Raw genomic sequence first — 52417 nt, 5'->3', positions numbered from 1 at the left:
TGGGCGGTGATGTAGGTGAACTGGCCGAAGGTGCCGACATCGGTGCGTGGACGTGCCATCTCAGATCACCGGCCCTCGCGTGGCCGGCCGGGCCGGACCTCGCGCTGGGCGTCGATCCAAGCCAGCACGTCGGCTTGGGTGAACTTCACATGGCGTCCAACACGGACGCCGCACGGACCCTTGCCGCCCACGCGCCAGTCGTAGATCGTCGCGACGGGCACGGCGAGAAACTCGGCAAGGTCCTCGATACTCATCAGCGGAACAAGGCCGCTGGCCGGTTGCAGTGTCGTCTTCATGCCAGACAGGTGCGCCGGGCAAACCGCCCGGCTCCGAAACGTCCCGAGACGCTCCATGCCCGCGTCCCGAAGGGGACGCCGCGCACACCTGTCGTACGAGTAAGTGATGACTATGTGATGACCGAGTCAAGTCTAGAAAGCTTTCAGGCTCGGTTCCCAGCGGGAACCGAGCCTGAAATTCGTAGCGGGGACAGGATTTGAACCTGTGACCTCTGGGTGATCGTGTCTGTTTTGGCTAGACGTTGCTACGCGTTGCGCTAGACGCTCAGTTAGACGCCTGGCCGGGCGTTCTAGGCGATCGGCCGCCGATCCCTAGACGATCCCGCCCGTTTCCCGCGTGGCCGTCCTGACCCGTTTCCGTGGGGTAATCGCGGGTCGCGACTTCGTCTAAGAATCTTGGACGAGCGTCTTGAAGCCACACGGCTACCTGTGCAAGCTGGACCTGTCAGCAAGCAACACCGAAGCAAGGAGCAGGACATGAGCAAGGACACCTACCGGATCGTGAACCCGGAGACGGGCGTCGAGGTTTGGGCCGTGGCCGTCAAGACCGGATCGACCGCCGGTCAGAACGTCATGGCGGACCTGTGGGCCAGGGTTGAGTCCCACCGGGACGGACGGCCCGGTCAGCGGGGCGGTTACCCCGAATCGTGGTTCGTGCGGGCGACCGACGAGACGACCCCGGCGAACGCCACCCTCAAGTTCAACTCGCACCGCGCGCGCAGGATGCCTGAGGCCGAGGCCCTCGCCAAGCTCGCCGAGCTGGGTTTTGAGCGCGGACAGGTCATCCGGCGGACCGTCCACCGGGACCGCCAAGAGACGGTCGTCACCGAATACCACCGGACCAGCGCCCACGGCGATGGCTCGCCTCGCTACGACCGAGCGCGGCTGACCGTCCGGTTCGCCATCTAGCAAGAACTCGCCGGGGCGGAGTCCGGCCCCGGCCAACCACCACAACAGAAAGGCACAACCATGAAGATCCGAGCGACGGCCGCCGCCGTCACCATCGCCCTGACCGGCCTCGTGTTCACCGCGACGGCCTCGACCGCAGAGAGCCCGACCCCGGAGGACTCGTGTGAGCAGGTCATCCGCGCAGTCAGCGATGCCGGGAACGCCTACGCCAGCACACTGGCCGCAGACCTCGACCGTGTGACGGTCGAGCGTGACCGTGCCCGCGAGACGATCGCCAAGAAGGATCGGCGGATCGCGCGACTCCAGGCGCGCATCTACGCCATGAAGCATGGCGTCGCGGAGATGGTCGACGTCGTGCCCGCACGGCCCGCAAGGCGCTGAGGCGCATCCCGGCTGGGGCGGCACCTGTCGCCCCGTCCCAACCACTGAAAGGAGACACCGCATGTCCCGACCGACTGACGAGCAGATCGGCGAGCAGTACGACGCCGCGATGGACTCGGCCGCGTCCGGTAGCAAGTGGCCCAACATGTCCTACGAGCAGGGCGTCGCCAGCGCCCTGGCGTGGGTCACGGGCGACGATGACACGCCGCCGATGCTCGACGAGGACGACGACTGATGACGGTCAGCACAGGCGGCCGGGTCCGTCTCGTTTGGGAATCGTCCACGGCGAAGCGCCCGAACGGCACCGTCCACCGCAACACCTGCACCAACGTCCTCGGGCGTCAGGTCATCCCCGCCGAGCGGGTTCCTGCCGACGTCCTCAACGCCGCCCAGCGCCCGACGTGCTGCGCGCCCCGCATGTTCGACATCCGCAACACCATCACCGCCCAGCAGGGCGACACCACGAAGGAGAACGACACCATGACTGACACCACCAAGACCGCGGCCCCCGCCCCGGCGAAGAAGGCCGCCGCCCCCGCCAAGAAGGCCGCGCCCGCCAAGGCCGCCGCGAAGCCGGCCACCAAGGCGACGGCGACCAAGCCCGCCGCGAAGAAGGCCGCCGCCCCGGCGAAGCCGAAGGCGACGATCGGCACGTTCGACGCGTCCAAGGTCGAGACGTTCAAGTGCGTCGGCAAGTGCGGGCAGACCCTCCCCGCCAAGCGGTTCCCGACCGTCACCGGCACCACGAACCGCTCGGCCGAGTGCCGGGCCGACCGCGACGAGCGCACCAAGGCCGAGAAGGCCGCCCGGCAGGCCGCGAAGGCGAAGGCCGCCGCCAAGTGATACCGCGGTGCCGCCGGGTATGACACCGGCCCGGCGGCACCGCCCCACATCAGGAGCGAACCAATGAACAGAACCAAGTCTGCGGCGGCGTGCTACCGCCATCTCCCGAAGTACCTCCGCGACATGATCCCGGTCCCTGACGGCAAGAGTGCTGGGTCGCTCGATGTCCGGGTGACCCGCCTGACCGAGATTGACGAGACGTACAAGTGCGGCTGTGGCGTCCCTGCCGAGTGGTACGTCCGGGCAGGGAAGCCGGAACGATGAGCACCGCCCACGACGGCATCCTGCGCAAGGTGCGGGCGCTTCTCGCGAAGGCCGAGGACCCGGCCACGACGCCCGAGGAATCGGAGACGTACAACCGCAAGGCTGAGGAACTGATCGCGCGGTATGCGATCGAGGCCGTCATGCTTGATGCCCGGCCCGGCGGCGACGCCAAGGTTCAGATGCGCCGGTTCCCCGCGGTCAAGCCCTACCCGAAGCCGAAGGGGACGCTGCTCCACCAGATCGCGACCGCGCTCGGGTGCCAGACCATCCGCATCAGGGAAACGGGTGAGATGCACGTCTACGGCTACGAGTCGGACCTGACCGCCGTCGAGATTCTGTTCGCGTCCTGCCTGATGCAGGGCACTCGCGACGTCATGCGCGAGTGGGACGGATCGACCGCGTTCCGTACATCGTTCTGGCAGGCGTTCGCCTACCGCGTGGGCCAACGTCTGCGCGCCAGTCGCCGTCAGGCGGCCGACGACACCCCGGGCGCGGGGATCGTCCTAGCGGACCGCAAGCAGGCCGTGAGCGACGCGTTTGACGCCGACTGGGCTGGGAACACTCGACCCACGGCCGCGTCACGTACGACGTCGTTCGGCGGTATTCTCGCGGGACGTGCGATGGGCAACCGCGCCGACCTCGGCGAGACGCGTCTGCCCGGTGCGCGCCGGGCACTCAGTGCCGGTCGTTCCTAGGAGGTTCCGTCGTTGTCGAAGCCGAAGCGATACCTGTCCCGGCCTGAGGTCGCGGAACGGATCGGCGTCAAGCCGGACACGTTGAACAGGTACAAGCTGCCCGAGCCGGATGCACAGATCGGCGCGCGGCTCGTCGGCTGGCTACCCGAGACGATCGACCGCTGGAACAGGTCGCGGCCGTCGCGGACGGTGGCAGGCGTGACCATCGAAACGGACAACTAGACTGACCCGCGAAACCCCCGGTCGAGCCCGGTTGCTTGCTGACACTTGCTCCCTTCGGCTCCCGGGGGTTTCGTTCGTCCGAATCCGTCTAAAAAACTTGGACGAACGACTTGTGTGGGCACGGGTGGACGTGCAAGCTGGTGATGTCAGCAAGTAACCCAACCACCTAGGAGCATCCGATGAACGACACCACCACGACCGCCACCTTCACCCGCACCCCGGCATGGCAGACCCTCGGCCACTTCGTCCGCAAGGACAACGGCCAGATGACCGCCGCCGAGGCCATGACCGAGTCGGGCCTCGCCGGATGGAACGTCCGCAAGGAGGCGATGTTCACCGCGGGCGGGATCGAGGTCCCGAACCGGGTCGCGACCGTCCGCACCGACCCGGCGACCGGCGAGACGAAGTACCTCGGGTACGTCGGCCACAACTACACGATCCAGCAGAACGAGGAGACGTTCGACTTCCTCGATTCCCTCGTGGACGTGTCCGGCGCGCACTACGACACCGCGGGCTACGTCAAGGACGGCGCGAAGGTATTCATGGCCCTCAAGATGCCCGAGGGGATCAGTGTCGCCGGGCAGGACGCGCACGACCTGTACCTCCTCGCGACGAACGGGCACGACGGGTTCAACGCGTTCACCATCTCCGTGACGCCGATCCGCCTCGCCTGCACCAACCAACTCACGATGGCGACCCGCACCGCCCGCCAGCAGTTCAAGATCCGTCACACGGTGAACATGGCCGGTCGGATCACCGAGGCCCGCCACGCCCTCGAGTTGACGTTCGACTACATGGACGCGTTCGCCGCCGAGTTGGAGCAGATGCTCGACGCCGAGTTCACGAACGATCAGTTCGACGCGCTGACCAAGGCGCTGATCCCCGACGCCAAGAGCGACAACCGCCAGGCGGCCGTGGACGCCAAGCGGTCCGACCTGTGGCACCTGTTCGCTGAGGCCGACACGAACGAGTTCGGCCGGGGCACGCAGTACGCGGCGTACAACGCGGTCACCGAGTACGCCGATTGGATTGCGCCGGTTCGCGGCGACAAGGACGGCACGAAGCGGGCGGCCAGAATCATGGGCGGTGGCGCGGTTCAGGAGTTCAAGGACTTCGCCCTCGCGTCGATCCGCGGCTAACCCCGCCAGAAGCGACGAAACGCCCCGCACCCGGCCACTAGGGCAGGTGCGGGGCATTCGTCGTTCCTGGGGCCGTTTTCTAGCCGCCTTCGGTGTCGTCGGCGTAGGGCCGACGGTTGTACGCCGATTCCGTCGGCGTGGGCGTCAGCCACGACAAGAACCGGAAGCGGGCGAACAGGTCGACCACACCCGGCAGCGCCATCACGCGGGTGATCGCACCAGCGACCGCGATCGTCAGGGCGACGACTCGGAGCCCGGGGTTGACCCCTGCGGCCTCGACGATGGTCGGCCAGATCGCGGCCACGGCGACGATGAACGCGAACACGGTCCGCACAGTCGCCCGCCAGGGGTGCGCTGTCTGCGTGGGGGTGTCAGCCATCAGGTGCCTTCCTTTCATCAGGCGACCCACGTGACGGGGCCGCGAACGTAGTCGGTGACTGGCCAGAACTTGGTCTTGGACAGACGGCGGGAGCCGCGCGGGAGGACGATGGTCACGAAGCCGGCCGCCTTGGCGGCCTCGAGTCGCGCGGAAGCGGACCCACCGAGGCCGGTCAGGGTCTTGACCTGCACGTCGGCCCCGACTGCGTCCGCGACGGTGCGGAGTCGCCGCCACAGGCCCGGGCGCTTCGCGAACGCCTTGTGACCCTTCGCCTCGACCTCGACGCGCAGCCCGCGCTTCGTGGCAGCGCGCAGCATCCGATTCATCTTGTGGATGCGGAAGCCCTTGCCGTCCTTGGATCGCAGCCGCTTGACCTCGGGCCACGTCAACGCGGCGAACTTCGTTCCGGGCTTGATCTTGCCGAGAGGGTCGTAGAACTCCTTGCCGACCGTCCCCCAATGCGTGCAGATCATCACCCGGCGCTTGCGGGAGCTGTTGGCCCAGCAGACCTGCGCGTCGAGGTCGATCGCGGTGTAGCCCGCGCGCTTCGCCGCGTCGAGGCCCCGGATCGAGTTGTTGCGGCAGTAGGGCATCAGGTGCGCGAACCGGCTCCACTTCGCCGGGACCGCCTTGGGTGCCTTCATGGTCGCCTCCTTCGTGTCGTCTCCAAGGGCCTCGGATGCGAAGGCGAGGACTCGGCCGATGTCGATCGCCCCGGGATCGCCGTGGACGTTCTCGGGCACGTGCTGGTGTCCGCAGACGCCCGTGAACTGCCTCCACTCCGCTCCGGTGAGGCGGACGGGGGATGCGCCGTACGACGCCGGACTGACGCCGGGGCGACGGCTGTCGGGGCCGTAGGCCAGCCATCCGGCGACGGGGGAGTGCAGGCGCAGGCCGTGACGGCGGTGCATGTCTGCCAAGAACTCGCCCAGGTCGCGCAGTGCCCAATCCGACGCAGCGGGCCAGTAGATGTAGTCCTTGCCCGCCGTCTTGCCGTTCCACGTCGACCGCTTCGCGTAGTCGCATGTGCCGACAAGCTCGATCTGCACGGCGTTGAGCGTGTTCGTCTCGACGCCGCCCGCGAGGTTGCGGAGGGCGCGGGATGAGCACTCGTCCTCGAAGTGAGCCCGGAAGGTCAGCGCCTTCTCGCTGTTGCTCGGATTGGCCGTGTAGTTCGGCGCGGTCGCCCCGCCGTCGTAGTCGGGCCAGGTCATCGACTCGGTGGTGTGGATGACGACGACCGCCGTTGCCGCCGTCAGGTTCAGTCGCGATCCGGGGTACTTCTCCCCGAACCACTGGGCCGTTCTGTTGGCCCTTGTGTAGGTGGTCATTCGTGATCCCTTGGGGACGCGAAAGGCCCCCCGCGTTCATGCGGGGGGCCTCTCGGGTGGTTAGTTGGTGAACAGCCCTGGCGGCGGCTTCGGTGGGGGCGGGGGATCGCCCCGGTAGATGTGGTCAACCAGTTGCCGATTCCAGAGGTAGAGCAGTTGGTTGTCCCTGTCGGACCGCGCGAGGTGGTCCTCAAGTTCGCCGAGGCGGGTCGTTTCGCGAGCCCTGCGTGCCGACTGATAGGCGAGGACAGCGGACGTGATCCCTACGCATCCGCTGACCACGGCCACGAGTAGCGAGGCCGCAACGGCATCCACTATTCGTTCTCCTGTCGTGACTGCTGTTCGCCGAGTTGGGCCTCTGCCAAGGCCAGACGGAAGGAAAGATCCGACACCTGCTTCCGCAGGGATTCGATCACGCGCTCGGCGCTGACCGTTGTCTCGTTCTCCATACTTGTTACCTCCCTTCCAAGTTCCCCAGGCGGCGCTCGATCGAGTCCAAGGCGGCATTCATCTCAAGGGCGTATGCAGCGAGAACCCGGTCATAGTGCAGATAGTCCGGCTCCCCGGTCTCGGGGTCACGGGTGATCAGTTCTTCCCATCCGGCCGACGCGAAGTCATCGGCTGACCAACCGATCCAATCCCGAGGCTCGGCCTCCCAGCCCTTCTCGCCCTTCGCGTGCATCTCGGTTTCGTGCCGGTCCTTGTAGATGATCGGCGCGATATCACGAATCGGTGTCCGCGCGACTCCGGCTGACGAACGGGCCGCCGCCCCAGCCATCACTCCGACGGCGTGCTGCGACTCTGTTGCCTCTGCCGCGAGGTGATCGGCGAGGGGTCGAACGTCGACCTTGTATCTCAGGCCAGAAGATGCGCGAAACACGATGTTGTTCGATGTGTTGATCTGGACAGCGATACCCGAGGAGACGGTGTTAGTGATACCGGAAGCGATGAACGAGTTAGCGCCGCCATACTGGACAAAGCTCCCGCCTCCGCTTAGCGATAGCGTCTTGGCGCAAACAACATTCTCGATGAGTGTGATGGCGCTATAGACCTCGACGCCCATGTCGTAATCGACGGTCAGTTTCCCGACCCCGGCTATCTGCGTGTGACCGTCCCCGGTCATCGCTACCTGCGACCCATTCGCTAATAGCAGGATGTCCCGTGCACTGACCTCTGTGTATGAGCGAGCACCGTATGCAGACGACGCGCCAAGACCGATTCGCGCCTGTCCATATCCGATATTTGGAGACTGGATGACGGTGTTTGCATAGCCGTCTTCTCCATAGATCGCGCCGGGCGCAGTCTCGCCACTATTGCCGGTGTAGACGTAGAAGCCGCTCGTGCCGGACACGGTGCCGACATAGATCCGCTTGCCGCTGAGCGCAGTCGATATCGAGCCAGACACGACCAGGCTCCCACTCAGAGTGAGTCCTCCCGAGGCGGCCGACAGTGTGGCGGTGACGCTGTTCGATGAGTTGAACGATTGGAGCCCTGACGTGTCGAGCTGAACCCGCTGACCGGATGCCGCCGTACGGATGATGGCACCCGTGATCGTCATTCCGTCGATGGCGGTCGCCGCGAGCTTCGCCGTCGTAATCGAGTTCGCTCCGATCCGGGCGGCATCTAGAATGCCGGTCGCGATCTTCCCTGCATCTAGGGATGCGATCTTGGCACTCTGAATCGTGGCATCCGCGATCTTCGCGTTGGTGATCGCGGCGTCCGCGATCACCCCGGAGGCGGCCGTGATGGTGCCAGCCACGAGCTGGGCTGCGGTCAGCGTCCCGACCGCGACGCGGTCGGCGCTGAGGTAGCCGGTGGTGATCTTGCCTGCGTCGAGGCTGGCGATGACGCTGTTCGTCAACGCCATTTCTGACCACAAGAAGTTCGGGCCACTCCATCCCTGGCAGACGTACAGGCTGACCACATCGCTGCCCGACATGACGTAATACATGTCACCGATGGCTCCGGGCGTGGTCGCCGTTGGCGGGGTCGGCCCATAGGTCACCTTGTTCTTGCCGTCGGCGGTCCCCTGAGCGTTCGACGCTGCGAGGGCGGCGGCGGTGGCCGCGTCCTGGGCGTCCTCTGCGGCGGTCTGAGCATCCACAATCGACGCCTTGACCGCTGCCGCCAACAGGGCGGCCGTGATCGCGCCGTCGCCGATGTTATCTTCGACAATGCGACGAGGTGTCACCGTGGCGGAAGCCGAGGGGTCGGAGGCGTTGCCAGACCTGTCGACTGCGATGAGCCGGACCTGGATCGGGACGTCATAGGGCCGGTCTGCGAACACCGCTGTGTCCTCGCCGGTGCCTGTGCCGACCCGGCCGACCTGATCGCCGTCGAACGTGACGCGACAGTGATCGAAGTCGAGCGGCATCCCCAGGCCGTGCTCGTCGCGCCCGTCCCACGCAACGGTGATGATGCCCATCGACTCGCTGAGGACAGGAGTCGATGGTGTCGGCGGGGGAATGGTGTCCCATGCGGTCGTGATCCCCTCGACCTCCGAGAACGGGCCGAGAACGTAGTCCATCGACACGGCCCGCACCCGATACTGCTGGGTTTGGTTGATCGGCAGAGGCGACAGCTCGACCCCGGACTCGACAACGTCCGTGACCTTGGTCCATTGCCCGACACCGATCCGCCGCCAGACCTCGTAGCCACGGATCGAGAGCAGGACGCCCTCGTCGTCAGTGGTGACGTCTGCCCAATCGAGGGCGACGCGGGCGTGCGCGTCGCCGAGTGCGTCGAGGTAGGCGTCCGAGGACGCGACAAGGCCGAGCACCTGGGCGGGCAAACGGCTGTCCGGTCCTGGGTACGGCTGCCCGCCCGTGCCCCCGGCAGATGCGCCGCCGGTCACCGCCGACGTACGCCGCGCCAGGCGCGCGAGCAGGTCATCGAGACGGGTCCCCAGGGTGACGTGGCCCTTCACGGTTTCCGCGTCCGAGGTGAGGGACACCTGCACGATGCGGGACCGCTCCCGCGTCACGCTGTCGCCGTCCTCTCGGTCCACGAACACCCAATCGCCGGGCCGGTAGTCGGCGAACGGGCGCAGTAGCGAGGCGGCGGTGTCGAACTCGCGCGTGAACTGCAACCGCTCGGACGCACCGGCCTGTAGCGCCTGGTCGACGAGTAGGAGCGCGGTGCCCTCGTCCTTCACGCCCGACTGCGTGACATAGCCCTCGAGTCGGCCGTAGGTGGTGTCCGCTGCCGGGTTGGTGACGTCCCACGTCGCGCCGTTGTCGCCTACGAGTCGCGCGAAGGTGACCAGTTCCTCGATCGACCCCTCCTCGGGGGCCGCAGTGATCCCGTCGTTGTGGCGAATCCAGATTGGCGCGAGGCCGGTCGTCAGGTCGCGGGCGAGCGCGGTGTCGGGGTTGTAGAGGTTGAGTTGCCTGCCGGTCCACGACACCTCGGCGAGGCCCTGGTTCACAAGGGCGGCGATCATCGCGTCGAGGTCGGAGGACGGATCGAACGAGAGCGTTGCGGCCTGCGTCCACGGCTGTCCGGCCGAGTCCAGGGATGCCGTGAACGTACGGGTCAGGCCCGGACCCCACCCGCGCGCCTGGGCGTCATCGAACACGGTCCCCACGATCGCGCCTGCCGTCGCCTCGTTGAACTGCCGCTGACCGTTGCTGTTCATGTTGACGCCGGTCCACACCCGGGCCTTGCGGGCCAGCCATCCGATGCCGACGGCGTCGTACTTCCGCGCCTGCGCGCCCTCGTCCTTGCTGTCCCACGCCCGCTTGACGACATGGAGACGACCGTCGGCCGGCTCGACCCATGCGTTGCCGTCCCACCACTCGACCGCGATCTCGGGCCGGGATTCGAGGATGCTGAATCCCCGGCCTAACTTCGCGTACTCAACCGAGAGGGTCGACAGGTCGGAGCCGAAGGGGTCCGTGAACGTGAACGAGAGCGGATCAGGCAGGACACCGATCCGTGCGCCGAGAGGCGCGTAGGCGACGAGGCGCAGATGCATCACAGGAACGCCCTCCTAACGCGCGCTTGGGTCACCCCTGCGCCGGTACGGGCGAGGGTCCAGCCAATCTCCCCGGCTGCGTTGGGATTGAGGTCAAAGCCGCCGGGTCCAGTTGATAGGCCGCCGGACACATCGGTGCCGCCGGTCCATTGCTCGCCGACCGTGCGGTATGCCTTCATGCTGGCGGGCTCCAGGCGGAGTCGTTGCCCGGCGGCAACGTTCCCGTTCCACGTCAGCACCTTGCCCGTGGCAAAGTCCGTGATCACACACGACGTCATGGGGCCGGTACACAGGAACACTGGATCGGCAATGGTGCCCGTGCTGCCGTTGAGTTCATCGGGGCTTGCCTCCCATGCCGCTACCGCCTCCGAGGCGAAGGTATGTTCCACGCTCTCGCGCCAGAAGACCTCCGGCAGGTCGAAGGGCAGCGTGATCCTTGCCGTGTACGGGTCGGCCATCTCGGGTTCAATGGCTGCAAGAAGCCGGACACGCGCATCGCGGGGGGTGACCGCGAGATGTGGGATGTAGCGAAGCACGGGCAACCGACCGACCGGTGTGGCGAGGGCATAGAGCGCTGAGAGGTTCTTGCGCATCTGTTGGTGATCGCCCGTCGCCGCACCGGCCTCGTTGTTGTCGGTGACGATAAGGCCGACGGTGTGTGATCCGGCGTCCCGCGTCGTCGGTGGCGTCGGCACTGTCCCGTGAATCCCGGGGATCTTCACGGCTGACAACGACGGGGCAGGCAGGGGGCCGAGCAGCGTGGAGTCGCTGAGCATCCACCGGCCCGCCGGGTCATCGAGCGGCACCCCGTCGAGGGTGTATGTGCCCATGCCCATCAGACAGCACCTACCAATCCGAGGGTTCGCGAGGCGGCGTCGATCGTCTTCGACGTCGGCTCCGCCTGGGGGTTGTTGATCGTCTGCTGCACCACGACACGCGGGCCGCCGTAGCCACCGCCACCGCCGCCAGCGCCGTCCTCCGGTCCGCCCGGGGGCGGGATGTAGGGCGGGCGGGGCTTTGGCAGCTCGGTGACCGTGAGCGCGTTGCTCACGGCCGAGGCTGCGTTTTCGGCGTCCTGCACACGGGACCGCAGGGCGTCCGCCGCCGTCGATGCGAGGGACGTCGCGGCGGCCGTGACCTGCCGAACCTTGGACGTGGCCGACATGCCGACGGCAAGGCCAGCGGGAATCCACTGACCGATCGCAGACAGAACGCGAGACGGCGACTTGATCTTGAGGGCCTTCTTGACGGCCTTCGCGATACTCTTTCCAATCCGGTCCGCCGCAGCCTCTACAGCCGCGATCTGCGATTCGATACCGGTCACGAGGCCCTGGGCAGCATTGACGCCGGACTGGTACAGGACCGCCGCCGAGTCGGTGCCGAGTTGGTTGGCAGCCACGTTGATCTGGTCCGTCAGGGAGTTGACCTGACCCACCATCTGCGGACCGCCATCGACTAGCGCCTGTGCGTATGCACCGGCCGCCTCCGGCCCCTTTTCGATCAGTTCCTTGTACGTCTGCTGGTTCAGCCCAGAGGCGAGCAGGGACGCCATGTTGGCGCTGAACGTTTGAGCGACCCGGAGGCGCTCGGTCATCGACGTGATGATGTCCTGCGCGCTAACCGCCTGCTGGAACCCGTACTTGTTGACCTGCCCCTGTGCGTTCAGGAGTGAGGTGTAGGCGCGGATTCCATCGACCACAGATGACTTGAAGTCGTCGCGGAGTTGGATGGCGGCGGCGAGCTGCTGTTGGGCGTTGCCGAGACGTTCAACCAGAACCTCACGAGCCTTGGCGAAGTCCTTGAGGGTGGCGGTCTGAATCGCCGCGCCCTTCTTGAACTCGCCGGTCTTGCCGAGCGAAGCCAGGAGGGCATCGGTGCCTGCCTGCGCACCGCCCTGCCATATCGACTTCGTCTGCTTGGTCTGTGCCTTGAGGATCGTGCTCGCGGCCTTGGCGAACTTCTTGGACTCCTTGCTGCCCTTCTTGACCGCCTTGTCGAGGCGGCCCATCAGGTCCTTGACAGCAGCGTCGACACCGCTCGCGCCGTCGCGGATGCCCTTGGCGAGACCGATAGGCACCCACTTGCCGATAGCGCGGAACACGCGCGACGGCGAGTGAATCCCGAGCGCCTTCTTGACAAACCCGGGCAACTTGTCCGTGATCGTCCGCTTGACGGCGGACACCACAGAGCCGGCCATGCTCTCAAGTCCGCTGATGAAGCCTCGGACCACGTCCGCACCGGCGCTGGTCAGCCACGAGGCCGCACCGCCGATAGCGCCCTTGACCCGGCCCGCCACGCCGCCGAGCCATGACGTCACGGTCGACCAGGCCCCGGTGATCCCGTTCCGGAGTCCGGTGATGACGGCGCGACCGATGGCGGTCAGCCACGACGCAGCGCCGGACAGCGCACCCGTCACGCGGCTACGGACGCCGCCGAGCCATGACGTCACCGCAGACCACGCCCCGGTGATCCCGCTACGCAGTCCGTTGACGATTGCGGACCCGGCTGCCTTGAGCCATCCTGCCGCCCCGCCGAAGACACCCCGGATGAGGCCCGGGATCGACTGGAAGAACGAGAGGATGGCCCGCCAGTTCTTGACGATGAATCCCAGCGGCGTGAACTGAGCGAAGGTCAGGACAACGGAGGTCACCTTCTGGATGACTGACCAGATGGCCTGTCCGGCGACCACGACAGCGGTCTGAACTGCCGCCCACGCGGCGGTGACCACGGTCCGGAAGGTCTCCGAGTTGCGCCACAGGAGGACGACCCCGGCCACGAGCCCCGCCACGAGGGCGATGACGACGCCGATCGGATTTGCACTCAATGCTGCGTTGAGGAGCCATTGAGCGGCCGCCCATGCCTTCGACGCTGCGGTGATCGCGACCATAGTGACCCGCTGGGCGACCATCGCCGTGGTGGTTGCTGCTGTGACGACGGCCTGCCGTGCGTAGGCCGCGATCAGGGCCGCCTGGGACACGACATACCGGCCGATGGCCTGAACCATGTCCACGGCATAGAGCGCGCGGAGGTAGGCGGTCTGGGCCGCGCTGACGACCATCGCCCGCTTGTTGGCAATCCACGCCGTGGTGGACGTCCACAGTGCCTTCGTCTGGGCGGCAATCGACGCGATCAACGTCTTGGCGGCAAGGCCGAGCATGACGGCCTTCCAGGCGACGAACGCGGCCACAACCGCCTTGACTGCGGCCTCGTTCCCGGCTAGCGGGGCGATCAGCGATACGACCGACGTCACGAGGTTGGTGATCGTCGGCGCGAGGGTTGTGATGGCTGACGTCAGCCCGGTCACGAACTGCGTCGCGAGGTCGGTGACGATCGGCATCAGCTCGGCCATGGCCTGTGTCAGGGGCGGCAGGACCGACGTCGCAAACTGCTGCACCGCCGGGGCGAGGGTGGCGATCAGGTCACTGACGGCGGCCCGCAACTCCGGTGACGTGGCAACGAGTCCGGCGAAGGCGGCGACGGCGATCCCGACAGGTCCGCCAAGGGCCGAGAGAGCACCACCGAGGCCGCCGAGGCCGGGCACCATCCCAATCAGCGGGCCGAGGCCGGACACGCCGAGGGCTGCGAATGCCGCCCCGAGGGGCGCGATGATTCCGGCGGCCCCGTTGATGGTCGGCAGGCCGCGTTCAAGCGCCGACATCACCTTGTCGATGACCGGCGCGACCTTGGAACCGATGACGTCACCGACTGCTGACGCCCGGTCCTCTAGAGGACCGAGTGCCGTTGCAACTGTTTGGAACAGCGGGGCCATCTTCGGGAAGACGCCGCCGAGCAGGTTCGCGCCGACGCGTCCGAGGGACGCGAACACGTTCGCGAGGGCTCCCGTGAAGGTGTTGCCCGACTGCTGCGCCGCCCCGCCAAGGCCGTCCTTCATGGCAGCCTTGAAGATGGAGAAGTTGATCTTGCCCTCGGATGCGAGCTTGGCAGCCTCGGAGTTCGTGACGCCCATCTGCTTGGCTAGCAGGGCGAGGGCCGGGACGCCCGCGTCATGCAGTTGGTTGATGACGTCCATCTGGATTTTGTCGGCCGCCGCGACCTTGTTGAACATCGCGCCCATCTCGCCGAGTGAGCGGCCGGAGATGGTGGCCGAGTCAGCGATCAGCGACAGCGTCTCGACAAGGTCCTTGCCGGGCTTGACGCCCGATGCGACGGCGTTCGCGGCAACGGAAGCCGCATCGCCCAAGCCAAAGGCGGTTCCCCGCACAGACTTCAAGGCGTTCGACATGATCTTGTCGACCGCCTTGGCGCTGTGCCCGAGGCCGGTGAGCTTGGCGGTGGCCTGGTCGATCTGCTTGAGGCGTCCGAAGCCCTTGGTCAAGGAGACGCCGACTGCCGTTGCCACGGCGGCAACCGCAGTCGTCGCCACGCCGCGCAGGGTGGAGGTGAGGCCGCTACCGATGGATGTCCCGACCCGTCGGCCCGTCGCCGTGCCAACGGCGGACAGGTCGCCCTCGATGGCCGCCTTCGCGCCCTTCATGGAGGGGATGACCTGTAGGGCGGCGTAGCCGACGGTGTCCATGCCGGACCTCCTTCTGGTTAGGTGATCCGGCCCTCCGCGATGTCGCGCTCGCGTTGCCGCTTCCGTTCGATGGCTCGGCGGCGGGCGGCGGCGCGCTCGGGGTCGCGCTGCGACCGCTTCGCGTTCTTCGGCAATGCCGGGTGTTTCTCGCCCGTGAGGGCGGACCACACATGCGCGGTTAGGTAGTCACCGATCAGCCACGGACGCTCGTCGCCGTTGAGGGCACGGGCTACCGAGGAGTTGGGGTTCGCGAGTAGGTCTACGAACAGGGACACGCCCTCGGACAGGGAGACGCGCCCCCGCACGACATCTGAGAAAGGGATTCCGTAGAACCGGCGGAAGTCCGCTCGCAGTTCGTGCGGGTAGCGCGCCGCGACCTGTACGAGGTTGGTCAGTTTCCCGAGTCGATCCCACAGTGGGCGAGGTAGGCCTTGAGCATGGCGTTCATCGGGCCACGGCGGAGCTTGGCGGCGTTCTTGAACTTCGCGAAGTCCTCGCCGAGGGCGGTCTTGATGACCTCGACGTCGGCCCCGGCCTGACCGCCCGCGAACGCTTCGGCGATCTGCCACCCGTCGAGCTCGTCGAGGTGGGGGAACGTGAACGGCTTGCCGCCGTGGACGACGACGAACGGGTTCGTCTCGACCTCGTTCCGGTAGGTGTCGAGGTTGAAGTCGACGGTCGGCTTGTCGTTGTGCTGGTTCATACGGTGTCCTTTCGAGGGATGGCGACGTGCTGCTGGGTGACCCCGAGCACTCGGTCGCCGTGGGTGATTTCGACCGTGATCGTCAAGTGATCCGGTCCCTCCGCCGTGGTGGTGGCGGGTGGCTTCTTGGCGGCGTTGATCGCGTCCGCCCGTGCCTGCGCGAGGTCGCGCCGGATGACCGACTCCATGAGTCCTGTGAGGTCGTCGGCGGTGATGCCGCGTCGCTCTGCCTCGGCACGGACGGCGGCATCGGTGACGGTGATCCTGGGCATGGCTGCCCTCCTGCGGTGTCTGCGGTGCCGTGCGGGTATGACCCGGCCAGGACGCGGACACCGCGAACGCGCCCTGGCCGGGGGTCTAGGAACGGCTTGGGTGGGGCAGTCGTGGTGACCTGCCCCGCCCGTGTCCGTGGGTCAGTCGCCTTCCTCGTCGGACTTCTGCTCGGTGAACAGTTCGCCGGTCGCGGTCGGGTAGATGGTCGCGAGGAGGGTGACGGAGGTCAGGTCCGTCTCGTTCTCGGTCTCGTCGCCGTCGACCGTGATGACGGCGTACCGCTTCGTGATGAGGCGACGCTTGGTCTCGCCGTCGCGCGTCTCGAAGGCGACCTTGACCGGCACGGGGCGCGGGACGATGAGCTTCCCGGCGGGGCTGCCGGGCCAGATGAGGGATCGAGTGGTCGCGTTGTCCTCCAAGGCGACGAACGTGCGCGTCAGCTTGAAGTTCCGGCGGGACGTGCGGACGAGGATGCCGCCCCAAGCGAAGTGGTCGTTGGTCTCCTCCTCGCGGGCGGTCGTGAAGCCTTCCTCGCCGTTGAGCAGGCCGACGAGGCCCCACGCGGCGGCGAATGCCGTGTCGACGGTCGCCGGTTCGGTGGCGGCCAGGTCCGGCGTCACGTAGACGTCGGCATCCGCCCACAGACGGGCGTTTTCGGTGTTTCCGGTCATGTTGTGCCCCTCCTATGGGCGTCGTGTTACAGGTCGTGCGGCTTGAGGTTGGCCGTGACGGTGAACCAGGCCATCGGCTCTCCGGTGTCCGGGTCGGCGGCCCTGGTTGGTGCGACACCGGGCAGGACCGACCGCACAACCGGCCCCGCGTATGTGGTGACCAGCGCGTGAACGAGCTGCGCGAGGTCGTAGGCGTCGTCATCGGTGGCGTGCCACACGCTGACGCGGATCGGGACGCGCGTGTTCGCGCGGTTCTGGACGTATCCCGGGCCGTCCTGGCTGACGACCACGAGGGGCGTCGGCCCGGATAGGGGTCGACGGTCGTCCGGGGTGCGCGTGCCCACCGCGACGCCGTCGGCGTACGGTTCGGGCCGGGCGGACAGGTCAGCCCGGAGAGTGACCGCGATCGTTGCCGGTGCGTCCCCGTAGACCGTGATCGGCCGGGCCATCAGCGGCCCCTCACGGACAGGCCCGCAGCCGAGGCGGCGGTGGTGATGATCCCGTACTTCGCTTGCAAGCCGACGGCTCGCGGGTGCTTGACGATCACGGCGGCTGCTCCGCGATCCGTGGTGTACCGCTCGACCACTACCTCGCCGAGGCCGTCATCGGGAAGGCGTGAGCGGATGTTGGTCGCGATGGCTTCGGCCCGGGCGCTCACGGCCTCGGGAATCTCTCCGGTCATGAGGATGCGGCCGATGCCTGCGCGGTCCAAGGTGACGTTCCAGGCCATGTCACGCCCCCTCCCATGCCGTCATCAAGAACTCGATGTGGTCATCGCCGTGGGGGTCGGGCCAGTAGGCGACATCGCCAGTGACCGCGTGCGCTTGGCCGCGATACTCAAGGCGATCAAGAGCGGTGATGTCCGGCGTTGTGCCAGGCTCGGAAAGCACCCGGTATCCGGTGATCCGGGTGTCGGCCGTGCCGTCGACCGCTTCCTGTTGGATGTTCGGCTGCACCGAGAGACGTTCGATCAGGACACGGGAGACAGCGCCGTCCGACCAATCGGCTACCTCATCACCGGCACGGGTGAGACGCGTTCCTGCCCGGACGCGCACGACGGACTGGTTGAAGATCATGCGCGACCTCCGAGCTGGTATCGCTCGACGGCGTCGACCCACCCTTGCGAGACGCCGACCGCTTCGGCCTGGCCGTAGGAGAGAGTGATGCCGCCGACCTGCTTGGACGACAGGCCGCGAATGATGTTGTAGACGACCTCGGCCTGATCTTGGACGGCGACCGCGATGTCGTCCGGGATCGGGTCGAAGCCATAGGTCAGATCGACGGTGATGTTCCTGCGGCCACGGGGCCAAAGGCGGCCGTCGCTGCGCATGAGCGTGCCGTCCGCGTCCCACTCGACCTCGACCGTCGTCCCGTCGATCTGAACGGTTCTGACGTCGGTCACGTCGCGCGCCCGGAGGATCATGTCTCGGGTTCCGGTGCCGTTGGCGAGGATGGTCGTGTCGACCTTGTGGACCTGCCACCGCACCGCCCCCCGGAACCGCGACGAGGCGGCCCGGAGGGCGACGAGGAGGCGGGCGTCCGTGGCAGACACCCGCAACTTGGCGGCGAGGTCATCGGGCGGACACAACAGGGGAGTGGATTCCTCGGGCATCCGCCCCACCTCCTAGCGGCTAGAGCCCTTGCGTGACCGGCTGCGGGTCGGCGTCTCCGGCTCGGCCTCCGTCGGCGCGTCGGCCTCTGCCTCGGCGTCGGCCTCTGCGTCGGCGGCCGTGGCGTCCTGGCTGAGTAGGGCGGCGACGTATGCGGCCGTGTCCGCGACCTCGTCGGCGCTCGCCTCGATCACGGCCCGAATGGCCTCGACGACCTCCGGGTCGACGCCCTCGTCGACCATGTGGGCGAGGTTGCTGACAGCAGCCTCCTGCGCTTCGACGCGGGCCGCGTCGATGTCCCCTTGCGTGAGCCGCGTCGCGTCGTCGGCGTCGCGCTCCGTTCCCGGGTAGCGGCCGAGGTCACGGCGGTTGACGCGTACCCCGTTGATGATTTCCACGGGCATGGCCCGCTCCTTTCGTGTAGGACCGACCGCCCCGCCCGGCGGCACAGGAGGCGGCCGGGCGGGGTTGGGTCAGGAGTGGGTCAGCCCTCGCCGTCGTCCGCCGGGGTCGTCGGGTAGACCGGGGCCTCCGGGTCCTCGATTTCGCCCACGCACATGAGCTGGGGGTTGAGGGCACCGAACGCGGCCCGGGCCTCGGCGAGGACCGCGACGAGGTTCCGGACGAAGAAGTCCTCGTGCGAGTCGGTCGCGGTCAGGGTGGTGTCCTCGCGGTCCCACAGGACGAGGGTCGACCACTCGCCGCCGATGATCTTGTCGTCATCGAGGTCCGGGACCTCGATCCGGGGACGACCCCAGAGGGTCTGAGGACCCTGCGAGAACGGGCCGTTTCCGAAGAACCGACCCTGCGCGTCCTGAAGGAGGTCGATGGCCTCGTTCACCGCAGGGGACACGGCGAAGGCGGTCAGCAGGCCGCCCTTGTCGCGAACCTTGGTGATCATCTTCCGCGCGGTGCGGATGACGTTCCCGGCCCACGGCTGGGACTGCGTGCCCGTGATGTTGAGGAGGCCGTCGAACTCCTCGTACTGAGCGTCCGCCGGGTTGTCCTTGTCGCCCTTGAGCATCTGTCGCTCGAACTCGCGGGCGACGCCGGTCCGCAGGAATGCGTCGATGAGGGTCCGGAGCTGCTTGACGTCGGAGAGCGCGCGCTTGGTGGCGGGCATCCAGTGGGCCACGGTGATGACGTCGGCGGACTGCTTCCGGAACGTCATCTTGCTCTTGGGCTTCACGCCCGCCTGCTTCGCCGTCACGGCGGGGTTGCCGCTGCCGACGGGGTCCTCGGTCGTCGCCTCGTAGACGCCGCGCGCGTTCGACTTGGTGCCGTTCGGGTCGACACCCTCCGGGATGACCTGCGCGTACTCGACCTTGTCGGAGCCGGTGCTGCCGACGGTGACGAGGTCGCGGATACCGCCCGTGTAGGGCTCTCGGTACTCGACCACGCCGAGGTTGTCGTTCTGCACCAGAACGCCAGCGCCGTCGGTGCGGTTGCTGCCGGTCAGGAGGCTCTTGAAGCCGCCGATCTGGACAGCGGGCATGGAGATGCCCTTGACGGACTCGCCGATGAAGCCGTTGTGGTGCTTCATCAGGGCCTTGTAGCCGTCGGAGTCGGTGAACATCCGACCGACCGACGTCGCCTTGCCGCCGAACCCGATCCGGGCACCATTGAGGACCTGCTCGTTGAGGGCGTCGGCGTCGGCCTTGCCCATCAGGTCCGCGATCTGATCGCCCGTCGCGGCGACCGCCTTGAGGGCCTTCATCTTGTCGTTGACCTCGCCGGCCTTCGCCAGGCGCTCGGTGACGGTCGCCTGCTCGTCGTCGGTGAAGCCGCGACCGGCGTCCTCGGCCGCCTTGGCGAGGTTGCGAACCTCGGTGAGGATCTCGTTCCGCTCCTTTTCGAGCGTCGCAAGCATGAGAGTCATGTCGTTCCTTTCGTGGGCATGACAAGGCCCCCGCCGTGTAGAGCGGGGGCCGGGGGATGGTTGGGATTGCCGGTCGGTGTCAGCCGAGCGCGGCGATGTCCGCGAGGAGTGCGACGCTCCGCGGGTCGAGGCCCTTGGCGGCGTGCGTTTCGCCGTCATCGCCGGGGGCGTCCCCGGGCGGGTTCTCGGTCGTGGTGGGCGGTTCCTGTGCGGGGTCCGGGTCTGCGGGGGACCCGGGGGGCTGTGGGGTATCGGCCTTGGTCGGCCGGGGGTACTCGGCGCGAAGCGCCTTGACGTCATCGAGGCGGGTGTCGCGGTTGACGCCGACGAGGCAGGGGCCGACCTCGTGGAGGGCCGAGAACTTGCGCAGTTCAAAGACCTCGCGTTCGCTGTCGCCCTCGCCACGGGTGCCCCACCCGGCCTCGGCCACGTCGAAGGCGAACGAGAACTGCCCGACGCGACGCTGTGCCATGAGGCGGTGGACCTGCTGGGCAACGGCGGCGGCCTCAGGAATGGGGGAGTCGACGTCGAGCGCGCCGACAACCTCGAGTCCCTCGTCGGTCTCGGTGGCCTTCGACGGGTCGGCGGCTCCGATGTGCGAGAACACGTCGGCCCACTGGTGGGACCACAAGACGGGGATCGGGACGCCGCGCGCCGCGTAGTCCGCGAGGACGTCGGTAAACGCGCCAGGCATTACGACGTCGCCGTACGCGTCCACGTTGTTGAAGACCGACACCAGCGCCCGGAACTCGCCGGGGCCGAGGCCGTTGTCGTTTGCCTTCTCGGCCGGGTCGGTGGGGCCTACGGCCTTGACGACCACGCGGGCCGCCTTGGTCATGGTGACCGTCATCAGAGGTTCCTCTCGTGTTACGGCCCGTAGTCGAGCCGACAGGTGCAGTTGGCGTTCTCGGCCGCGTTCCCGTAGTGGTCGCCGGGCCACCTGAGTCCGTTGGAGAACACGTCGTGGATCGCGACTGACTCGCCGTTCTGCGCGGCATGGGAGGGTCGGGGGTTCTTCGATGTGACCCGCCATGTCTTGCGACGTAGGCCCGACTTGCTCGCCGCGTCGTAGGCACCGAACGAGAGCGCGCCGGTGGTGAACGCGCCCGCGAGGGCGACGGCCAGGGCGTGGTCGGACAGGAACTCCTTGATCCGATCGACCGCGCCCGCCGGGTCGTCCGCGACCGTCGCGGCGAGGCCGTCTGCGATGGCGGTCGACCAGCGCCCCGCGTTCGTCGCTGCGGCCTTGGCGATGTATGCCTCGACCATCTCGGGCGACCAGCCCTCGCTGTCGGGGTTCCACTTGTCTAGGACGTCCCATGCCCCGGCCTCGGCGAGACGTTGCATCGTGGCTCGCAGTAGGGGCTCAAGGGCTGCGGTCTCGGCGTCGTAGTCGAAGGCGTCGGAGACATTCGGTATCGACTTGAGGTCGAGGGCTGATCGGATGCGATTGGCCTGTTGTTCCCAGAAGACGGTCAGTCGGACGAGGGCTGCGCCGCGTTCCGCCTCGATAGTCCCCAGGTCCGCCGGGCGGGCGGCCTTCATTCCCGCCCGGTCTGCCCTTTTGGGGTGTTGTCGTCGGGGGCCGTGTCGCGCGGGTTGGCGAGACCGCCCACGAGAACGTTGAGCGGGGTGACGAGTTCGTCGCCGCCCTCGATCGGCGGAAGGTTCTTCTTGGCGCGTGCCTCGTTCGTGAGCATCCACGGTCGCCCGGTCGCTGTCTGGAACGCCTTGGACTCAGCCTCAAACGTGCCGCGAAGCTTGGCGTCGACATCCAGCTCGACGTACTCGTCCGACCCCATGAACTTGGACTCGACCAGGCCGACGTTCAACGCCTGCTCAAGGTTCACGATCCATGAGCCGAGGACGTCCCGATACTTCGCCTCCCGATACGCCTCGACGTTCGAGTACGTCCCTTCGCGCGCACCCAGGAGCTCGGGCGGATAGTGGAACAGCAGACACGCCTCAAGGAGTGTCAGGTTCCGCATCCCGGCCGTGTCGAAGTCCTTGGGATTGAAGACTTCGGCTGCCCTGAGTTTCATCCCATCCTCAAGAATCGGGAATCCGCCCTCGTTACCACCGCCTCGCTTGTATTGGTCGATCCCCGTCTTGAACCGCTCGAAAGCGGTATCGGACCACTTGGGCGCATCGGTCGGTCGTTCGATGACCGCCGGGATTCTCGCGCCGTTCTTGAGCACCTGATGCCGCCACTCGGTGACCGCGTTCAGCTCGTCGGCCACGTCCGAGAGGGTGAGCAGACGGGACGAGACTGTGAGTCGGTTGGCCTGCTGGTCGTCCGGCAGGGCCGACGGTGCGATGTCGAACACGACGCGGTCGAGGGGGATCAACACCGGCTCGCTACTCGGCGGGAAGTACCAGACGCCGACCCGCTCACCTCCGTTGACGCCGATGGCGACGCGGTGGGCAGGCAGCCGCTTGAGCGCGAGGCGGTCGCGTTCGGCGTCGTAGCCGATGAGCGCCGCCCAGCGATCATGGACGGCAAGATCGAGGATGATCTGCTCGAACCATCGGGCCGCCCCGGTTCCCGGGGCTGGGAAGCGCAGCATGGTCGCGATGGGTGACCCGGACAGTCGTTCGCGGTCGGTGTCCGAAGTCCGGCGGTAGTGCTTGATCGGAATGCTGCCGACCTCGCGGGCGATCTCACCCGTCACGGTGCGGATCGCGGGCTGTGTCTCCCACAGGGCGGCCGGGTCACCACCTGCGCGATAGTCCGTCAGCGGGACGGACATAGTGAGCGCGCCCGCCTTGTCGTTGTCGAGGGCGATGATGTCGCCGTCGCGGATGCCGTAGGCCACTGTCACACCACCTGCACCCAGGTCACGGCCGTCATGGGAACAACGACCTGGCCGTCAAGCGGGCCGCTGGTGCCCGATAGGACGGTGGCATGGTCGAGGGCCACCATGTCGGCGTCTGCGGCCACCAGCGTGCCCTTGAACGTCTCGCCCTTGGTGACGACGAGGACCGTCCGGGCGACGTGCCGCTTGAGGTACTTCATGGTCAACTCCCCTCATACGACCAGCAGGCCGCTGTCGCTCTCGTATGCCGATTCCTGCGGCTTGGTCCCGGCCATCGCCTCGGACATCGCCATGACGAGCGCGGCCCAGCCGTCGATCTTGTCTGCGGCGTTTTCCTTGTCAGGCTTGACGTTTCCGGCGGCATCAGTCGCCACCGCGAGGTTGTCGGTCATCCACCGCATCGGACCGACGCCTCCGTGCTGGATCATCGGAACCTTGGACGACTGTCCCGACAGCAGGAGGCGCTTGCACTCCTTGAGTGGGGCGGACATGGAGGCGTATCCCTGCCCGACCTTCACCATCTGGAGGCCGTCGTCGGTCAGTTCGATCGTGAGTTGGGATGAGTTCCAGCGGTCGTACCCGATCGACTGCACGTTGAGTAGTTCGGCGTCCTCGTTGATGGCCTTCCGCACGTAGGCGTAGTCCGTGACGTTGCCCGGCGTGGTCCGGAGCCATCCGCGGCCTAACCAGACCAACGCTTCGCCCGCTGTGCGGTTGTTCAGGTCGTCCAACGCGTCCTCGGGCACCCATAGACGCCAGAGGGCGTCGTAGCCGCCGTCTGTGCGCGGAAGTACCCAGCACAGGGCCGTCAGGTCGGACACCGAGGCGAGGTCGAGGCCGCCGTACGCCATCCGGCCCTTGAGGTTGGCCTCATCGGCGAACGACAGGTCGCCCGCGTTCGCGTCCCATGTGTCGAGGCTGACGTAGGCCGTGACCTGCTTCGTCCTGATGCCTAAGTGGAGCCTCAGGTACGCGGCGAGGGCGGCCGGGTCGTTCTTCGCCTTCTTGGCCTCGGCCTTGAGGTAGGCGGCCGACGGGCTGATGCCGTAGCCGGGGTTCGCCTTCTTCATCGTCTCGACGGCGAACGGGTCGTCGTCGCGGGATGCCGCCCACACGACGCCGTACCAGTGGGGGTCCTTGATGGCACCGCGGGCGAGGCGCTCGACGTACCGCCGCTTCCGGTCGTAGATCGTTCCCGGCTTGCCGCTGTCCGCCGTCGTGATGGTCACCGACAGCGGCTGGGTTCTCGACCCGCGTCCGGTTTCGATCGTCTCTACGAGGTCCGGCGTCTTGTGAACGTGCAGTTCGTCCACGATCGAGCAATGGATGTTCGCGCCGTGCTGCGCATCCGCCACCGACGAGACGGGGATGATGGTCGACGCGGACCGGATGTGAACGACCTTCTCGGCGTACGCCTTGACGCGCCCCTTGAGTGCCGGGGCCTTCTCGGCGAGGGTCTTGATCGGCGTGAAAACGAACTTGGCCTGGTCCTTGCCTGTCGCCGCGGTGACGACCTCCGCACCCTGCTCCCCGTCCGCGCACGCCATGTAGATGGCGATTCCGGCCGACAGGGTCGACTTGCCGTTCTTGCGCGGCACGTCCACGTACAGATCACGGATGATCCGGACGTATGAACCCGCCTCGTCGTCCCAGCGGACCCAACCGAAGACCGGGGCGATGACGTAGGCGATCTGCCACGGGTCGGGCGTGAGCGGCTGACCTGCCCACCGGCCCTTGACGTGTGTCAGCGCCTTGAACGACGCCAGCACCCGGTCGACCCGCTCGAAGTCGAACGCCGCGCCCCGGACGTTCCGCGGCTCCGGCGTCTTGATCGCTGGTGGGCAGGTCGGGAGCGGGATGCCCCGGTCTACGAGGTAGGCGTGGACCTCCGGGGACAGCTTGAGGTCCTTGATCTGCTGTGCCGCCGCCCGCTTCCGCGGGTCGCCCGACCGCGGGTTCGCGCTAGTCGAACGGGTTCCCTTCGTCGTCATCCGCCCCACCCCTCGCGAGCGCCTGCTCGGTCGAGGGAGTCAGGCCGAAGTGGGCGGCAATCGCTCGCAGTTCGCGGGCCGCCTGGTGCTTGATGCCCACCGCCGGATGCTTGAGGGTGCCCTGCCGGGCCTCGATGTAGTAGCCCTCCCGCTTGAGCGTCGCCGTGGCCTCGACGAAGTCCACCCACAACTCGCAGTAGGTCGCCAAGACCTCGGCATCCTCGGGCTTGAGTAGTTCGAGACGTGTCAGTTCCGGCGTGATCCGCCGCCACAGGTCCAGCGCCTCGCCCTCAAGCCAGATGGGCGGGTTCGGCGGTTCGCGCTTGAAGCCCGGCCCGTTCTGGACCTTCCGGCCGCCGCTGTCTCGTCCCTCGCCGCGCCCGTGCAGGAGCTTGAGGTTCGCTGGCTGCGCCGCCTTGCTCATGTCGCTCACCCCCTGGCCTTAAGGATTGACCTCCCCCTACTCGGGAGGTGATCCGCCACGCACGCAGTTACCGCGCCGTGGAAACGGGGGCGGGGGTCGCGTGATCGCGACTCCCTTTCCCCTGTGGGAGGGCGGCCAGTGGCGTGGGCTGGCGTGTGTGCGCCCCCCGGGGGGCCTGGGGTCACGTGTGGGCCTGTCGGGGTATGTGGGCGGATGCCTACCCCCTGTGGGCGCGTGCGCGGTTCCTTGCGGCGTTCTCGCGTCGCGTCTTGGCGTCGTGGCATGGCACGCAGAGGCCCTGCCCGTTGTCGATGTGATGTGCGCCCCCATCAGCGATCGGAATGACGTGATCTGCCTCCGTCGCTGCCGCTATCCCGCAGCATCGGCAGATGGGGTCACGTCGTAGGACTGCACGACTGAACGCCTCGCGGTCGCGGCGGCTGATGGTCTGTCCGTGTTGGCTGCGCTGTTCCCACGGGATGTAGTGGTCGGCGCAGCGTCCGCGCTTCACCGCCCACTCTGAGCAGCCGGTGACGAGGCAGCGGGCCGGGGGTGACGTCGGCACAGTACGTCACCCCCGGTCCTATTCAGTTGTATGCGGGCCATCACACCCGCTGATTGCTCGTCCGGTCCGGTGCCCCGTGATCTACCCGGGCCTCCGGTGGGGAGGGGGAGGGGTACGTGAGGGGCGGGGGCGAGCTGATGGTCAGGGGGAGGGGCCTATCCCTCCGGGTGTACCCCCGGGCTACCCGAGTAGCGGGAGGTCGGATCGGCGGACGGTGCCGACGTCGCGGCCGTCCACGTAGGCGGTGACGGTAGACAGGTCGGGGTAGTCGCTGCCTACGAAGTTGAACCAATCTGTCGCGGCCTTGAGGCCCTGGTCCTTCGTGGCACCGCCGGTCAGGTGGACGATCATCCGCTTCTCTGACGGCGTCTCGATGTGGTCGAAGTGGCAGGCCCAATGTGTCATGGCGGCATCGCACATCTTATCGATCTTCCGGCCGCCGTTCGCGTCGTTGAACACGGCCTCGACTCCTGCCGCGTAGGAGGCGGCGTCGAAGGCCGGCTCACTCGGTGCCGAGGTCGATGGGGTCGGGTCCGGCCCTGTGGCTGAATCCGACCCTGACCCGCAGGCAGCGAGGGTGACGGTGGCAAGTACGGCGATGATGGTTGAGCGAATCACGCGCCGGAGGCTATCCGGGCCGGTAGCGGTCAGGCCACCGGCCCGGGCCGCAACGAACGAACCGCCCGTGCCGGTTGTCGTCGGCGCGGGCGGTTCGGTGCGGCGTGGGTAGCGGTTCTGTATTCCCCGGAGCGAAGGGCGCACGTGTCCCGCTGCGGCCGAGTGTTGCACATAGCCCGGCGGAAGATCGAGGACCCGATTTCGGGGGCGTGTCACAGGTCGCTGTCCGGGCTGTCGTCTCCGTAGATGTCGTCCGCCAGGTCGATGAGTCGTTGCCGTCGTTCTTCGACCTCTCGCGGGGAATCCCCGGGTGGAGGCGGCGGTTCCCGGTGCCACCACTGATTCTCGGCGTACCGCTCGACGAGCAGGGATCGGACGAGGCGGGCGTGGGCGTCGTCGGGGTCAGTCGCCATCGTCCTTGACCGCCCGGCACTCGTGGTCGCGTGCGCGTCGCTCGGCGGCGATCCGGTCGGCATACCAGACCAACCATCCGCATGTCTTGCATGTGGCGACGGTCCCGACCTTGCCCTTCGGCATGTCGGGTGTCCGGCCCTCGGTGGTGTAGGCGATGACGGGGACGCGCTTAGCCACGTGCAGGCTCCGGCGTGTGGACTTGCTTCGCGAACTTGGCGAGGCGGTCGGCTTCTTCGTTCCCAGCGAGTCCAGAGTGGCCCTTGATCCATGCGAACCGGACCTCGCCGTTCCGGGCTAGGAAGTCTGCGATGAACGGCCGCCATAGGTCAGCGTTCTTGACCTTGTGCCATCCGCGGCGGTCCCACCCGTCCCACCATCGTTGTGTGAAGCAGTTGACGACGTAGGTCGAGTCACTGACGACGAGCAGGAGGCCGGGCAGGCATCGGACGGCGTCCCACGCCGCCTTGAGCTCCATGCGTTGGTTCGTCGTCCACGTGTGGCCGCCCATGCCGGACAGGCCGGCGTTCGGGCCGTCGATCACGCACCACGCCCACCCGCCCGGACCCCAGCCACCCGTGCTCGATCCGTCCGTGTAGACGGTCGTGTACGGATGCGTCGTTTCGACAGTCGGAACCTCAGACATCGAGCGGAGTCGGTTCTGCGACGTACACGGCTACGTTGCCCGTGCATGGCGAAACCGAGCATCGTCCCTCGATGATCGGACGAGACGTGACCACGTCGCACCACTCGCGGACATCGTGCGCGTGTTCCGGGCAGTCGTGGACGTGGCCAGGCATTCCACGAAGGATCAGCGACTCGGCGGCGACCTTGTCGCACCTCTCGGACGAGCACTTGAGCAAGTCAGGCATCGCAACCACACGACCCGTTGGCCGCCTTGGTGATGAAGCACCGCGGGCAGACCGGGCGCGGCTTGATTCGGTGGCGGTTCACCGACTCTGCACAGTCGGCGTGGACGACCTGCCGATCCTCGTCATAGACGAGCAGGTCATCGACCTCGATCCCGGCGTCGCAGGCGGCGCACCTGCCCGGGTAGCGGGCGGCGAAGGCGTGAGCGGTCATGGGACGAGTCCTGCCCGCTTGGCGACGGTGGAGATCTTGGCGGCCAGCAGCCACAGCGATCCGCCGTTGTTGCCGGTCAGGTGCTCAACGGCACCGAGGGCCGTAATGGCGACGTCAAGGAGTTCTTCGATGACGTCTGCCGTGTTGTGTGTGACCCCCTTTCTTGGGTTCTGCCCGGTCGCGCCGATGAAAGCCGCGATGACCTCTCCGGCCTCCTCGGTGATCTTGGCTAGACGTCCCCACGTGATGGCCTCGCTATCGCGACCGACTTGGCTCTTGTCGATCCACTCGGATAGTGCGGCGAGGCGGGTAGCGGTCGTGTTCATCCGAACTCCTTTGCTGCTTGGAAGTCAGCGAGGCGGTCGTCGCTGTCGTGTTCTCGATCCCACGCCTGTTGTTCGGCGGCGTCCTCGCACGCCGGGCAGTCGGTCCACCCGCGGCACCCGCGGCGGTTCAGCGGGCACTTCATCGCGGCGTGACCTCAAGGACGAGACGGCCACCGTGCGGGGGTGTGGGCGTGGGCGGGTGCATGGCGTGACCCGAGTAGGGGACGTGACGCCACGAGTCATCGGTCAGGACGTGCTCCTGAACGAGGGCGTCTAGGCACGCCTTGAGAGTTGGCGCGAGGTTGTCGCCGTCACGTCGCCGGTTGTCGGGAATCCAGTAGTGGATCGTGACCTCGGCCCGGTCGATCCGCGGGAGCTTTGCGGCCCTGATAACCCACCGTGCCTCGTGAATCGTGTCCGCGATGGCGTCGTGTCGGCCCTGCCATCCGCCCCGGTCGTTCTGCGAGAGGGGCGGCGTCGACCACGGCAACGGCACGAAGTAGGAAGCCAGCTCAGTCATGGCGTCCCCTGAGGTAGCGGCCGATGATGACGGCGGCGGGCAACTGGAGGGCGAGCCACAGGACAATGCCGACGACGACCCAGGCGAGAGTGTTCACGGGTGCCTCCTGAACTCGCGCCAGAAGCCCCATGCGAGCAGGACGACGGCGGCGACTGCCATGACGAGCGCGCCGATGCTGTCGCCGTTCATGACGCCCGCCGCATCTGCCGCTTGAGCTCGTTGCCGGTGTCGGTGGCGCACGGGCTGCACGACGGCCGGATGTTGTCGCGCCGGTAGGTGCCGCCCTTGATGCCCGGCTTGATCCGGTCGACCGAAAGAGTGTCGACGGTCAGGAGGCGGCCGCACCGGTAGCACCGGCAGGCCGGGACTCCTGTGCCCCGAGCCACGGGCCGGAACCGCTTGGAAAAGAGACCCTCAATGGGACCGGCGTCCACGTCGGCGCGGTAGGTCTGCACGAGCCACTCGCGGCGGCGTCGGCGGTCCTCGGCGTTGCCGGGGTCGCCGCCGTTGTTCTTGCGGGGCATCAGTCGGCCTCCTGTCGGGGGAGGCTTGCGGGGGCGACCGGGACGACGGCGTTCGGGAGCGAGGGGTGTAGCCGGACGATGCCGCGTACGACGCCGTCTGCGTCGATCGTCAGCTCGGTGCAGACGCCGATCTTCCGGCCGGTGTGGTCGAGGACGGGGATCGGCTTCTCAGGCTTCACGGTTCCACGCCTCCCCGAACGCATCGAGGGCCGCGCGTATGCGACGGCCAGCGAGAGCGAGGGCCTCCATTGACCGGCGCAGGCTCTCGGCCTCGACGGTGGGCATCCCGTACTCGGCGCGGATGGCGTTAGCCTGCCGTCGAACCGCTCGGATGCCGATTGTTCGCTCCTTGGCTGCGATACGCGCGACCAGTAGGCGGATCTCGTCGTCCGTCATCGGGCGCGGGAAGTCCGGCGCGTCAGTCATGATCGACCTCGGCCGAGACGCGAAGGGACTTGATCTGACCCCGGAAGCCGATGACCGCGACGACCGGCGCGTCCCCTTGGATGTCGCTACGCATGGCGGTCTGAACGAAGCTGCCGACCTCGTAGAGGTTCATTCCGCGCTTCTGGTCGATCGCCTTGCGAAGGAGAGCCCGAATCGACGCGCTCATGACACGGCCCCGGTCAGCGCGACGCTGATGCCGTACGCAGCGACCCACAGGACGCAGACGATGACGAGGGCCGTGACGATGGCCCGGTCGGTGGGTGGGCGAAGAAGCATTTGTGCGTCCTCCTTGGACGTCAGTTCATATTCCTTGGACGGTGGGGGCATGGGTCGCCCGGCCCGATCCGGGCGACCCTGCTCGGGTCAGTTGATGGCGAGGCGGCTGTCGCGGCAGGACCGGCACTCGACGCCGCGCTGCCCGGTCACCTTCGTCGTGGGGAACCGCTTGAGGGGGAGGGTCTGACCGCACGCGCCCTCGCACTTGTGGGTGGCGTCCGGGCCGGTGACCGTCCATGTCCGCGGGGCGCGGGTGGCGGCCTTGACGGCCGCGACGGCCTTCTCTGCGGCCTTGGTGCCCTTGGCGACGTCGGCCTTGGCCTTGGTGGCGGGGCTCTGCTCCGCGGCGAGGGCGTTCGCGACGGCCGCGCCCGCGGCGGTCAGGGTCCACCATCCGCCGCCGTTCTGCATGTCCTGCTCCTCGGCTGGAATGTGGTCGAACAGGCCGAGGGCCTTGAGGCGAACGAGGACGCCCGAGGACTTGTGGCCGAGGTCGCCGGTCAGGACCTCGCCCCACGATCCCTCGCCCTCAACGATCCCGCCGTCAAAGAACGAGACCTTGCGACGACCGATCGCGGTCATGGCCTCGCGGCCCTTGGTGGTCAGGTTGGCGATGATGGCTGCGGTGTCGATCTGCTGCTTGCTCATGGTGGTTGCTCCTTCGGTGATTGTGCTTGCTGACAGACCCAGCTTGCACGCCTAGCCGTGTAGACACAAGACGAGTTACCGAGATTCTTTGGACGATCTTTCCGAGGCGTCCATGACGTCCGCGAGGTCGTAGGTCGTGCGGCCTCGGTGGTCTCGGCCTTTGGGCTTCAGGTGCCCGCGATGCTGCCAGGATCGGATGGTGGCCGGGCTGACGTTGACCGCGACGGCCGCCGTGATGGTGTCGATAAGGATCGGGTGGGCGGGCCGCCCGGGAGCGGCCCGCCTGCTGTCAGTCGGCATCGGCCCCGCTGTCGTCGGTCAGGCCGACGGAACCCATCGCGGCGAGGTTCGCATCCACGATCGCGGCCGACTCGGAGGGCGTCTCGACCTGCGTCGGGGCGGGCGTGGGCGTCTCGCTCTTGCGGACGTACGGGCCGAGCTGGTCCTTCGTGTACCACCCGCGCCCACCGTGGTCGAGGGTGATCTGAACCTGTCCAGTCGTCCAGTCGGTACCCAGGACGCGGCCCGGGCCGTCGGCGGTGGACACCTTCTGTCCGGGTCGATAGACCCGGGTCTTGCTACGGGCCATGCCCGCCTCCTTTCCGTGGACCATGGTCCACGATCTTTAGACGATCAGCGCACGCCGAACGTCTGTCGGTCAGAACGGGGGTGCCTCGGTGGGCGGTGTCGCCCACGGGTCGTTTGCCGGGGCGCTCGGCGGCGTCTGCCACGGATCGGCCGGGCGGTCCTGCGTGGGCCGCTGCTGGCCGCTGTAGCCACCCTGACCGCCTCCGCCGTCACGGCGCTGGTTCCGGGTCACCTTGGCTGTCGCGTACCGGATCGACGGACCGACCTCGGAGACGTTCATCCGAACCGAGATGCCGGTCCCACCGTCACGCTTCTCGTACGTCTCGGTGTAGACCTCGCCCGTCGTAATGACCCGCATCCCCTTCGTCAGCGACTCGGCTACGTTCTCGGCCGCCTCCTGCCAGAGGGCACACTGAACGTAGGTGGTCCCGACGTCCTCCCATTCGTTGCGGTCACGGTTGAACCGGCGGCGGTTCTCCGCGACGGTGAAGTTCGCGACGGCGCGGCCGGACGGAGTGAACCGAAGCTCGGGGTCGTCGGTCAGGTTGCCGATGATGGTCACTTGCATGGTGGACGTCTCCTAGTCGGTCGTCGGCGCGGGCAGGTTTACCGCCCGCTCAAGGGCGGCGGTCAGGCGGGCGACGTCGCCGCTGGTCAGCGTGACATCGGGAATCTCGACGTCGACCACGACGCCGTCAGTGTCGGACCACAGGGCCGTGACGCGGGCGCTGACGCCTGCCCCGACCTCGATGTGCTCGGTCGGGCCGACTGCGGTCCCACCGACCACGTTTCCCCAGGTGGTCTTGGTGTCGATCATGTTCTGTTCACTCGCTCCCTAGATTGGCTAGACCCGAAACCGTCTAGCGATTGTGGACGATAGTTCATCTTCTGCGTTGGCGTCCAAGGAATCAGGCGGATGTCCGCAAGACCTTTTCGGCAGGTCCCCACACGTGGCGGCAATGCGGCATCCCGCACGCGATGAGCCACTGATTTGGGTCGAACCACAGGGACTCGAAACCGCACTCGGGACAGGTGTCAACGATGCGGAACGGCACGCGTCCCCGGGGCGGGTCAACGATCCGAGACGCGCGGCGGTGCATGGTCCACACCGCCTCGACAACCTCGGCCGTCAGGGTCGGGTCCTCGTCGTTGAGGGATGTCAGGTTGTCCGCGATGATGCTGAGGTTCGTGGATGTGTCACCGGGTCCGTTACCAAACCCGAGGCGCAAGGTGCCGCGGGTCAGGTCGGCGTACCGGCGAACGGTCGAGTCGATCTCGTCCATGAGGTCGATCGGGCCGACGTTGATCGGCAAGTCGGGCCAGACCTTTGTTCCGCGGCGGCCGGTGATGTCGTGCCCGCCCCGGCCGCCGACGGTGTACGCGTCCATCTCGCGGCGCTGTCCTGCGAGCTGACGACACGTGTCGGCGGCGCGGGACAGCCACGCGGCGACCGGGTCACTCATCCGGCACCTCCTGCCCGATGGTCAGCGACCTAATCAGCCGGGCTGACGTGGAGGCGATGGGCACCGGGACGCCGACCCGCTCGCACGCCGTGCGATAGGCGACGTCGATCGGGTCACCGGCGAGCCAGCGTTCCTGAACGGTCCGGGTCCATGCGATCGACGCCCGGGGACTGCGTTCGGCGAGGGCAGGCGGCGGATCGACCGGCGGCATCTCGGACAGGCGCTTGGCCCGCGCCCGGCGGACGAAGTAGCGGATGTCTGCTGGCATGACCCAATCCCGCTTCTCGCGGTAGTGGGCCACGACGGCATCACGGGCCGCCTCGACGGCGACTTCAGGGAGGGCGGCGGCCCATGCCTGCGCGGCCGACTCGTCAACCGTGCGCCGGTCGAACGACGCCGCGACGGTCAGCACCACGGCGGCCTCGGCCGGGGTCACCACGCGCCCCCGATCGCTCGCGGACCGTCGTCGCCGTTCTCGCGTTCGGCGAGGCGACGGGCGACGTCGAGGCCGTCACGAACCCGGTCGTCGGTGGTCTGCCGACGGTCGACCCGTGGCGGATACGGCGGGTCGTCCCAGCGTTCCTGATTGAGCCAAGTTGCCGGGTGGGGCACGAACTGCGCGTCGGGGAGGTTCGGGTCGTCGGCCATGCGACGAGCCGCCCGGACGATGATCCCCCACGCGTCGACCTTGGCGGCCGCCTTGGCGAATGCCTTCCGGGCCGACGCCTTCCCGGTGCGACGCGGATAGGCCGACCAGAACTCGTCGAACGCCTCGGCTGTCATGTCGGCCGCCGTCGCGCGCACGGGTGACCCGTTAGGGTCACCGGACGGTTCAGGATGGTTCAAGGACGGTTTGGGGGCACCAGTGTTCCCCCCGTGACGCCCCGGCCGTTCCCCCCGTTCGACGTCCTCGTTCCCCCCGTTCTGCACGGGTGGAACCTCGTTCCCCTCGTGCACGGCAGGCACCACGTACCCCCCGTGCATGTTGAGGTCGTAGACGGTCGGCCGCCTGTCGGCCCGAAGGTGGGCATTCAGACGCTGGTCCCCGGGCACGATCACCCCGGCCGCCTCCAGCACCCTGAGCTTGTTCTGCACCGTCTTGGATGAACACCGCGCGTAGTCCGCGAGCGTCGCCTTGGACGGCCACGCCCCGCACCCGTCGGCCCCGGCGTGGTCCGCGAGGCCGATCAGGACGAGCAACGCGAGCGGGTCGTCGTTGACCGGCGCGGACTTCAACGCCCACACCATCGCCTCTAGGCTCACGACACCCCCTCGGCGCGAAGGATCGTCGCGTGCGGGGCGATCAGGGTTTCGGCCGCGTCGACCTGCGCCGGGTCGATGTCGACCGACCAGGACGCCATTCCGCGGCGGGAGGCGGCCCATGCGATCGACCCGCGGCCACAGTAGGGGTCGGCCACGGCCTCGATCCCTTGCCGATCGAGGAACCCGAGGGCGACGCCGAGCGCCTCGGAGTCGGTGGCGTTCGGGTAGACCTTCGACCCGGCCTTGAACACGTCCGGTGTCGCCTTGCCTGCCCGTCCTGCGACCGAGACGGCGATCAGGTGCGAGTACCCGGGACGGAACAGGTCGACCGACATCCTCCGGACGGCGATCTTGTGCCACACGACCTCGGCCCCGACGCGATGCGCGGCCTCGACCACGAGGGCGGCCTTGGACAGGAGCCGGCCGTCGTGCCGCCGGTCGGTCTGATAGAAGATCGCGTAGCCGTGTCGGTGGGTGGCGAGGATGGCGTACGACGCCGCGTTGACGAACCACGTCCGCCACGTGTCGATGTCCATTCCCGTCTCGGCCGCGTCGGGGAGGGACGTGAACACGGACGGCACGAAGTCCTCGGCCCCGAACCGGCGGGCGGTCCATGTCGGACCGTCGCCCACGACGAGCTCGGCGGTCGGGTTCACTCGGTCACCGCCTCGTCGTCGGCGTCCTGGGCGAACAGCTCGGCCGCCGCCGCCTTCGTCGCGGCCCGGGCGTCACCCTTGACGAACACCAGCAGGTACTCGTGGACGCGCCCAGCCTTGCGGGACGCGTCGAACTGCTTCGGTGTGCGGACGGCGGCCGTCCCGATCGGGGTCAGGAGGATATGGTCGTTGTAGAGGTCGGCCCCGGCGTCTTGGAAGGCGCGGATCGTGTCGGGCACGAGGCCGATGCACGAACCGTCTCCGCCCTTCTCGCGGACCTCGCCGACTACCCACGCCGCGAACCTGTCAGGTCGGAGCAGGTCGACGGCGGAGCGGATGATGCCGCGGTACGCATCGAGGAAGTCGGAGTAGGTCATGTTCGACAGGTCGGCCGGGTCGTCGGAATACTTCTCGAGGAACGCGTACGGCGGGCACGAGAAGATCAGGTCGGCCTCGTAGTCCGGGGCCAACGACGGCAGGACGGCGGCGCTGTCCCCTGCGACCCATCGGGGCAGGACGTCGCCCGCGATGTGCGCCTGCTCGCCGTTCGCCTCGACCTGCTCAGCGCGGAGTTCCACGCCGAGGTAGTCGCGGGCCATTGCCCCGGCGACGACGCCCCTGACGGACCCGCCCGCGAACGGGTCGAGGACACGGTGCCCGGGCGCGCTGTACCAGCGGTACACCAACTCGCAGAGGGTCGGGGAGAAGGTGGACGTCTGCGGCGTCGTCTCGTCGTTGCCGATCGGCTTTCCGTCTGGCCGGACGTACGACATGCCCATGTTGTAGGTCTTGACGTCCCGGCCTTCCTCGGACCTGATCCCGAGTGACTTCCACTTGCGATCGCGGGCGAGCCATGCAGTTCCCCGCCGGTCGAGGACGGTGAACGGCGGCTCGGTGTACCGCTCACGTAGGAGGTTGGAGGCTTGCGGCGTCATGTCGAACAGGCCGCCGTCGTCTCCGATCACGCTGTCGGTCATTGGACGATAGTTCACTTTCCCTGGACGGTGACGGCACGCCAAAGGAGGGCGGTGTTGCCGTAGGTGGACTTCCCGACGGCGTCGGGCACCGGCTCGACCTGACCGTCACGGGCCAGTTCGTTGCACCGGGTGCGGACGGACGACGGGGACGCGGCGGGCCAGATGGCAGGCGTCTCGGAGTGCCGGTCTGCGAGGAACCGGATCAGGTCGTCATGGGTCATCGGCCCCTGCGTCTGCAAGGCGACAAGGACGGCGTCGCGGACGCGGGGGCGGCGGCTGATCGGTCCGGCCGACGCGGCGACCTGCTTCGACGTCACGGGGTCGGTCCGACGGACCGGGAGGGTTTGCATCATGGTTCGCTCCTGAATGGGTGATCTTTGACTTCGTGAGGCGCGACCCAATGGGGGCCGATCGGCAACCAGAAGGCGCGCCCGTGGCGTAGGACAGGCCGCTCGGCTGGGTCGGCCCATGACGGGACGATCAGGCCGTGAGCGGTGGCGATGATGGGCTCGCGGTGCACCCACCTGTGACAGCCCGGACACAGGGCGACGAGGTTCTCGTGACTGTCCTCGCCGCCGCGTGACCGGAGCTTGCGGTGATGGCACTCCCACGCGTCGGGGTGCATGGCGACCCCGCACCGGTCACAGTTGCCGCCCGCGCGGGCGTAGATCGACTCCCGGAGGTCGCTGTCCATCGTCGGTCTCCGTAGCCCGCGACGCTTCGCTGTCCGGCCCTTGATTGGTTCCGGCTTCGGACCCGGATCGCGGCGACGACCGCGAGACGTCTTGGCGACGAGTGGGGTTCGCCGGGCGATCGGCCCGCCGCGCTTCATTCGCCCCTCCCTGCGACGGCGTACATCGCCCGGACGGACGCCCCGACGGACTGATAGGCGCGGAGTTCCTCGCGCAAGGCGTCCGCCTGGTCCTTGGCGTGCCGGTGGGCGACGTCGGCTAGGTCGCGGGCGTTCCGCTCGTTCTCGGTCGCCAACTCGGCCGCGTACTTCTTCTCGTGGGCGGGGCCGTCGTGGGCCATGTAGGCGCGGGCGAACGCCCGGTCGTACTCGCCATCGAGTCGGAGGTAGTCGGCGTACGACTTGGACACGATCGGGACCCCGCGGGCGATGCGATCCGAGATACCGCGGATGTGCCGCTCGATGTCGACTGGATTGAGGACGTCGGTCATTTGTCCTCGCCTTCCTCGTCCTCGTGGGCGACGATCACGACCGCGTCGATACCTTCAAGGGCTAGGCCGACGGCGGCCCGGGATAGGGCCTCGACGGCGCGCGTGACGACGTCGGGCGAGTCGGAGCCGACGGACGCCGTGACCCGGATCATTCGACCGCCTCGCCGTCTGCTGGTGCGTCGTCGGTGGACGGCGTGCGGATGGCGTCGACCCGTGCCCGGAACTCGTCCTTGATGTGCGGCGGGGCCGAGCGGAGGTCGTGGTCGGCATAGACCTGTTGCAACTCCTCGACCGTGGTCGCGGCGTCGAGGGCTGTCCGCAACGCGGCGACCTTGTCCTCGCCGGGCGCGGTGACGGTGACAGGCGACCCGGCGACCGAGGCGGCCCCGTCGTCGTCATCGTCGGTGACGAGTCCGGTCAGGCAGGCGAGCAGGTATCGGCGGGCGTAGGTGATCCCCGAGCCGATATCCTGCATGTGGCGGCCGTGCAGCGTCAGCGACCCCTCGACCGACTCTCCCGTCTCGACATGGACGAGTCGGCCGGTGACGTACTGCGAGCCGTCGGCGCTGATGCCGGGCGCGGACAGGAACACCAACCCGCACTCGCTCATCACAGGCCGGGCGGCGGCGGTGACGTCGGCGAGGTCGGCGTAGCGGTAGTCCCGGCCACCCGACCGGGCGACCCGGTTCTTCGGGATCGTCGGCATGGCGTCTTGGAACTGCGCGAGGGCCTTCACGAGGCGGGTCTGTGTCGTCACGCCAGCGCCTCCCGCCATGCGTCGGTGATCGGCTTCGGGTGTTCGAGGTCTCCCTCGCGGCGCGGCATGACCATTCCGAGGTAGTAGTCGCCGAACCTGACGAGCCACGGCTTGCCGTCGCTGCCCGACGCCGAGATGACCGTCGTCTCGCGCGGCGGGATGGCGACCCGCAACTCCGCAAGCATCAGGAAGTTGACGCCGAACGACGACGACAGACCCTCGCCCTTGTCCATGCGCCTGACCGCCTCGCGGAACAGGCTGACGACGTCCGGGTACTTGCCCCCCTTGCCGTCGATCATCGGACTCGCGACCGTCAGCGCGAGGCCGCTCATGTCCACGATGGACACCCCGGCCTCGGTGAACGTGACCCTGAGTGCCGGGTTGAACCGACCGCTCGGCCGGAACACGTGCAGCACCCGGGACAGGTCCCCGGCGTAGGCGTACGTCGTCAGGCTGAGGTCGTCGTCCTTGTCGTCGTCCCGAAGGGCGAGGCGGGACGCCGAGGCACGGAACCTGTCCGTCGACACAGCGAGGACGTGGTCGGGTCGAACCCGAAGCTCAACGTAGGTCAGGACCGGCAACCCGTCGTCGGTTCCGGCCGTCTTGATGGCCGGGGACAGCCAGCGCTTGATGTCGGCCGCCGACGTGGTGATCGTGACGCTCACTCGGCACTCCCGAGGATCGTCAGGCGACGTGCGGTGCCGCGCCGGGTGAACTGCTCCAACAGGTCCGGGTACTCCATCCCGAATGACTTCTTGTCGAAGTCTGACTTGCTGACGGTCTGCCACCGGGCGACCCGATGACCCCCGGCGGTCAAGAACTCGCCACGGCCAATCTCGGACTTGATGCGGCCCTCGATCGCGGCGCGTTCCTCTGCGAGCTTTGCCTGTTCGGTCTTGATGATCCCGAGGCGGGCGAGGTCATCGAGGGTCATGTCGGGGATCGCGGCCGCAACCTCGAAGTCAGGGACGGCGACCGGCCACCGTTCGGCCGCGGGGATGCCCGCCGCCAACGACTCGGGCAGGTCGCCCGCGACGACGTACCCCCAGAACTCGCGTTCGCGCTCGATCAGGGCCGAGATGAAGTCCTCGTCGCGGGGGATCGGGCCGACCTGAACCCACTCGCGGACCGCCATCTCGGCGAACCACGGCTCGCCCCACAGGTGACGCGGCACCGACTCCCATCCGGTGGTGTCGTCGCGGATGCCCACGGAGTAGTAGGTGTGGGTCCGGCCGGTCACGGCGAGGTAGTGCTGCGACTGCGCCCACGCGTGCTCGGACAGGTCGCCCGCGAGCCACTTCGCGCCCGCCTTGGATCGGTGCGACGCCGTCTTGCATTCCACGAGGCCGCCGTCGGACGCGAGGCCGTCGGGGTTCGCGTACCGCCACTCGTCGGCCTTGTGGCGGTAGAACCCGCCGGGCCGGACGGTCAGGCCGTACCGGTCCTCGACGCGAGCGATCAGGGCCGGCTCCATAGCGTGCCCGAACGCGAAGATGTTCTTGTCGTCCTCGACCGGCTCGTCAGTCGCTGTCTTGCTGAGGAACACGTGGGCCGGGGTGACGTCCGCGACGGTCGACATCGTGAGGCTGACGTGCATCCCCATGAGTACGGCGGCGTCGGTGCCGCCGATCCCGGCACGGCGCTCCTTGAGCCATGCGAGTCGGTCGGCGTGTTCGTCCACGTCGACCCGGACCGCGTCCGGCGTGCGCCAGTTGGCGCGGGCCTTGGTCGTGGTGCTCATGCGACACCTGCCTTCATCGGGCGGGCGGCGAACACCTGTCGCTCGTACGACGGCTCGGTCTGCGTGACCTGCGTGTTGGACATGGTGCAGGGACACCAGTCGTGCGAGCATCTGCGGCCGGGCGTGCGCGCGTGGCTGTCGTGGGCGTGACCGCACGCGGTGCAGCTGTATGCCGTCTCTGTTCGGATGACGGTCAGTTCTTCCATGCTTCGCTCCTGTGGTTGCTGATGTAGGTGTCGAGGTCGGCGGGGTCGTAGCGCCACGCGTTCGCGACGCGGATCGCGGCTAGGAGGCCGTCGCGGCGGAGACGGGCGAGGGTCCACACGGACACCCCGAGCCGATCCGCGGCCTCGTCGGGCTTGAGTAGGTGGCCGATCCCGACCCATCCCGCCGCCGTCATGCGAGCGGCGCGCCGTCCTTGTGGACGAACAGCTCGCCCACGGGACGCCCGAGGGCGCTGGCGAGGCGCTCGGCCTTGTCCTTGGCGATTCCGCGGGTCGGGTCCGACGCAACGGCCGAGATGGTCGACCGGGACGGCTCGCCCTCGACCGCGGCGGCGAGTGCCCGGATAGAGCCGAAGGCGTCGATCGCCTCATCGAGGACAGTGGCCCGCTTGGTCCCAGGTCGGGGGACGACCATCGCCGTGAGTTCCTGTGTGTTCATCACGCTCCTTGTCTAACTGTTGTGAACGATCGTCCATGTTAACTAGACGGACGCTAAACGAAGATCGGGAACGTGTCCACAACCGCGGGACTCGCCGCGTCGGATCTTATGGACGACGGGCGTCTAGCACCCCTAGACTTTCGTCTCACGACAACCACCAACACGGGGGGAACACGCATGAGCGACGACGACCTTTCGCTGGCTGACCTGATCCAACGGGCACAGGACAGCGAGCGGGGCCTCTCGTATCAGGGCATCGCCCGGGTGTCCGGGCTATCGAAGGCCAAGATCGGACAACTCGCGGACCGGAACTCGAAATACAACGTCCGGCCCGAGACGGTCGAGAAGTTGGCCCGCGGCCTTCATCTACCGCTCCACGTCGTGCAGCGCGCGGCGATGGTCACGGCCGGGATCGCGCCGGTAGGTGACGGCCGTTCGGCGCGCGTCGAACTGATCGCGTCGAAGCTCGACCGCCTGCCGGACGACCTGCTCGACATCATCGAGGCGATGATCGACGCCGCCGCGAAGAAGGGCCGTGGGTAGGCCGCCCCTGCCGGTCGGCACGTGGGGAAACATCAACGTCTCCGCGTGCCCCGGAGGGTATCGGGCGCGGACACGCTTCCGTGACTTCGACGGGGTCACACGGGACGTCGAGCGGGTCGGCCGGACTCGGGGCGCGGCGCGGTCCGCGCTGACCGCCGCCCTCTCTGAGCGGTCGGCCCCGTTGGGCGAGTTGGTGACGTCCGAGAGCCGGATGTCCGAGGTCATTACAATCTGGCTCGCGGAGCGCGAGGCGGACCTGACCACGAACACACTCCGCCGCTACCGCGAGGCGGTCGAGAACCACATCCTGCCGGGCGTCGGGAACCTACGTGTCAGGGAGGCGACGGTCCCGGCCCTAGACAGGTTCATCAAGGCGAAGGCCAAGACGGCACCCGCGACGGCGCGGCAATGCGCGTCGGTTCTGTCGGGCGTCATGGGCCTCGCCGTCCGGCACGGTGCCGCCCGGACGAACCCGATGCGGGACGTCGCGGCGGTGACAGTGACGGTCAAGGAGCCGCGCGCCCTGAACATGGACGAGGTCCGGTCGATCAGGACCGCGGTCCGTCGATGGCAACAAGGCCTCCCGATCACCGAGACGGATGGGCCGCCGAAGCGGAAGCGGGGACGTCCGCCGACGCAAGACCTGCTGGACGTCGTAGACCTGTTCCTCGCGACCGGCGTCCGCATCGGCGAACTGCTGGCACTCAGGTGGGCCGACGTCGACCTAGACGCCGGTTCCGTGACCATCTCGGGGACCATCATCATGTCGGACGCCAAGCCGTCGCGGCCGGTCCGACAGCCGTTCCCGAAGGGCAAGCGCGGCCGGACGCTACTCCTGCCGAAGTTCGCGGTCGACACGCTGCTCCGTCGCCGGGTGAACATGCCCGCCGAGAACGTGCATGACGCGGTGTTCCCGTCGACCAATGGCACGTGGCGCGACCCCGGCAACCTGCGGAAGCAGTTAGACCGCATCCTCGGCCAGATTGGTCTGGATTGGGTCACCCCTCACTCGTTCCGAAAGACGGTCGCGACGGTCATCGAACACGACGCCGACATCAGGCAGGCGGCCGATCAACTCGGGAACGGTGTCGACGTGACGGAGCGCCACTACGTGCCGCCCAAGACGACGGGACCGGACGCGCGCGACACCCTCCAACGACTCGCGCCAGATTCGTCCAACGAATAAAGTCAAATGTCTTGTAACTACACGGCTAGACGTGCAAGCTGGATCTGTCAGCAGGCAACCCGAAGGAGCAGGACATGAGCACCATTACCGCCGAGCGCGCGACGTACACCCTCCGATACGAGGGCGGCTACATCGCCAAGGCGACCGAGGTCACCAGCAACGCGTTCCATGTGATCGCCACCGCCTCGAACGGCGACACCTCGCCGGTTTGGGCAACCGTCGCTCAGGCCGAGCGATGGATCGCCCGTCACTACCATAACCGGGTCACGGGTCACGGGTTCGCCTGCGCCTGCCTCTGACCTCAGGCGATTCCGCGGGGTAACCGCGGGGCGTCGGCCGCTAGACAGAGAAACAGACCGGCCCTGATCTGCGTTCATGCAGGTCAGGGCCGGTCTGTCGTAGCGGGGACAGGATTTGAACCTGTGACCTCTGGGTTATGAGCCCAGCGAGCTACCGAGCTGCTCCACCCCGCGTCGGTGAACAGAACATTACCGGGCGCCGCGCACGATCCCAAATCGGGCGGTCACCGCATGGTCTGGCCGGTGGGGCCGGCGTCGGGGCCGTCGAGCGGCTGGCGGTCCAGCGGGCGCGTACGTCGACCAGGTGGTCTGGTCGTTGACGACAGCGGCTCCGTGAGGTCGAGCGGGAGGTGTGAGAGGAGGCGGTTGGGCAGGCCAAGATCCGGGAGTGAACGCCGACCCAACGCCCCGGAGGATCACCTGAAGGACGGCTCCGGCCGGGTCTCCTCGGCGGCCGGGATCTCGGCCTCCCCAGAAGCCTCGTCCATCATGCCCGCGAACAGCAGCACGAACAGCAGCACCGCCGAGAGCCCGAAGATCGGCATGGCCAGCGTGAACGGGTCGGCGCCGGCGGCGAGACCGACGTCGATCTTGGTGAGGTCGGGCCGCACCATCAGGGCGAACATGCCGGTGTAGTGCATCGCGCAGACGCCGACCCCCATGATGAGCGAGGCGAGGCCGCGCATCAGCGTGCTGCGGACGTTGAGGGTGAAGAAGAGTGCGATGACCGAGGCGGCGAACGCGATGACCAGCGAGATGCCCACCACGGCGGGCCGGTAGGCCATCTCGGCGTTCATCTGCATGGCGTACATGCCCAGGTAGTGCATGACGCCGACGCCGGCACCGACGAGCAGGCCGCCGACCACGTAGCCGACGACATTGTGAAGACGCCAGGCGATGCCGATGCCGAGACCGCCGCCGACGATGACGGCCAGCAGCGAGACCAGCGTGATCGGTACGTCGAGCCGGTAGGCGACATGCCCGTTGTAGGCGAGCATTCCGATGAAGTGCATCGACCACACCGCGCCGCCGCCGATGGCGACGGCGCCGGCGAGCAGCCACAGGAATGCGCCGGCGCCATGCCGGTCCCGGGCGCGCGAGGCGCAGGTCAGCCCGCACCAGGCGCCGAAGACCGAGATCAGGAACGACAGCGCGACGAGCGCGGGGTCGAACGACGACGCCGAGATGGTGTACTCCGGCATGGCTGCTCCTCGTGATCGGACCGGAAACGGGACCTTCGTTTCGGAAACCGTAGGACCTGATCAGAGCCGCTGAGGCGAATTTCTGCATATTTCCGCCGCCCCCGACGTTTTGTCGTACCTTGACCGTGCCGGAGCCAGTCGTTCCGGACCATTCTGTTGAGGGCATCGTCGAGATGAGGGAGCATGGCGGAGCCGACTAACACTCGTGCAGGCTCGTCCACGCGTTGGCGGGGAATCCGCCCGCGTCTGGTCGGCGTGCTGTTGATCCCGATCGTTGCCGCGCTGGTGCTGGGCGGCATCCGGATGGCCTCGGCCGTCAGCACCAGCGCCCAGGCCGCCCGCGCCGAGAGCCTGGCAGCCGCGCTGCCCGACAGCTTCCAGCTGGCGCTGCAGCTCCAGGTCGAGCGTGACTCCGCCGACCTGGAGATCGACGACCAGACGCTCGGCGGCATCCAGGCCACCACCGACGCGCTGGTGACCTCCTGGCGCGAGAAGCTGCTGCGCGTCGACGCCTCCGAGGACGCCAAGCTGGGCCAGGACCTCGGCATCATCAATGGCGCCTTCGACCGCCTCGGCGAGCTGCGCACGGCGCTGGCCGGCAAGGACACCAGGCTGCAGGCGCAGACCGAGATCACCAACGCCGTCGACACGCTGCTGGCCCTCGCGCAGCGACTGCCCGCGCTCGACAACGACACCATCTACCGCCAGACCGTCGCTCTCGGCGAGGTCGCCCCGGCAGCCGACGCCCTCGGCAAGCTCGGCGAGCTGGTGACCAAGACGATCGTCGCCAAGGAGCTCAGCTCCTACGACCTGGCGCTGCTCGCACAGACCTACGGCAGGTGGGACGCCACCACCGAGATCTTCGTCGAGAACACCTCGTCGCAGGCACGCGAGCAGTTTCAGGGCCTGCTGGCCGGCGAGGGCGGCGACGTCAAGGGCTCCGGCGCCCCGGTGCTGGCCCTGGTCGAGAAGGTGTTGAGCACTGGTGACGCCTCCGGTCTGCCCAAGGCCGCCGAATTCCAGGGCCTGCAAGCCCAGTTCCTCTCGCAGATGGCCGGCGTCATCACCCAGGCGGCCACCGACCTCTCCGAGGAGGTCACCGACGCCCGGAAGAGCGCACAGCGCGACGCCGTCTACTCCGCGATCGGCATCTTCGTCGTCCTGCTCCTCGCGCTGCTGACGACGCTGCTCACCGCCCGCTCCATCCTCTCGCCGCTGAGCCAGTTGCGTCAGCTCGCCCTGGACATCGCTCAGCGGGCGCTGCCCGAGCGGGTGCGGCAGTTCGAGGAGTCCGACGGCGAGGCGCTCGACATCACCGTCCAGCCGCTGCCCGTAGCCCGAGGCGACGAGATCGGCGAGGTGGCCGAGGCTTTCGACGCGGTCCACGCCGAGGCGGTCCGGCTGGCGGGGGAGCAGGCCGAGGCGCGCGCCAACGTCAACAGGATGTTCGTCAACCTCTCCCGCCGCTCACAGAGCCTGGTCGAGCGCCAGCTGCGCCTCATCGACGAGCTCGAGGCCAGCGAGCAGGACCCGGACCACCTGTCCAACCTGTTCCGGCTCGACCACCTCGCTACGCGTATGCGCCGCAACGACGAGTCGCTGATGGTGCTCGCCGGCGGCGACACCGGCCAGGGCACCCGCGGCCCGGTGCCGGTCCTCGACGTACTGCGCGCCGCGAGCTCCGAGGTCGAGCAGTTCGCCCGGGTGGAGATCGAGTCGGCCGAGGCCGCGAAGTTCCGTGGCGCGGTGGCCGGCGACCTCGTCCACCTGCTCGCCGAGCTCATCGAGAACGCCACCAACTTCTCCCCGCCGGACACCTCGGTCGTGGTGCGTACGTCGCGCACCTCCTCGGCCGCCCCACTGGTCATCGAGATCCGCGACCTCGGCATCGGCATGACGCCCGAGGAGATGGCGGCCGCCAACGCCAAACTCCAGGCCGCGGGCGAGCTCGACGCCGACGTGGCGCGGATGATGGGCCTGGTCGTGACCTCGCGGCTGGCGCACCGCCACGCCCTCTCGGTCGAGCTGCGCGGCAACACCCCACGCGGCATCGTCGCCCGGGTCACGGTGCCCACCAGTGCGCTTGCCGGTGCCGAGGGGCACACCGACCTGCTGGCCGAGGCCGAGCAGGCCTACCCGATCCCGTCGGTCGACCTGCTGCCGCCGCCGGCGCAGCCACTGGTCCCGGTCGACGACCCGATCACCGCGCCGATCGCACCACTGGCGCCGGTCGCCGACGACCCGTTCGCCGCGCCGCTCACGCCCAGCGCACCGGAGCAGCCGGCGACCCCGGCCGAGCAGCCGCTGCCAGGCCGCAAGCCGCTGGTGCCACGGTCGATGTCCAAGGCCAAGGAGGCCGCCCAGGAGGCGGCCGCGCTGGACGCCGCCGGTCCGAGCGACCTGGACGCCCTGCGGAGCCAGCGGGACCAGCAGTTCCCCGAGCAGCCGGCCGCCGAGATCCCCTCGCCGATGCCGCTGCCACCGCCGCAGCCTGAGATCCCGCCGACGGCGGCCTCCTCCGACCTGCCGGCCCGGGTGGTGCCGCCGGAGGGCTTCGAGAACGCCGCCGCCCGGGTGACCCCGCCCGAGGTCGTGCCGCCAGAGCCGGTCGCCTCGCAGCCGCCGGTCGAGAGCTGGTTCACCTCTACCGTGCCGCTGCGCGACCCGGAGGAACTGCTCAACGCCTACCTGCTCGGCAAGGCCACCGGCTCCGGTGGCGCCATCAACAACCCGTTCAAGCCGGCCGAGCAGCCGGTCAACGGCGCCACCGTGGCGGAGCCGGAGGTGCCGGCTGCGCCACCCGTCGAGCCGGTGGCGCCGCCCGAGACGTTCAGCGGCCTGCCCACCCGGGTGCCCAACGCCAACATGCCCGGCGTGCTCGGCGGCGAGACGCAGCCGTTCGAGGCCTTCGCCCCGAGGACGCCGGAGCCGCCGGCCGAGGAGCCGGCCCGGCCGGCCCCGGTCGAGCCGGTCGAGCCGGTCGTCGAGATCGCGACGGAGCCGCCGGCGCCGGTGATCGACCCGTTCATCGCCCGGCTCGCGGCCGACGTACTCAACGCCCCGCCCGCCGCCGAGGCACTCGCCGCCGAGGAGGATCAGGACGACGACACCTCGATCTTCGCGGCGCTGCAGTCGGAGTGGTTCACCCGACGGACCCCGTTGGAGGCGCGTCGTTCGCTGGCGGAGTCCAACGACGCCGAGGCGCCTGCCGAGGAGCGGTGGAGCTCGCCCGGAGACGAGGGCTGGCGCCGCGCCGCCGAGTTGGTGGAGCAGGACGCCGAGCCGGAGATCGTCAGTTCCGACGGACTGCCGGTCCGCGTGCCCGGCCGGAACCTGATCCCCGGCGCCGCGCCGGTGATCGCCCCGTCCTCCTCGGCGGCGCCCTCACCGAGGTTGGAGCGTCGACGCACCCGTGGCCTGACCAGCTTCCAGCAGGGCGTCAGCCGTGCTCGCATCAGCGACTCCGCCACCCCCGAGGCGGAGGAGACCGATTCCATCGAGGAGGAGCAGCAGTGACGACGACCGGTGTGGGACTTGACTGGCTGGTCGACAGCCTCACTCAGCGCACGCCAGACATCGCCCACGCGATCCTGGTGTCAGCTGACGGGATGCCGATGGCCAGCTCCCGGGACTTTCCCCCGGACCGTGCCGACCAGCTCGCCGCCATCACCTCGGGCCTGACCAGCCTGACCGCCGGCGCCGCTCGCTGCTTCGCGGCTGGCGGCGTCCAGCAGATGGTGGTCGAGATGGACGGTGGCTACCTGGTGCTGATGGCGGTCGGCGAGGGCTCCAGCCTCGCCGCGCTGGCCAGCCCCGAGTGCGATCTGGGCCAGGTCGGCTACGAGATGCAGTTGCTGATCTCGAGAGTGACCACCGCGCTGACCCCGGCGACACGAACCGCCGCCGACAGCGTCTGACCCCGAGGACATGCCGTGAGCGACGCTTCCCCCGAGCCCTCGCTGAGAGTCAGGCCCTACGCGCTGACCGGCGGACGCACCAAGCCGAAGGTCGAGTACCCGATCGAGGCGCTGGTCGTCACCGAGCAGCGGATCCCCGAGGGGGCGCTCAGGACTCCCGAGGACAAGGCGATCACGGATCTGTGCCGTGAGACGCAGTCGGTCGCCGAGGTGGCGGCCCGGGTGAGGCTCCCACTCGGCGTCGTGCGCGTGTTCATCGCCGACCTGGTCGACCGGGGCGCCCTCCAGGTGCACGCCACCGGGACGAGCGCCGACACCACCCCCGATGCCGCCTTGCTGGAGCGAGTGCTCAGCGGCCTGCGGAACCTCTGACGAAGAACCTCGGAACAGGAGAACCAGTGACCCCCGACACTCGACAGGCCACCACGTCGGCGAAGATCGTCATCGCCGGTGGCTTCGGCGTGGGCAAGACCACCTTCGTGGGCTCTGTCTCGGAGATCATGCCGTTGACGACCGAGGCGGTGATGACCTCCGCGACCGCAGGCGTCGACGACCTGTCCGCCGTGCCCAACAAGACCACGACGACCGTCGCGATGGACTTCGGACGCGTCTCGCTCGACTCCGACCTGATCCTCTACCTCTTCGGTACGCCGGGCCAGAACCGGTTCTGGTTCATGTGGGACGACCTGACCCAGGGTGCGATCGGCGCGGTCGTCCTCATCGACACCCGCCGGCTGGCCGACTCCTTCGGCGCCATCGACTACTTCGAGTCGCGCGGCGTGCCGTTCATCGTCGCCCACAACATCTTCGGCGACGGCGCCCGCTACACCGCCGACCAGATCCGCGAGGCGCTGGCGCTGCGGGCCGGCATCCCGATCGTCAGCGTCGACGCCCGCGACCGGGAGTCGACCAAGGCGGCGCTGATCTCGCTGGTGGAGTACGTGCTGTCGATGGTGGCGGCGCGGACCAGCCAGAACTAGGGAGGCGCTGATCAATCCCGCCTGCTGCGCGCCGCTCGCGACGGCGCCATTGATCAGCACTTCTAGCGGAACACCACGGTCTTGTGGCCGTTGAGCAGCACCCGCGTCTGCGCGTGCCACCTCACCGCCCGCGAGAGCACCTGAGCCTCGACGTCGCGACCGGCGGCGACGATCTCCTCGACGCTGGCGCGATGGTCGACCCGCAGCACGTCCTGCTCGATGATCGGCCCCTCGTCGAGGTCGGCGGTCACATAGTGGGCTGTCGCGCCGACCAGCTTCACGCCGCGGTCGAACGCCTGGTGGTAGGGCCGGGCGCCCTTGAAGCTGGGCAGGAACGAGTGGTGGATGTTGATGGCCCGACCAGCCAGCCGGCGGCACAGGTCGTCGGAGAGGATCTGCATGTAGCGGGCCAGCACGACCAGGTCGATGTCAAGCTCCTCGATCAGCTCGACCAGCCGCTGCTCGGCCGCCGCCTTGGTGTCGCGGGTGACCGGAATGTGGTGGAACGGGATGCCGTACGGCGCCACCAGCGGCTCCAGGTCACGGTGGTTGGACACCACCGCCGGGATGTCGATGCGCAGCGCCCCGGAGCGCCAGCGGAAGAGCAGGTCGTTGAGGCAATGACCGTCCTTGGAGACCATCAGCAGCGTGCGGTAAGGCATCGTCGCGCTCCACAGCCGCCAGTTCATGGCGTACGACGCGGCCACGTCCGCGAACTCCTCGCCCAGCCGGTCGACGGTCCATGCCTCGTCGAACGTCTCGAACTCGATCCGCAGGAAGAACCGGCCGGTCAGGTGGTCCTCGAACTGCTGGCTCTCCAAGATGTTGCCCGAGCGGTGGAACAGGAAGCCGGAGACGGCGTGGATCAGCCCGGGGCCGTCGGGACAGTCCACGGTCAGCACGAAGTTGGGGTGTCCGGACACGCGCGGGAGTCTACGGGTGGAAGGATTCCGGCCATGACTCGCGTCGCCGTTTGTCCGTTCGCCGAGCTGGTCGAGGCCGAGCCGGTCCGGGTCGAGCCCGTCGGCCCGGAAGGCAGGCAGAGCCCGCCCATCCTGGTGGTGCTCGCCGAGGACGGCGAGGTCTACTCCATCGACGACACCTGCACCCACCAGGACGCCTCGCTCTCGGACGGCTGGGTCGAGGGCTGCGAGATCGAGTGCCCGCTGCACGCCTCCAAGTTCTCGCTCAAGACCGGCCAGGTCGACGCGCTGCCGGCGACCAAACCGGTCCGCACCCACGCCGTGGCGATCGAGCAGGGCACCGTCTACGTCGAGCTCTCCCAGGAGCGGCCGAACCTGCCGCCGGGGGTCGGCTACTGATGGCCCGGGTGGTGGTCGTCGGTGCCGGGCTGGCCGGCCTCTCGGTGGCCCGCGCCCTGCGATCGCTGGACTACGACGGCGAGATCGTCGTGGTCGGCGACGAGCCGCACCGGCCCTACGACCGGCCGCCGCTGTCCAAGGAGTTCCTTGCCGGCGACGAGAGCACGCTGCCGCTCGAGCCCGAGGGCGAGGACCTCGACGTGACCTGGCTGCTGGGCAGCCCCGCCGCCTCGTTGAGCGGTACGACGGTGACGCTGGCCGACGGCACCGCGCTGGCCGCCGACGCGGTGGTCGTCGCCACCGGTGCCCGAGCCCGGCGCGGCATCCCGGGCGACGATCTGCCGCACGTCCACACGCTGCGGACCCTCGACGACGCCCGCGCCCTGCGCGACGCGCTCGACCGCGCCGCCGGCCAGCGGGTGGTGATCGTCGGGGGTGGCTTCATCGGCTCCGAGGTGGCCGCCGCCGCGGTGAGCCAGGGCGCGGAGGTCACCATGGTGGTGCCTGAGCACGTCCCGATCGCGCGCGGCATGGGCGAGCTCGGCGCCGTGGTGGCCGCCATCCAGCGCGGCCACGGCGTCGACGTGGTCACCGATACCTCGGTCACCGAGATCGCCGCCGACCGGGTCACCCTCTCCGACGGCAGGAGGCTGCCGGCCGACCTCGTCGTGGTCGGCATCGGTGCCGAGCCCAACACCGAATGGCTGGCCGGCTCCGGCCTGGACGTGGCCGGCGGGATCGTCGCCGACGAGCACGGCGCCACCGCGCTGCCGGGCGTCTTCGCGGTGGGCGACGTCGCCCGGTGGTGGTCGCCCGCGCTGGGCCGGCACCACCGTCACGAGCACTGGACCGCCGCCCGGGAGCAGGCCGACGTGGTCGCGGCGAGACTGCTGGGCCACGAGGGCAGGCCGCCCCGGCCGCCGTACGTCTGGTCGGACTTCTACGACCACCGCGCCCTGGTGGCCGGCCACCCCGAGCTCGGCACCGAGACCCGGATCGAGGCCGGCGACCCGGCCGAGGGCCACTTCTGCGCGGTGTCCTATCGCGACGGCGAGCCGGTCGGCGTGATCGCCGTCGACGAGCTGAGGACGTTCATGAGCTTCCGGCGAAGACTCAGGACTTGATCTTCTCGATCAGCGCGGTTGTGGAGATGGCCGGCGTGCGGGGCAGGTAGACGACCTCGCAGATGTCTCCGAACTCGTCGAAGCGGCCCGCCCAGTCGTCGCCCATGACGAGGACGTCGGCGGAGAACTTCTCGATGTAGTGACGCTTGAGCTCCAGACTCTCCTCGACGAACACCTCGTCGACGAGCTTGAGGGCACCCACGATGGCCAGCCGCTCGGCCTCGCTGAACACCGGGGCGCGGCCCTTCTTGCGCAGGTTGAGGGCGTCGGCGCTGACCCCGACCACCAGCCGGTCGCCGTACGTCGCGGCGCGCTCGATGATCCGCAGATGCCCCACGTGGAAGACGTCGAACGTCCCGAAGGTGATCACGGTGCGCATGGGGCGAAGTGTTCCACGCGCCCGGCCGCCGGGCAGAATCGTCTCCGTGACGCTGATGGTGGGGGACCCGAGCGCCGATGAGGAGCGCCGCCGGGCGCTACGCCGGATGCAGAGCGTGGCGCTGGGACTGTTGCTGCTAGCAGCGCTGGTCTACCTGCTGACGCTGGACCGGCACGGCTTCTGGGGGTTCGTCAATGCCGGCGCCGAGGCGTCGATGGTGGGCGCCATCGCCGACTGGTTCGCCGTCACCGCGCTGTTCCGGCACCCTCTCGGCCTGCCGATCCCGCACACCGCGCTGATCCCGCGCCGCAAGGACGACCTGGGCCGCGGACTGGAGCAGTTCGTGGGGGAGAACTTCCTGCAGGAGGAGGTCATCCGCGACCGGGTGCGGGTCGCCACGCCGGCGCTGCGGGTGGGTCAGTGGCTCGCCGTCCCGGAGAACGCGCGCAGGCTGGTCGACGAGGTCTCCGAGGTGGCCGCCGCCGGGCTGGCGCGGGTGCGCGACGAGCACGTCGCGCTGCTGCTCTCCGAGGCGCTGTTCCCTCGGCTGCGGGAGGAGCCGGTGGCACCGATCCTCGGCGGCCTGCTCCGCGAGGCGGTCGAGGACGACCTGCAGCGCGGCCTGGTCGACCTGATGCTGGTGGAGCTCCACGAGTGGCTGATCGAGAACCCCGACACCGTCACCGACGTGCTGGAGGAGCGGGCGCCGTGGTGGACGCCGCCGGCGCTCAACCACGGCGTCGCCGCACGTATCCACGTCGAGATGGTGCGCTGGGTGGCCGACATCCGCGACGACCCCTACCACCGGGCCCGGGCCGCCTTCGACACCTGGCTGGCCCAGCTGGCCGAGGATCTGCAGGAGGACCCCGAGACTCAGGAGCGTGCCGAGCGGCTCAAGAGCCGGATGCTCGACCACCCGCAGGTGCTTGCCTCCAGCATCTCGCTGTGGAATGCGCTGCGCCGGGTGCTCACCGCCTCGCTGCAGGACCCGGGCGGCGAGGTCCGGACGCGCGTGCACGCCGAGGTGGTCAGGTTCGCCCAACGGCTCGTCGAGGAGCCGGCGCTGCGCGACCGGCTCGACGGGCTGGCGGCCGACGCGGCCGTCTTCGTGGTCGACCGCTACGGCAGCGAGGTCACCGCGGTCATCACCCACACCATCGAGCGCTGGGACGGCCGCGAGGCGTCCCGGCGCATCGAGCTGCACGTCGGCCGCGACCTGCAGTTCATCAGGATCAACGGCACCATCGTCGGCGGTCTGGTGGGGGTCTTCATCCACGCCGTGACGCTTCTGGTTTAACTAGCGGCCCAGGGACTAGTAGCGTGTCGCCTCTAATTTGATGGGTATGTGTGTTCGGCTGTTCTGGTCGATACTGGACCGGAAGGAGTTGAGGACATGCCTCGTCCCAAGGAGTTCGTGG

76 protein-coding genes and 1 tRNA gene (1 of these 77 cut by a window edge) are annotated in these 52417 nt (G+C 68.3%); 18 read left to right on the top strand and 59 right to left on the bottom strand.

Annotated elements, in window-relative coordinates:
• Together QM595_RS11195 and QM595_RS11190 are read right to left on the bottom strand one after the other, a co-directional pair.
• On the bottom strand, nt 1–59 hold the beginning of the coding sequence (locus tag QM595_RS11195; protein WP_415171631.1) for a tyrosine-type recombinase/integrase. 1156 nt of this gene lie to the left of the window's left edge; only the first 59 of its 1215 coding nucleotides appear in the window; its start codon is at nt 57–59; the stop codon falls past the left edge of the window.
• 6 nt (nt 60–65) lie between these two features.
• A complete protein-coding gene (locus tag QM595_RS11190) occupies nt 66–296 on the bottom strand; it encodes a helix-turn-helix domain-containing protein (protein WP_415171630.1) in 231 nt (76 codons plus the stop codon).
• Nucleotides 297–773: 477 nt separating this feature from the next.
• Between QM595_RS11190 and QM595_RS11185 the strand changes: the two genes are divergently transcribed.
• From QM595_RS11185 to QM595_RS11150, 8 genes are all read left to right on the top strand, one after another.
• Nucleotides 774–1205: a hypothetical protein gene (locus QM595_RS11185; protein ID WP_415171629.1), complete on the top strand. Its 432-nt coding sequence runs from the start codon at nt 774–776 to the stop codon at nt 1203–1205.
• A 60-nt stretch (nt 1206–1265) separates the two neighbouring features.
• Nucleotides 1266–1586 carry a hypothetical protein gene (locus tag QM595_RS11180; protein ID WP_415171628.1) on the top strand — a complete coding sequence of 107 codons (321 nt, stop codon included), beginning with the start codon at nt 1266–1268 and terminating at the stop codon, nt 1584–1586.
• Between the two features lie 61 nt (nt 1587–1647).
• Nucleotides 1648–1821, top strand: coding sequence for a hypothetical protein (locus QM595_RS11175; RefSeq protein ID WP_415171627.1), 174 nt, complete (start codon nt 1648–1650; stop codon nt 1819–1821).
• Complete coding sequence (locus QM595_RS11170; protein ID WP_415171626.1) at nt 1821–2429, top strand: hypothetical protein; 609 nt, start codon at nt 1821–1823, stop codon at nt 2427–2429. The genes QM595_RS11175 and QM595_RS11170 overlap by 1 nt, the downstream gene beginning before the upstream one ends.
• A gap of 63 nt (nt 2430–2492) precedes the next feature.
• A complete protein-coding gene (locus tag QM595_RS11165) occupies nt 2493–2693 on the top strand; it encodes a hypothetical protein (RefSeq protein WP_415171625.1) in 201 nt (66 codons plus the stop codon).
• A complete protein-coding gene (locus tag QM595_RS11160; protein ID WP_415171624.1) occupies nt 2690–3388 on the top strand; it encodes a DUF2786 domain-containing protein in 699 nt (232 codons plus the stop codon). Before QM595_RS11165 ends, QM595_RS11160 begins: the two co-directional genes overlap by 4 nt.
• Nucleotides 3389–3400: 12 nt before the next feature.
• Nucleotides 3401–3610 (top strand): helix-turn-helix transcriptional regulator, encoded by a 210-nt coding sequence (locus tag QM595_RS11155; RefSeq protein ID WP_415171623.1) that lies wholly within the window; start codon nt 3401–3403, stop codon nt 3608–3610.
• Between the two features lie 179 nt (nt 3611–3789).
• The gene (locus QM595_RS11150) at nt 3790–4749 is read left to right on the top strand and encodes a DUF932 domain-containing protein (RefSeq protein ID WP_415171622.1); all 960 of its coding nucleotides are present in this window, start codon (nt 3790–3792) and stop codon (nt 4747–4749) included.
• 79 nt (nt 4750–4828) lie between these two features.
• On the opposite strand, the gene QM595_RS11145 is transcribed toward QM595_RS11150, so the two are convergent.
• The 53 genes from QM595_RS11145 to QM595_RS10885 all read right to left on the bottom strand — a co-directional run bounded on the left by QM595_RS11145 (nt 4829) and on the right by QM595_RS10885 (nt 40047).
• Entirely contained in the window at nt 4829–5128 is a 300-nt protein-coding gene (locus tag QM595_RS11145; RefSeq protein WP_415171621.1) for a hypothetical protein, read from the bottom strand.
• A 17-nt stretch (nt 5129–5145) separates the two neighbouring features.
• Nucleotides 5146–6459 carry a hypothetical protein gene (locus tag QM595_RS11140; RefSeq protein ID WP_415171620.1) on the bottom strand — a complete coding sequence of 438 codons (1314 nt, stop codon included), beginning with the start codon at nt 6457–6459 and terminating at the stop codon, nt 5146–5148.
• A 314-nt stretch (nt 6460–6773) separates the two neighbouring features.
• Nucleotides 6774–6908 carry a hypothetical protein gene (locus QM595_RS11135; protein WP_415171619.1) on the bottom strand — a complete coding sequence of 45 codons (135 nt, stop codon included), beginning with the start codon at nt 6906–6908 and terminating at the stop codon, nt 6774–6776.
• 5 nt (nt 6909–6913) lie between these two features.
• On the bottom strand, nt 6914–10438 hold the full coding sequence (locus QM595_RS11130; protein ID WP_415171618.1) for a hypothetical protein: 3525 nt from the start codon (nt 10436–10438) through the stop codon (nt 6914–6916).
• A complete protein-coding gene (locus QM595_RS11125; RefSeq protein ID WP_415171617.1) occupies nt 10435–11271 on the bottom strand; it encodes a hypothetical protein in 837 nt (278 codons plus the stop codon). Before QM595_RS11125 ends, QM595_RS11130 begins: the two co-directional genes overlap by 4 nt.
• Nucleotides 11271–14972 (bottom strand): tape measure protein, encoded by a 3702-nt coding sequence (locus QM595_RS11120; RefSeq protein ID WP_415171616.1) that lies wholly within the window; start codon nt 14970–14972, stop codon nt 11271–11273. The genes QM595_RS11125 and QM595_RS11120 overlap by 1 nt, the downstream gene beginning before the upstream one ends.
• Before the next feature lie 17 nt (nt 14973–14989).
• The gene (locus QM595_RS11115) at nt 14990–15247 is read right to left on the bottom strand and encodes a hypothetical protein (protein ID WP_415171615.1); all 258 of its coding nucleotides are present in this window, start codon (nt 15245–15247) and stop codon (nt 14990–14992) included.
• Nucleotides 15248–15363: 116 nt separating this feature from the next.
• On the bottom strand, nt 15364–15675 hold the full coding sequence (locus QM595_RS11110) for a hypothetical protein (RefSeq protein WP_415171614.1): 312 nt from the start codon (nt 15673–15675) through the stop codon (nt 15364–15366).
• Nucleotides 15672–15947 (bottom strand): hypothetical protein, encoded by a 276-nt coding sequence (locus tag QM595_RS11105; RefSeq protein ID WP_415171613.1) that lies wholly within the window; start codon nt 15945–15947, stop codon nt 15672–15674. Before QM595_RS11105 ends, QM595_RS11110 begins: the two co-directional genes overlap by 4 nt.
• A 141-nt stretch (nt 15948–16088) precedes the next feature.
• Nucleotides 16089–16619 carry a hypothetical protein gene (locus QM595_RS11100; protein WP_415171612.1) on the bottom strand — a complete coding sequence of 177 codons (531 nt, stop codon included), beginning with the start codon at nt 16617–16619 and terminating at the stop codon, nt 16089–16091.
• Between the two features lie 26 nt (nt 16620–16645).
• Nucleotides 16646–17068 carry a hypothetical protein gene (locus QM595_RS11095; protein WP_415171611.1) on the bottom strand — a complete coding sequence of 141 codons (423 nt, stop codon included), beginning with the start codon at nt 17066–17068 and terminating at the stop codon, nt 16646–16648.
• Nucleotides 17068–17349, bottom strand: a complete 282-nt coding sequence (locus QM595_RS11090; RefSeq protein WP_415171610.1) for a hypothetical protein — start codon at nt 17347–17349, stop codon at nt 17068–17070. Before QM595_RS11090 ends, QM595_RS11095 begins: the two co-directional genes overlap by 1 nt.
• Before the next feature lies 1 nt (nt 17350).
• A complete protein-coding gene (locus tag QM595_RS11085; RefSeq protein WP_415171609.1) occupies nt 17351–17695 on the bottom strand; it encodes a hypothetical protein in 345 nt (114 codons plus the stop codon).
• Entirely contained in the window at nt 17692–18231 is a 540-nt protein-coding gene (locus tag QM595_RS11080) for a hypothetical protein (protein WP_415171608.1), read from the bottom strand. Before QM595_RS11080 ends, QM595_RS11085 begins: the two co-directional genes overlap by 4 nt.
• A 12-nt stretch (nt 18232–18243) precedes the next feature.
• Nucleotides 18244–18633, bottom strand: a complete 390-nt coding sequence (locus QM595_RS11075) for a hypothetical protein (protein ID WP_415171607.1) — start codon at nt 18631–18633, stop codon at nt 18244–18246.
• 80 nt (nt 18634–18713) lie between these two features.
• Nucleotides 18714–20108: a phage major capsid protein gene (locus QM595_RS11070; RefSeq protein ID WP_415171606.1), complete on the bottom strand. Its 1395-nt coding sequence runs from the start codon at nt 20106–20108 to the stop codon at nt 18714–18716.
• 79 nt (nt 20109–20187) lie between these two features.
• Complete coding sequence (locus QM595_RS11065; protein ID WP_415171605.1) at nt 20188–20958, bottom strand: HK97 family phage prohead protease; 771 nt, start codon at nt 20956–20958, stop codon at nt 20188–20190.
• A gap of 17 nt (nt 20959–20975) precedes the next feature.
• Nucleotides 20976–21653 (bottom strand): hypothetical protein, encoded by a 678-nt coding sequence (locus tag QM595_RS11060; protein ID WP_415171604.1) that lies wholly within the window; start codon nt 21651–21653, stop codon nt 20976–20978.
• Nucleotides 21650–22924 (bottom strand): phage portal protein, encoded by a 1275-nt coding sequence (locus tag QM595_RS11055; RefSeq protein WP_415171603.1) that lies wholly within the window; start codon nt 22922–22924, stop codon nt 21650–21652. The genes QM595_RS11060 and QM595_RS11055 overlap by 4 nt, the downstream gene beginning before the upstream one ends.
• 2 nt (nt 22925–22926) lie before the next feature.
• A complete protein-coding gene (locus QM595_RS11050; RefSeq protein WP_415171602.1) occupies nt 22927–23124 on the bottom strand; it encodes a hypothetical protein in 198 nt (65 codons plus the stop codon).
• Between the two features lie 12 nt (nt 23125–23136).
• On the bottom strand, nt 23137–24915 hold the full coding sequence (locus QM595_RS11045; protein WP_415171601.1) for a terminase large subunit: 1779 nt from the start codon (nt 24913–24915) through the stop codon (nt 23137–23139).
• Nucleotides 24887–25339 carry a phage terminase small subunit P27 family gene (locus QM595_RS11040; RefSeq protein WP_415171636.1) on the bottom strand — a complete coding sequence of 151 codons (453 nt, stop codon included), beginning with the start codon at nt 25337–25339 and terminating at the stop codon, nt 24887–24889. The genes QM595_RS11045 and QM595_RS11040 overlap by 29 nt, the downstream gene beginning before the upstream one ends.
• Nucleotides 25340–25556: 217 nt before the next feature.
• Nucleotides 25557–25850, bottom strand: a complete 294-nt coding sequence (locus QM595_RS11035) for an HNH endonuclease (RefSeq protein WP_415171600.1) — start codon at nt 25848–25850, stop codon at nt 25557–25559.
• Between the two features lie 234 nt (nt 25851–26084).
• Nucleotides 26085–26522 carry a hypothetical protein gene (locus QM595_RS11030; RefSeq protein ID WP_415171599.1) on the bottom strand — a complete coding sequence of 146 codons (438 nt, stop codon included), beginning with the start codon at nt 26520–26522 and terminating at the stop codon, nt 26085–26087.
• Nucleotides 26523–26924: 402 nt separating this feature from the next.
• Nucleotides 26925–27113 carry a hypothetical protein gene (locus QM595_RS11025; protein ID WP_415171598.1) on the bottom strand — a complete coding sequence of 63 codons (189 nt, stop codon included), beginning with the start codon at nt 27111–27113 and terminating at the stop codon, nt 26925–26927.
• Complete coding sequence (locus tag QM595_RS11020; RefSeq protein WP_415171597.1) at nt 27106–27579, bottom strand: RNase H family protein; 474 nt, start codon at nt 27577–27579, stop codon at nt 27106–27108. Before QM595_RS11020 ends, QM595_RS11025 begins: the two co-directional genes overlap by 8 nt.
• A 218-nt stretch (nt 27580–27797) precedes the next feature.
• On the bottom strand, nt 27798–28016 hold the full coding sequence (locus tag QM595_RS11015) for a hypothetical protein (protein WP_415171596.1): 219 nt from the start codon (nt 28014–28016) through the stop codon (nt 27798–27800).
• Nucleotides 28013–28342, bottom strand: coding sequence for a MazG-like family protein (locus QM595_RS11010; RefSeq protein WP_415171595.1), 330 nt, complete (start codon nt 28340–28342; stop codon nt 28013–28015). Before QM595_RS11010 ends, QM595_RS11015 begins: the two co-directional genes overlap by 4 nt.
• 139 nt (nt 28343–28481) lie before the next feature.
• Nucleotides 28482–28862, bottom strand: coding sequence for a hypothetical protein (locus QM595_RS11005; protein WP_415171594.1), 381 nt, complete (start codon nt 28860–28862; stop codon nt 28482–28484).
• A 185-nt stretch (nt 28863–29047) separates the two neighbouring features.
• Nucleotides 29048–29386, bottom strand: coding sequence for an HNH endonuclease (locus QM595_RS11000; RefSeq protein ID WP_415171593.1), 339 nt, complete (start codon nt 29384–29386; stop codon nt 29048–29050).
• Nucleotides 29386–29565 (bottom strand): hypothetical protein, encoded by a 180-nt coding sequence (locus tag QM595_RS10995; protein WP_415171592.1) that lies wholly within the window; start codon nt 29563–29565, stop codon nt 29386–29388. Before QM595_RS10995 ends, QM595_RS11000 begins: the two co-directional genes overlap by 1 nt.
• The gene (locus QM595_RS10990; RefSeq protein ID WP_415171591.1) at nt 29555–29812 is read right to left on the bottom strand and encodes a hypothetical protein; all 258 of its coding nucleotides are present in this window, start codon (nt 29810–29812) and stop codon (nt 29555–29557) included. The genes QM595_RS10995 and QM595_RS10990 overlap by 11 nt, the downstream gene beginning before the upstream one ends.
• The gene (locus QM595_RS10985; protein WP_415171590.1) at nt 29805–29945 is read right to left on the bottom strand and encodes a hypothetical protein; all 141 of its coding nucleotides are present in this window, start codon (nt 29943–29945) and stop codon (nt 29805–29807) included. Before QM595_RS10985 ends, QM595_RS10990 begins: the two co-directional genes overlap by 8 nt.
• A gap of 251 nt (nt 29946–30196) precedes the next feature.
• Nucleotides 30197–30757: a hypothetical protein gene (locus tag QM595_RS10980; protein ID WP_415171589.1), complete on the bottom strand. Its 561-nt coding sequence runs from the start codon at nt 30755–30757 to the stop codon at nt 30197–30199.
• A 75-nt stretch (nt 30758–30832) separates the two neighbouring features.
• Complete coding sequence (locus QM595_RS10975) at nt 30833–31057, bottom strand: MerR family transcriptional regulator (RefSeq protein ID WP_415171588.1); 225 nt, start codon at nt 31055–31057, stop codon at nt 30833–30835.
• Nucleotides 31047–31346, bottom strand: coding sequence for a hypothetical protein (locus tag QM595_RS10970; RefSeq protein WP_415171587.1), 300 nt, complete (start codon nt 31344–31346; stop codon nt 31047–31049). Before QM595_RS10970 ends, QM595_RS10975 begins: the two co-directional genes overlap by 11 nt.
• 69 nt (nt 31347–31415) lie before the next feature.
• Complete coding sequence (ssb, locus tag QM595_RS10965; RefSeq protein WP_415171586.1) at nt 31416–31913, bottom strand: single-stranded DNA-binding protein; 498 nt, start codon at nt 31911–31913, stop codon at nt 31416–31418.
• 12 nt (nt 31914–31925) lie between these two features.
• On the bottom strand, nt 31926–32162 hold the full coding sequence (locus tag QM595_RS10960) for a hypothetical protein (RefSeq protein WP_415171585.1): 237 nt from the start codon (nt 32160–32162) through the stop codon (nt 31926–31928).
• A 91-nt stretch (nt 32163–32253) separates the two neighbouring features.
• Nucleotides 32254–32808: a hypothetical protein gene (locus QM595_RS10955; RefSeq protein WP_415171584.1), complete on the bottom strand. Its 555-nt coding sequence runs from the start codon at nt 32806–32808 to the stop codon at nt 32254–32256.
• Nucleotides 32801–33244, bottom strand: a complete 444-nt coding sequence (locus tag QM595_RS10950) for a hypothetical protein (RefSeq protein ID WP_415171583.1) — start codon at nt 33242–33244, stop codon at nt 32801–32803. The genes QM595_RS10955 and QM595_RS10950 overlap by 8 nt, the downstream gene beginning before the upstream one ends.
• A complete protein-coding gene (locus QM595_RS10945) occupies nt 33241–34071 on the bottom strand; it encodes a helix-turn-helix domain-containing protein (RefSeq protein ID WP_415171582.1) in 831 nt (276 codons plus the stop codon). Before QM595_RS10945 ends, QM595_RS10950 begins: the two co-directional genes overlap by 4 nt.
• On the bottom strand, nt 34068–34727 hold the full coding sequence (locus QM595_RS10940; protein ID WP_415171581.1) for a hypothetical protein: 660 nt from the start codon (nt 34725–34727) through the stop codon (nt 34068–34070). Before QM595_RS10940 ends, QM595_RS10945 begins: the two co-directional genes overlap by 4 nt.
• On the bottom strand, nt 34724–35704 hold the full coding sequence (locus QM595_RS10935; protein WP_415171580.1) for a hypothetical protein: 981 nt from the start codon (nt 35702–35704) through the stop codon (nt 34724–34726). The genes QM595_RS10940 and QM595_RS10935 overlap by 4 nt, the downstream gene beginning before the upstream one ends.
• An 11-nt stretch (nt 35705–35715) precedes the next feature.
• The gene (locus QM595_RS10930) at nt 35716–36057 is read right to left on the bottom strand and encodes a hypothetical protein (RefSeq protein WP_415171579.1); all 342 of its coding nucleotides are present in this window, start codon (nt 36055–36057) and stop codon (nt 35716–35718) included.
• Nucleotides 36054–36398, bottom strand: coding sequence for an HNH endonuclease (locus QM595_RS10925; protein WP_415171578.1), 345 nt, complete (start codon nt 36396–36398; stop codon nt 36054–36056). Before QM595_RS10925 ends, QM595_RS10930 begins: the two co-directional genes overlap by 4 nt.
• A 134-nt stretch (nt 36399–36532) precedes the next feature.
• Entirely contained in the window at nt 36533–36886 is a 354-nt protein-coding gene (locus QM595_RS10920; protein ID WP_415171577.1) for a hypothetical protein, read from the bottom strand.
• Complete coding sequence (locus tag QM595_RS10915) at nt 36883–37038, bottom strand: hypothetical protein (protein ID WP_415171576.1); 156 nt, start codon at nt 37036–37038, stop codon at nt 36883–36885. Before QM595_RS10915 ends, QM595_RS10920 begins: the two co-directional genes overlap by 4 nt.
• Complete coding sequence (locus QM595_RS10910) at nt 37035–37643, bottom strand: ERF family protein (protein ID WP_415171575.1); 609 nt, start codon at nt 37641–37643, stop codon at nt 37035–37037. The genes QM595_RS10915 and QM595_RS10910 overlap by 4 nt, the downstream gene beginning before the upstream one ends.
• Entirely contained in the window at nt 37640–38308 is a 669-nt protein-coding gene (locus QM595_RS10905; protein WP_415171574.1) for a hypothetical protein, read from the bottom strand. The genes QM595_RS10910 and QM595_RS10905 overlap by 4 nt, the downstream gene beginning before the upstream one ends.
• Nucleotides 38305–39384: a YqaJ viral recombinase family protein gene (locus tag QM595_RS10900; protein WP_415171573.1), complete on the bottom strand. Its 1080-nt coding sequence runs from the start codon at nt 39382–39384 to the stop codon at nt 38305–38307. The genes QM595_RS10905 and QM595_RS10900 overlap by 4 nt, the downstream gene beginning before the upstream one ends.
• Complete coding sequence (locus QM595_RS10895; protein ID WP_415171572.1) at nt 39381–39590, bottom strand: hypothetical protein; 210 nt, start codon at nt 39588–39590, stop codon at nt 39381–39383. The genes QM595_RS10900 and QM595_RS10895 overlap by 4 nt, the downstream gene beginning before the upstream one ends.
• A complete protein-coding gene (locus QM595_RS10890) occupies nt 39578–39784 on the bottom strand; it encodes a helix-turn-helix domain-containing protein (protein ID WP_415171571.1) in 207 nt (68 codons plus the stop codon). The genes QM595_RS10895 and QM595_RS10890 overlap by 13 nt, the downstream gene beginning before the upstream one ends.
• Nucleotides 39781–40047 (bottom strand): hypothetical protein, encoded by a 267-nt coding sequence (locus tag QM595_RS10885; protein ID WP_415171570.1) that lies wholly within the window; start codon nt 40045–40047, stop codon nt 39781–39783. Before QM595_RS10885 ends, QM595_RS10890 begins: the two co-directional genes overlap by 4 nt.
• Before the next feature lie 177 nt (nt 40048–40224).
• Between QM595_RS10885 and QM595_RS10880 the strand changes: the two genes are divergently transcribed.
• From QM595_RS10880 to QM595_RS10870, 3 genes are all read left to right on the top strand, one after another.
• The gene (locus QM595_RS10880) at nt 40225–40590 is read left to right on the top strand and encodes a hypothetical protein (RefSeq protein WP_415171569.1); all 366 of its coding nucleotides are present in this window, start codon (nt 40225–40227) and stop codon (nt 40588–40590) included.
• 211 nt (nt 40591–40801) lie between these two features.
• Complete coding sequence (locus tag QM595_RS10875) at nt 40802–41776, top strand: tyrosine-type recombinase/integrase (RefSeq protein ID WP_415171568.1); 975 nt, start codon at nt 40802–40804, stop codon at nt 41774–41776.
• 74 nt (nt 41777–41850) lie between these two features.
• On the top strand, nt 41851–42075 hold the full coding sequence (locus QM595_RS10870; protein ID WP_415171567.1) for a hypothetical protein: 225 nt from the start codon (nt 41851–41853) through the stop codon (nt 42073–42075).
• A gap of 100 nt (nt 42076–42175) precedes the next feature.
• On the opposite strand, the gene QM595_RS10865 is transcribed toward QM595_RS10870, so the two are convergent.
• Both QM595_RS10865 and QM595_RS10860 read right to left on the bottom strand, forming a co-directional pair.
• Nucleotides 42176–42249: transfer RNA gene (locus QM595_RS10865), tRNA-Met, on the bottom strand.
• Between the two features lie 242 nt (nt 42250–42491).
• The gene (locus tag QM595_RS10860; protein WP_415171566.1) at nt 42492–43277 is read right to left on the bottom strand and encodes an MHYT domain-containing protein; all 786 of its coding nucleotides are present in this window, start codon (nt 43275–43277) and stop codon (nt 42492–42494) included.
• 255 nt (nt 43278–43532) lie between these two features.
• Between QM595_RS10860 and QM595_RS10855 the strand changes: the two genes are divergently transcribed.
• From QM595_RS10855 to QM595_RS10840, 4 genes are read left to right on the top strand one after another with little or no spacing between them, the layout of a single operon-like run.
• The gene (locus QM595_RS10855; protein ID WP_415171565.1) at nt 43533–46793 is read left to right on the top strand and encodes an ATP-binding protein; all 3261 of its coding nucleotides are present in this window, start codon (nt 43533–43535) and stop codon (nt 46791–46793) included.
• Complete coding sequence (locus QM595_RS10850) at nt 46790–47194, top strand: roadblock/LC7 domain-containing protein (RefSeq protein WP_415171564.1); 405 nt, start codon at nt 46790–46792, stop codon at nt 47192–47194. The genes QM595_RS10855 and QM595_RS10850 overlap by 4 nt, the downstream gene beginning before the upstream one ends.
• Before the next feature lie 15 nt (nt 47195–47209).
• Nucleotides 47210–47566, top strand: coding sequence for a DUF742 domain-containing protein (locus QM595_RS10845; RefSeq protein ID WP_415171563.1), 357 nt, complete (start codon nt 47210–47212; stop codon nt 47564–47566).
• A gap of 26 nt (nt 47567–47592) precedes the next feature.
• Entirely contained in the window at nt 47593–48174 is a 582-nt protein-coding gene (locus tag QM595_RS10840) for a GTP-binding protein (protein WP_415171562.1), read from the top strand.
• A 62-nt stretch (nt 48175–48236) separates the two neighbouring features.
• Here QM595_RS10840 and purU read toward each other — a convergent pair whose 3' ends face one another.
• A complete protein-coding gene (gene purU, locus QM595_RS10835; protein WP_415171561.1) occupies nt 48237–49097 on the bottom strand; it encodes a formyltetrahydrofolate deformylase in 861 nt (286 codons plus the stop codon).
• A gap of 33 nt (nt 49098–49130) precedes the next feature.
• Here purU and QM595_RS10830 point away from each other — a divergent pair, with 33 nt between their 5' ends.
• Together QM595_RS10830 and QM595_RS10825 are read left to right on the top strand one after the other, a co-directional pair.
• Nucleotides 49131–49496, top strand: a complete 366-nt coding sequence (locus QM595_RS10830; RefSeq protein WP_415171560.1) for a bifunctional 3-phenylpropionate/cinnamic acid dioxygenase ferredoxin subunit — start codon at nt 49131–49133, stop codon at nt 49494–49496.
• Nucleotides 49496–50620, top strand: coding sequence for an NAD(P)/FAD-dependent oxidoreductase (locus QM595_RS10825; protein ID WP_415171559.1), 1125 nt, complete (start codon nt 49496–49498; stop codon nt 50618–50620). Before QM595_RS10830 ends, QM595_RS10825 begins: the two co-directional genes overlap by 1 nt.
• Here QM595_RS10825 and QM595_RS10820 read toward each other — a convergent pair.
• Nucleotides 50610–50999: an adenylyltransferase/cytidyltransferase family protein gene (locus tag QM595_RS10820; RefSeq protein WP_415171558.1), complete on the bottom strand. Its 390-nt coding sequence runs from the start codon at nt 50997–50999 to the stop codon at nt 50610–50612. The two genes, QM595_RS10825 and QM595_RS10820, sit on opposite strands and share 11 nt — an antisense overlap.
• A gap of 55 nt (nt 51000–51054) precedes the next feature.
• On the opposite strand from QM595_RS10820, the gene QM595_RS10815 reads away from it, so the two are divergent.
• On the top strand, nt 51055–52296 hold the full coding sequence (locus QM595_RS10815) for a DUF445 domain-containing protein (RefSeq protein WP_415171635.1): 1242 nt from the start codon (nt 51055–51057) through the stop codon (nt 52294–52296).
• Nucleotides 52297–52417: the final 121 nt, after the last annotated feature.

It is taken from the genome of Nocardioides sp. (assembly GCF_047607185.1).
In the GTDB taxonomy this organism is placed as follows: Bacteria; Actinomycetota; Actinomycetes; order Propionibacteriales; family Nocardioidaceae; genus Nocardioides.
Note: the sequence above shows the minus strand (reverse complement) of the source record. Positions and strands in the feature narration are given on the sequence as shown.

Bases quoted from the DNA above. Each gene is read 5' to 3' on its own strand.
- QM595_RS11100 (WP_415171612.1), bottom strand. From the start codon at position 16,619: ATGACCGGAAACACCGAAAACGCCCGTCTGTGGGCGGATGCCGACGTC.
- QM595_RS11190 (WP_415171630.1), bottom strand. From the start codon at position 296: ATGAAGACGACACTGCAACCGGCCAGCGGCCTTGTTCCGCTGATGAGT.
- QM595_RS10825 (WP_415171559.1), top strand. From the start codon at position 49,496: ATGGCCCGGGTGGTGGTCGTCGGTGCCGGGCTGGCCGGCCTCTCGGTG.
- QM595_RS11175 (WP_415171627.1), top strand. From the start codon at position 1,648: ATGTCCCGACCGACTGACGAGCAGATCGGCGAGCAGTACGACGCCGCG.
- QM595_RS10960 (WP_415171585.1), bottom strand. From the start codon at position 32,162: ATGATCGACACCAAGACCACCTGGGGAAACGTGGTCGGTGGGACCGCA.
- QM595_RS10915 (WP_415171576.1), bottom strand. From the start codon at position 37,038: ATGATCCGGGTCACGGCGTCCGTCGGCTCCGACTCGCCCGACGTCGTC.
- QM595_RS10830 (WP_415171560.1), top strand. From the start codon at position 49,131: ATGACTCGCGTCGCCGTTTGTCCGTTCGCCGAGCTGGTCGAGGCCGAG.
- QM595_RS10900 (WP_415171573.1), bottom strand. From the start codon at position 39,384: ATGAGCACCACGACCAAGGCCCGCGCCAACTGGCGCACGCCGGACGCG.
- QM595_RS10895 (WP_415171572.1), bottom strand. From the start codon at position 39,590: ATGGAAGAACTGACCGTCATCCGAACAGAGACGGCATACAGCTGCACC.
- QM595_RS11050 (WP_415171602.1), bottom strand. From the start codon at position 23,124: ATGAAGTACCTCAAGCGGCACGTCGCCCGGACGGTCCTCGTCGTCACC.
- QM595_RS11185 (WP_415171629.1), top strand. From the start codon at position 774: ATGAGCAAGGACACCTACCGGATCGTGAACCCGGAGACGGGCGTCGAG.
- QM595_RS10985 (WP_415171590.1), bottom strand. From the start codon at position 29,945: ATGAACCTCTACGAGGTCGGCAGCTTCGTTCAGACCGCCATGCGTAGC.
- QM595_RS11095 (WP_415171611.1), bottom strand. From the start codon at position 17,068: ATGGCCCGGCCGATCACGGTCTACGGGGACGCACCGGCAACGATCGCG.
- QM595_RS10935 (WP_415171580.1), bottom strand. From the start codon at position 35,704: ATGACCGACAGCGTGATCGGAGACGACGGCGGCCTGTTCGACATGACG.
- QM595_RS11090 (WP_415171610.1), bottom strand. From the start codon at position 17,349: ATGGCCTGGAACGTCACCTTGGACCGCGCAGGCATCGGCCGCATCCTC.
- QM595_RS10820 (WP_415171558.1), bottom strand. From the start codon at position 50,999: ATGCGCACCGTGATCACCTTCGGGACGTTCGACGTCTTCCACGTGGGG.
- QM595_RS11180 (WP_415171628.1), top strand. From the start codon at position 1,266: ATGAAGATCCGAGCGACGGCCGCCGCCGTCACCATCGCCCTGACCGGC.
- QM595_RS10925 (WP_415171578.1), bottom strand. From the start codon at position 36,398: ATGGACAGCGACCTCCGGGAGTCGATCTACGCCCGCGCGGGCGGCAAC.
- QM595_RS10975 (WP_415171588.1), bottom strand. From the start codon at position 31,057: ATGCCGACTGACAGCAGGCGGGCCGCTCCCGGGCGGCCCGCCCACCCG.
- QM595_RS10990 (WP_415171591.1), bottom strand. From the start codon at position 29,812: ATGACTGACGCGCCGGACTTCCCGCGCCCGATGACGGACGACGAGATC.
- QM595_RS11150 (WP_415171622.1), top strand. From the start codon at position 3,790: ATGAACGACACCACCACGACCGCCACCTTCACCCGCACCCCGGCATGG.
- QM595_RS10980 (WP_415171589.1), bottom strand. From the start codon at position 30,757: ATGAGCAAGCAGCAGATCGACACCGCAGCCATCATCGCCAACCTGACC.
- QM595_RS11110 (WP_415171614.1), bottom strand. From the start codon at position 15,675: ATGAACCAGCACAACGACAAGCCGACCGTCGACTTCAACCTCGACACC.
- QM595_RS11015 (WP_415171596.1), bottom strand. From the start codon at position 28,016: ATGACCGCTCACGCCTTCGCCGCCCGCTACCCGGGCAGGTGCGCCGCC.
- QM595_RS10860 (WP_415171566.1), bottom strand. From the start codon at position 43,277: ATGCCGGAGTACACCATCTCGGCGTCGTCGTTCGACCCCGCGCTCGTC.
- QM595_RS11040 (WP_415171636.1), bottom strand. From the start codon at position 25,339: ATGAGCAAGGCGGCGCAGCCAGCGAACCTCAAGCTCCTGCACGGGCGC.
- QM595_RS10885 (WP_415171570.1), bottom strand. From the start codon at position 40,047: ATGAACACACAGGAACTCACGGCGATGGTCGTCCCCCGACCTGGGACC.
- QM595_RS11080 (WP_415171608.1), bottom strand. From the start codon at position 18,231: ATGCCCGAGGAATCCACTCCCCTGTTGTGTCCGCCCGATGACCTCGCC.
- QM595_RS11140 (WP_415171620.1), bottom strand. From the start codon at position 6,459: ATGACCACCTACACAAGGGCCAACAGAACGGCCCAGTGGTTCGGGGAG.
- QM595_RS11075 (WP_415171607.1), bottom strand. From the start codon at position 18,633: ATGCCCGTGGAAATCATCAACGGGGTACGCGTCAACCGCCGTGACCTC.
- QM595_RS10930 (WP_415171579.1), bottom strand. From the start codon at position 36,057: ATGATGCAAACCCTCCCGGTCCGTCGGACCGACCCCGTGACGTCGAAG.
- ssb (WP_415171586.1), bottom strand. From the start codon at position 31,913: ATGCAAGTGACCATCATCGGCAACCTGACCGACGACCCCGAGCTTCGG.
- QM595_RS11070 (WP_415171606.1), bottom strand. From the start codon at position 20,108: ATGACTCTCATGCTTGCGACGCTCGAAAAGGAGCGGAACGAGATCCTC.
- QM595_RS11060 (WP_415171604.1), bottom strand. From the start codon at position 21,653: ATGAAGGCCGCCCGCCCGGCGGACCTGGGGACTATCGAGGCGGAACGC.
- QM595_RS10875 (WP_415171568.1), top strand. From the start codon at position 40,802: ATGTCCGAGGTCATTACAATCTGGCTCGCGGAGCGCGAGGCGGACCTG.
- QM595_RS11135 (WP_415171619.1), bottom strand. From the start codon at position 6,908: ATGGAGAACGAGACAACGGTCAGCGCCGAGCGCGTGATCGAATCCCTG.
- QM595_RS11020 (WP_415171597.1), bottom strand. From the start codon at position 27,579: ATGTCTGAGGTTCCGACTGTCGAAACGACGCATCCGTACACGACCGTC.
- QM595_RS11005 (WP_415171594.1), bottom strand. From the start codon at position 28,862: ATGACTGAGCTGGCTTCCTACTTCGTGCCGTTGCCGTGGTCGACGCCG.
- QM595_RS10890 (WP_415171571.1), bottom strand. From the start codon at position 39,784: ATGACGGCGGCGGGATGGGTCGGGATCGGCCACCTACTCAAGCCCGAC.
- QM595_RS11160 (WP_415171624.1), top strand. From the start codon at position 2,690: ATGAGCACCGCCCACGACGGCATCCTGCGCAAGGTGCGGGCGCTTCTC.
- QM595_RS11120 (WP_415171616.1), bottom strand. From the start codon at position 14,972: ATGGACACCGTCGGCTACGCCGCCCTACAGGTCATCCCCTCCATGAAG.
- QM595_RS11000 (WP_415171593.1), bottom strand. From the start codon at position 29,386: ATGCCCCGCAAGAACAACGGCGGCGACCCCGGCAACGCCGAGGACCGC.
- QM595_RS11085 (WP_415171609.1), bottom strand. From the start codon at position 17,695: ATGATCTTCAACCAGTCCGTCGTGCGCGTCCGGGCAGGAACGCGTCTC.
- QM595_RS11010 (WP_415171595.1), bottom strand. From the start codon at position 28,342: ATGAACACGACCGCTACCCGCCTCGCCGCACTATCCGAGTGGATCGAC.
- QM595_RS10955 (WP_415171584.1), bottom strand. From the start codon at position 32,808: ATGAGTGACCCGGTCGCCGCGTGGCTGTCCCGCGCCGCCGACACGTGT.
- QM595_RS11170 (WP_415171626.1), top strand. From the start codon at position 1,821: ATGACGGTCAGCACAGGCGGCCGGGTCCGTCTCGTTTGGGAATCGTCC.
- QM595_RS11165 (WP_415171625.1), top strand. From the start codon at position 2,493: ATGAACAGAACCAAGTCTGCGGCGGCGTGCTACCGCCATCTCCCGAAG.
- QM595_RS11145 (WP_415171621.1), bottom strand. From the start codon at position 5,128: ATGGCTGACACCCCCACGCAGACAGCGCACCCCTGGCGGGCGACTGTG.
- QM595_RS11045 (WP_415171601.1), bottom strand. From the start codon at position 24,915: ATGACGACGAAGGGAACCCGTTCGACTAGCGCGAACCCGCGGTCGGGC.
- QM595_RS10870 (WP_415171567.1), top strand. From the start codon at position 41,851: ATGAGCACCATTACCGCCGAGCGCGCGACGTACACCCTCCGATACGAG.
- QM595_RS10880 (WP_415171569.1), top strand. From the start codon at position 40,225: ATGAGCGACGACGACCTTTCGCTGGCTGACCTGATCCAACGGGCACAG.
- QM595_RS11125 (WP_415171617.1), bottom strand. From the start codon at position 11,271: ATGGGCATGGGCACATACACCCTCGACGGGGTGCCGCTCGATGACCCG.
- QM595_RS11065 (WP_415171605.1), bottom strand. From the start codon at position 20,958: ATGACGGTCACCATGACCAAGGCGGCCCGCGTGGTCGTCAAGGCCGTA.
- QM595_RS10970 (WP_415171587.1), bottom strand. From the start codon at position 31,346: ATGGCCCGTAGCAAGACCCGGGTCTATCGACCCGGACAGAAGGTGTCC.
- QM595_RS11105 (WP_415171613.1), bottom strand. From the start codon at position 15,947: ATGCCCAGGATCACCGTCACCGATGCCGCCGTCCGTGCCGAGGCAGAG.
- QM595_RS10815 (WP_415171635.1), top strand. From the start codon at position 51,055: ATGGTGGGGGACCCGAGCGCCGATGAGGAGCGCCGCCGGGCGCTACGC.
- QM595_RS10920 (WP_415171577.1), bottom strand. From the start codon at position 36,886: ATGACCGACGTCCTCAATCCAGTCGACATCGAGCGGCACATCCGCGGT.